Consider the following 55,365-nt stretch of genomic DNA (forward strand, 5'->3'; position numbering starts at 1 on the left):
CCAACTAGCTAATGCGCCGCGGGTCCATCTGTAAGTGGTAGCCGAAGCCACCTTTTATGTCTGAACCATGCGGTTCAAACAACCATCCGGTATTAGCCCCGGTTTCCCGGAGTTATCCCAGTCTTACAGGCAGGTTACCCACGTGTTACTCACCCGTCCGCCGCTAACATCAGGGAGCAAGCTCCCATCTGTCCGCTCGACTTGCATGTATTAGGCACGCCGCCAGCGTTCGTCCTGAGCCAGGATCAAACTCTCCGATAAAGTAGTTTGACTGACTACGCACATCACTGTGCGATTTATTTAAAACTTTGAATTAACAGGTACGTTTTGTCTTGTTTAGTTTTCAAAGATCATTTTGTCTTTCGTTCAAGCGACTTTATTATTATATCTTATCAATCTCTTGAAGTCAACAACTTTTTAAATTTCTTTTTTTCGTCAGCGCCTTGTTTAGCGGCAACGAATAATAATATACCACCTCACAAATAATAGTGCAATAGTTTTTTAAAAGAAAATCAAAAAAGTTTTACGAGCGGCTTGTTTCTAAAAAAGCGCCGTACTGCGATAAGCAGAAACGGCGCCTTCCCTTTTATTAGCGTTGTCTCATTTGAGGGAATAATAAAACGTCTCTGATAGACGGAGCATTTGTTAACAGCATGACAAGGCGGTCGATACCGATACCCAATCCCCCGGTCGGCGGCATGCCGTATTCAAGAGCTTCAACGAAGTCTTCATCCATCATATGCGCTTCATCGTTTCCTTCTTCTCTTTCTTTTAACTGCGCTTCAAAACGTTCCCTCTGGTCGATAGGGTCATTCAGCTCCGTAAACGCATTAGCGTGCTCACGGCCGACGATAAACAGTTCAAAACGGTCTGTAAAGCGAGGGTCCTCCGGATTTTTCTTAGCAAGAGGAGAAATCTCTACAGGGTGGCCGTAAATAAACGTAGGCTGAATGAGTGTTTCTTCAATTTTTTGTTCGAAGAATTCATTGATGATATGACCCACCGTCATTGAGTTTGTGATCTCGATACCATGCTCTTTTGCATGACCGCGCGCTTCTTCAACAGTCATCTCATTCCAGAAATCTACACCTGTCGCTTCTTTGACCGCATCTACCATGTGGAGTCGTTTCCATTCAGGTTTCAGATCAATCTGCTCTTCGCCGTACTGGATTGTAGTGCTTCCAAGCACTTCCTGCGCAATATGTGCAACGAGGTTTTCCGTAAGACTCATAATATCTTTATAATCGGCGTACGCTTCATACAGCTCGATCATCGTGAATTCAGGGTTGTGGCGTGTAGAAACACCTTCGTTACGGAACACGCGGCCGATTTCGTAGACTTTTTCCAATCCGCCGACAATCAGGCGTTTCAGGTGCAGTTCAATCGCAATACGCATATAAAGAGGCATGTCGAGCGCATTATGGTGCGTGATGAACGGGCGCGCAGACGCTCCTCCCGGTATGCTGTGCATCGTAGGTGTTTCAACTTCTAAGTATCCATGGTCATCTAAGTATCTTCTCATCGCTTGGATGATTTTGCTGCGTGTGATAAACGTTTGTTTGCTGTCAGGGTTTACGATGAGATCGAGATAGCGCTGGCGGTAACGCTGTTCAACATCTTTTAACCCATGATATTTATCAGGAAGAGGACGCAGTGCTTTTGTCAGCAGTTCAAAAGATGTCGCTTTGACAGAAAGCTCGCCTACGTTTGTTTTGAAAACTTTCCCCGTGATGCCGATAACGTCTCCGAGGTCTGAAGATTTAAAGATTTCATATTGTTCTTCGCCGACACTGTCTTTTCTTACGTAAATTTGAATTTGACCTTCTAAGTCCTGCAGATGCGCAAAGCCGGCTTTCCCTTTTCCGCGCTTTGTCATCATACGGCCTGCAATGGTCACTTCGATCGCTTTTTCTTCCAGTTCTTCTTTAGAAAGCTCCTGGTAGGCGTCAATGATCTGTTGAGATTGATGCGTTCTCTCGAAACGTTCGCCGAAAGGGTCAATGCCGTTTTCTCTCAGCTGGTTCATTTTATCTCGTCTGACTTGCAGCTGGTCGTTCAATTCCTCATGATTTTGCTCTTCTTGACTCATTGGTATCACTCCGTTACATTTTGATTTCACGAAAAAGCAGAAAAACTGCCAGCGGTAAGCTGGCAGTGAGCAGCAATAGAGGGTGTATATTAACCTACTTTTGCATCTTGAAGCTCTTTTGCCTCTGCTTCGGCGGTAAATGCATCTAAAAGCTGCACAACTTCTTCACGCGTCTCACATTGGTTAATTTCGTTGCGTACATTCGCATTGCCTCTGACACCTTTCAGGTACCAGGCAGCGTGTTTTCTCATTTCTCTGACTGCCACATTTTCGCCTTTTAACTTAATCAGGCGGTCTAAGTGCAGTTTGCATACCGACATTTTTTCACGGACTTTCGGTTCGTCTTTTAACTCACCGGTTTCAAGGTAGTGCACCGTACGGTAAATCATCCACGGGTTGCCGAGTGCGGCCCGGCCGATCATGACGCCGTCAACTCCTGTTTCCTCAAGCATGCGTTTCGCGTCCTGAGGCGTTTTGACATCACCGTTTCCGATGACGGGAATGGAGACGGATTGCTTCACTTCTTTAATGATATCCCAGTTCGCAGTGCCTTCATACATTTGCACTCTTGTGCGTCCGTGCAGGGCAACGGCTTTTCCGCCGGCACGTTCAACGGCTTGGGCATTTTTCACCGCATAAATGTGCTCTTCATCCCAGCCCATTCTCATCTTCACTGTAACCGGCTTATCAACAGCATCTACTACTGCGGATACCATTTCATAAATCTTATCGGGATCGAGAAGCCATTTGGCGCCCGCGTCACATTTTGTAATCTTGGGTACGGGACATCCCATGTTAATATCAATAATATCAGCAGTCGTGTTTTGATCTACAAACTTCGCCGCTTCCACAAGGGTTTCCTTTTTTCCTCCAAAAATCTGAAGGCTGAGCGGTTTTTCACGTTCATCAATGTAAAGCATCCCCATTGTTCTTGCGTTGTTGTAAAGAATCGCTTTGTCACTGACCATTTCAGCGCATACCAATCCGGCTCCGAATTCCTTTACAGTCAATCTGAACGCTGAGTTGCAGACACCGGCCATAGGGGCAAGCACAACCCGGTTTTTCAATTGAATATCACCGATTTTAAACATTTTTCCCCTCCTTTCATTTGTCTATTTTTCAGGCGGGGCCAATTCGTCCGCACTTATATTTAAAACATCTGCCGCAGCTTGAATGATGGCATCTGACGGCAATCGGTTTCCGCGTTCAATTTCACCGACAATAGAAACTGATATACCTAATGCTTTTGCAAATCCTTCTTGAGTATAACCTTTCAGCTTTCTGAATGCACGAATTCGCCTACCCCAGATTTCTGCTTCCATACTCTTACACCTTCTTGGTTTGTTTCAGCGCTTATCGTGATATGATCCGCCTGCGGACATATTTCTTTTAACGGCGCAAGGACAAATAAGCGCTCATACATTCTCGGATGCGGCACAATCAGCCGCTCTGTTTCAATATTTTCACGATTATACAGCAAAATGTCAAGGTCTGCCGTCCGCGGTCCCCAGCGAATCTCTCTCGTTCTGCCTAATTCAGCTTCAATGCTCTGCGTTACATCAAGAAGTTCAAAAGGAGATAACGACGTTTTCACTTCAACCGCCATATTAAGAAACTGATCTTGATCCTCATAGCCGACGGGATCTGTTTCATATATGGAGGACACCTTTGACACCGTCACGCCATGATGCCGGCTGAGCATGGCCACTGCCTGGCGCAAATAATGTTCACGGTCGCCCATATTGGAGCCGAGGCCGATATATGCCGTATTGTTCATGATTTCTTTCTCGTCATTTCTATGGCTACTGATTTATAATGGCCGGGAATCGGCGGGTCAGGCTTAACAACCTTTACCGTACATTGCTGCACCGGCTCAAATTTCTCAAGGACGGTGTCTGCGATCCGTTCCGCAAGGGTCTCGACCAAATTAACGGGCTCGCCCTCAACGATGCCGCGGCAGACACTGTACAATTCCGCATAGTTAATGGTATAAGAGAGGTCATCCGTTTTTCCCGCTTTGCTCAAATCCAGTTCGGCAGTCAGGTCTACTTTGAAGCGCTGGCCGAGTTTGTTTTCTTCTTCGAACACGCCGTGATATCCGTAAAACTCCATACCTTCTACATATACTTTATCCATAATGTGCGCCTCCTTTGTTCAACATAGCATCCATCATCTTAGTCATTCTTGCGATCTCTTTGACATCGTGCACCCTCACAATGTCGCAGCCTTTCTGGATGCCAAGGCATACTGTCGCTCCCGTTCCCTCAGCACGTTCTTCAGGGGGAAGGTCAAGCACACGGCCGATGAACCTTTTTCTCGATGTCGCCAGGAGCAGCGGATAACCTAACCCGCTGAACACCTCCAGCTTGTTCATGACAGCCAGATTGTCCTCATAGTTTTTCGCAAAGCCGATCCCCGGATCCAGAATCATGTTTTCATCTGTGACGCCGGCTTCTGCGGCAATTTTTACGCTTTCCATCAAGTCTGCAAGCATATCAGGAATAAGATCGTTGTAGTTTCTTTCCATGCGATTATGCATTAAGATAATCGGAACCCCGTGTGCGGCGGCTACTGACGCCATGTCAGGATCACCTTTCGCCCCCCAGATGTCATTAAGGATAGAGGCTCCCGCTTTGACCGCTTCGTCTGCCACGGACGCTTTGTACGTATCGATTGAAAGCGGAATGTCCAGCTCGCTTGTGATCCGCTCTATGACGGGGATGACTCGTGACATTTCCTCATCAGCCGACACGAGTGATGCGCCGGGTCTTGTCGATTCGCCGCCGATATCTATGATATGCGCCCCTTCTTCAGCCATCTTCGCCGCATGCAGAAGCGCCCTTTCCGTACTGTCGTATTTGCCGCCGTCAGAGAAGGAGTCTGGCGTTACATTTAATATCCCCATAACGAGCGTCTTCTCTTTATAGGAAAGAGCGCCTTTTTTTGTATGAATCAGTTTAGGCTGTTCAATTGTTTGCTGCGCCATTTTGTTCCTCCTCCTGTACATTCATTTTGTTTATTTCCTGCTGATACTGATTACGGAGCAATTGCACCGTTTTTCCGCTCACTCCGGGCAGCGGCACTTCCTCTATTTTAGAAAACGGGATGATTTCAAGCACGGAGTTTGTCAACCATGCTTCATCCGCTTCAAGCATTGATTGAAAACGGAATCGGCCTTCGGTGACTTCTGTCCCCTGCCGTTTCAATTCATCAATGACAAACTGTCTCGTTACACCATCGAGAATCCCCGTATCCAAGGATGGCGTAAAGACCTTGTCTCCTTTTCGCCAAAACACGTTGGAGACAATGCCTTCCGCGACATCTCCTTCTCCGGTCAGGAAAATGCCTTCAAGATTGGGATCATTCCCGATCTCCCGTTTAGCATACATGTTGTTTAAATAGTGATGGGATTTTAACCGGAAATATCCTTCAGGCGTATTTCTCCTGATAGAGAGAAGCCTGCCTTCTTTTTGAACAGGCAGAGTTTCCGGATTGAGCCGGTTGACGAAACAAAGGACGGTCGGCTTTTCATAAGTCTGCGCGGCAAACCCTTTATCGCTGACGCCTGCCGAGATGTTAAGCCGGACACGCGCGCTGCCGTCCTTGATGTCATTGAGGAGCAACAGTCTCCGAAGCATATCAAGCAGCTCCTGTTTGTTCACCTCATATGCAATCTGCAGATCCCGAAGCGCCCTGTTGAGCCTGGCGACATGCGCATCCGGCAGAAACGGCCGGCCGCTGTAAAGCCTGAACGTCTCGAACGCGCCGATCCCGTACAAATAACCATGGTCAAAAGGAGAAAGCGCCGCTTCTTTCTCCTCTATATATTGACCATTCAAATATATAATCACACCGTCACTTCCTTTTTGCGGTGTGTCTCTATAAAGTTTCTGAGCATCTCTTTGCCGAAGGAGGTCATGATGGATTCCGGATGGAACTGAACACCTTCAACAGGCAGCTCATTATGGCGGATTGCCATAATTTCTCCTTCTTTGGTTTGAGCGGATACCGTAAAACAATCCGGCAGCGTGTCCGCTTTGACAATAAGTGAATGGTACCGGGTGGCGACAAGCGGATTTTGCAGCCCTTTAAAAATCGTCTGTCCGTCATGCATAACTTCTGACGTTTTGCCGTGCATGAGCCGCTCCGCTCTGACGACGTCGCCGCCGAATACTTGCGCAATCGACTGATGTCCGAGACATACGCCGAAAATAGGAACACTGCCGGCAAAATGTTTGATCGCTTCGAGGCTGATCCCCGCTTCATCAGGACTGCACGGCCCGGGTGAAATCATTAAGAAATCCGGTGCCAGCTCTTCAATTTGCTCAATTGTAATCTCGTCATTCCGTCTGACGATCAGTTCCTCCCCGAGCTCACCCAAATATTGAACCAAGTTGTACGTAAATGAATCATAATTGTCAATCATTAAAATCATCTCTGCTCACCTCGTCTAATTTTTTGTCTCTTCTTCGCTCAGCTCTAACGCCTTTTTCATTGCAAAAGCTTTTTTGAACGATTCCTTGTATTCATGCTTCGGAACCGAATCAATGACCACTCCTGCTCCGGACTGCATGAAAGCATGTCCGCCGGCTGCATAGATCGTCCGGATCACAATGTTAAACTGCAAATCTCCGTTGAATCCGAACCAGCCTATAGATCCAGTATAAAGCCCCCGTCTTGTCGGCTCAAGCTCTTCTATAATTTCCATCGTTCTCACTTTGGGCGCTCCCGTGATGGTGCCCCCCGGGAACACCGCATGAATAATGTCTGTCGCGTCATATCCGTCCTGCAGCTCTCCCTGTACGTTTGACACGATATGCATGACGTGGGAATACTTTTCGATCGCCATAAATTCGTTAACCCGCACGGAGCCGTAGCGCGATACGCGCCCGAGGTCATTGCGCTCAAGATCAACAAGCATGACGTGTTCCGCACGTTCTTTTTCGTTGTGAATTAATTCATCAGCCAAAGCCTTGTCTTCAGCATCGTCTTTTCCTCTTGAACGCGTACCCGCGATCGGTCTCGTTTCAAGCTTCTTCCCCTTCTTTGTCACCAATAGCTCCGGCGACCCGCATATCACTTGAAACCCCGGTGTCTCGAGATAGGCCATGTAAGGAGACGGATTGACGTTTCTCAAGTGTTTATACACCTCATACGGATGAACGGATAAGGACTGAGACTGCCTGATGGACAAATTAACCTGGAACACATCGCCGCTCGCGATATATTGTTTAATTTGTTCTACAGCCTGTGAAAATCCTTCCTCAGTGAACGGAGCGGCGTACGATCCGTCCCCATTCCGATTCAGCGGTGAAAAAGGCTTGTCCGCCGTTTGGAGGGAACACCACATGTCCTCTAAGCCGGACAGCTTTTCTTCCGCAAGATCCGCTTCTTCCGCTTCAGTATGGGTAATGAGCCATAACGCCTCTTCCTCATGGTCATAAACGGCCACATCATCAAAAACAAGAAAGTAAATATCAGGTGTTTCCAGATCATCTAACGACAGCATCTTAAAATTCTCAATATATCGGGCGTAGTCGTAACTGATAAAACCAATCGCACCGCCTTGAAAGTCCGGAAACTCAACGTTTGTTTCCGTTCCGAGCGTTCCAAACCATTCATGAAAGGCCCGCAGCGGGTCACCTTCTTTAAACAGTGTTTCCCCCTCATGCTTGATCGTTGTAATTCCGTCTTTCCCTCTGACGGACGCAATCGGATCTAGACCGGCTATACTGAATCTTCCCCCTCTCGCGCTTTCGAGCAGAACATGCCGTTTTCTCGATTTCGAAAGGTTTTCATATCGCTGTAAAAATGCTTGTTTCGTAAAAGGTATTTTTCTTCCTGCCGGTCTGCGTTGTGCCATCATATCAATCCTCTGCTTCGTTTTACTGTAGTTTTATTTTAAAGCAATCACACTGGTGAAAAAAGTGAATTTCACTTCCAACCATAAAATTCGAAACGTTTTTTGGATTTCCGATGCTTCAGGCACAAAAAAACTCCCGGATACAGCCGGGAGCCGTGTGTATGTCTCTATTCAAACTGATAAAGCGGTGTGCTTAAGTAACGTTCTCCGTTACTAGGGATGATCGCAAGCACTTTCTTGCCTTTCCCCAATTTTTTCGCGATTTCCAGTGCCGCGTAAATGGCCGCTCCGGAAGAAATGCCGCCGAGAATCCCTTCTTCTTTTGCCGTTTTACGGGCATATTCAAATGCATCCTCGTTTTTGACGGGAATGATCTGATCATAGATGTCCGTATTCAATGTTTCAGGGACAAATCCCGCTCCGATACCCTGAATTTTATGCGGGCCCGGTTTTCCGCCGGAAAGAACCGGAGAATCCGCCGGCTCTACCGCATAGATTTTGATGGATGGATATGCTTCTTTCAGCACTTCGCCCGCTCCCGTGATGGTTCCGCCGGTACCGATTCCGGCCACGAACGCATCAAGCTGGTCGTCACCAAACTGTTCTACGATTTCTTTCCCCGTCGTTTGGCGGTGAATTTCCGGGTTTGCCGCATTGTTGAATTGCTGAGGCACAAAGTATCCGTGTTCCTCCGCAAGTTCTTCCGCCTTTTTAATGGCGCCCTTCATTCCTTCTGCGCCGGGAGTCAGCACAAGCTCCGCTCCGTATGCGCGCAGCAGATTGCGTCGTTCCATACTCATTGTATCAGGCATAACGAGAATGGCTCTGAGACCTTTAGCCGCTGCCACCATCGCAAGACCGATCCCTGTATTCCCGCTTGTCGGTTCAATGATTGTGTCGCCGGCTTTTAATTTTCCTTCTTTTTCAGCCGCTTCAATCATCGCCGCTCCGATACGGTCTTTTACGCTGCTGCCCGGATTCATGTATTCAAGCTTCAGATATACATCTGCACTGTTTTCATCCGTCAGGCGATTCAATTTCACAATAGGAGTATTTCCGATTAGTTCAGTAATAGAATTTGCAATACGCACCATGTTGGACACCTCAATTTCCGACTAAATTTATTGGTATTATAAATATAAGTTATCAATTTCAAAATTTTTTGTCAATCATTTAGTTCTTTTTTCCCCGTAGAACCAAGAGACCCCCGCCTCTTTCCACAGCGTTTTGACTGTCGCCTTGTCACCTAATTGATCCATCGCGATCTGGCGTCTGATTTGGCTCTTCACTTCATTGTATGAGAAAGTTCTCGCTTTAAGCTTTTCTTTCAGCTGAATGACGGCATATCCTGAAGAAACTTTAATCGGTTCAGCGGACCACTCATCTTCTTTGAGATTTTTAGCTTCTGTGATATATGCCTGCGGGATATTTTCCTGGTTTTCTGTCACAAAGCCGAGGTCTCCGCCATACTGAGACGTGTATCTGTCCGTGGAACGCTCAGCGGCGACGGCTTCAAAGCTGGAACCGCCTTTCAAATCAGCAAGCACCCTGTCCGCCTCTTCCTTGTTTTTGACGACAATGTGCCTGATTCTGTAGGAATCATCGAAATGGTACAGTTCTTTATTTTTATTATAAAATGATTGCATTTCCTTATCCGATATATCGATGTCCTTCGTCAGCAGTTCTTCAAGAAGAATGTTGTAGCGGATCTGGTCTCTCCATTCTTTTTCGGTAATATGGCTGTCTTCATAAAATGAATTATTCACCGCTTTGATTAAAAGAAATTCCCGCTCCAATTCGCTGTTTGAAACTGTGAGTTTATTCTTTTTCGCAAGCTCTTCCACTACTTGTGCATTAATCATGTCTTCCAGAGTTGATTTTCCGTACTCGTCTTCCATCTTTTTCATCCAGTCCTGCCGTGTGATATGTTTATCACCGATTGTCGCGATGGATTCTTCAGATGACCCCGCGGCTTGGGATTTTGTTAACTTATACGCCACTGCTACACTGCATACCAACAGCGCCGCTACAATAATCGTCAAAAGTGTTCTCGATTTCAAAATCTACCCCATCCCTTTTACAAAATAGAACAACCCGCTAAAGAGCTAGCGGGTTGTTTCGTCACGAAGCTCTTCCAGTTCTTCTTTTGTAAATAAATATTTCTCATTACAAAAATGGCAAACCGCTTCGGCTTTTCCGTCTTCTTCTATCATATCTTGTATTTCTTTTTTGCCTAGTCCTAAAATGGCCGTTTCGAATCGATCTTTTGAACAAGAACAGTGAAATTTGACCGGCATTGTTTCGAGAACGTCCGGTTTTTGACCCAGAACTTCTTCTAAGATTTCTTCCGGTGTCAGGCCTTTTTGAATCAATTTTGAAATCGGTTCGATTTGAGATAATTGCTTTTCAATTGTTGAAATGGTTTCTTCATCAGTCCCCGGAAGAAGCTGAATGATGAACCCGCCCGCAGCGAGAATCGTGTTATCAGGATTTACTAGAACACCTACGCCGACAGATGAAGGGACTTGTTCAGAAGAAACAAGGTAATACGTGAAGTCATCACCGAGTTCACCCGAGACAATCTCTACTTGTCCCGTAAAATAATCACGCAAGCCCAAATCTTTTACGACACTGAGTGTTCCGTCAGTTCCGACCGCCCGTCTGACATCCAGTTTCCCTTGTTCATTGAGGTCAAAATGAACGTGCGGGTTTGATACGTATGCTCTTACCTCACCCTTTGCGTTCGCATCTGCGACAATGGCTCCGATCGGGCCGCCGCCTTCTATTTTGACTGTCAGCTTATCTTCACCCTTAAGCATCGCTCCGAGTATCAGAGACGCTGTCATCGTCCGGCCGATTGCGGCTGATGCCGTCGGCCACGTGTCATGCCTTCTTTGCGCTTCATTTACCATGTCTGTCGTTCTGGCTGCATAAGCCCGCACTTTACCGTCATATGCAATTGCTTTAATTAAATAATCCATCGTTTACCTCCTATACGTGACCCACGCGATTTCGCTCATAAATGATTTCCAGCCCTTTTAAAGTAAGAAACGGGTCAACAATATCAATACAGTCTGATTCGTTTGCGATTAATGACGCAAGCCCCCCTGTCGCAATGACTTTCGGTTCTTGTTTGGCCTGCCATTTCATCCGCTTTACAATGCCTTCAACTTGTCCGACATAGCCGAAAAGGATGCCGGACTGCATGGCGCTTACCGTATTTTTGCCGATGATATTGTCCGGTCGGGCGATTTCAATTCTCGGAAGCTTGGCCGCGCGTGAGTACAGCGCTTCCGTTGAAATTGTAATGCCGGGAGCAATCGCGCCGCCCATGTATTGTTTGTTTTCATCGATGTAGCAATACGTCGTCGCCGTTCCGAAATCAACAACAATTAAGGGGCCGCCATACTGCTGAATCGCCGCAACGGCATTGACGATTCTGTCAGCTCCCACTTCTTTCGGATTGTCATATTTTATATTTAAACCTGTTTTCATTCCCGGGCCGACAACCTGCGGCTCGATGTGAAAGTATTTTGTGCACATTCTTTCTAAAGAGAACATAATCGGCGGCACTACGGATGAGATGATAATCCCTTCAATCTGTTCAAACATCAATCCGGAATGTTCAAATAAGGAGCGGAGCAGCATGCCGAATTCGTCTTCTGTTTTGTGCCTGCTCGTTTCTATGCGCCAATGATATTCTAGTTCCCCATCATGATATACACCAATCACGGTGTTGGTGTTCCCCACATCTATAACCAGTAACAACCTCTATCACCACTTTTGAATAGTTTCTAATCATAACATTTTCAACATTCTACAATACCATACACGATCTGCGGCTCTTTTGTAAACAAAACGAAACCAGTAAAAAAACCGCCGGTATACGCCGGCGGTTTTCATATCAGAAAGCGAACTATTCTTTCGGCTCGTCTTTCTTTTCTTCTTCTGTTTTAGACAGGATGTTTACTTTCACATCGTCTTTTTGAAGATGGTCATCTGAGAAATTGCGCTCAGGGAGTTTTCCGTGATCCACGAGATGCTTGATTTGTTCCGCATCTAATGTTTCCACATCAAGCAATGTCTGAGCAATCAATTCAAGCTTATCGCGATTTTCAGTCAGGATGGTTTTCGCACGCTCATAACATTCTTTAATGATGCGCTGAATTTCCTGATCGATTTCGTAAGCGATCTGATCACTGTAGTTTTGCTCATTGTTGAAATCCCGGCCCAAGAATACTTGACCGCCTTGAGATTGACCGAACTGAAGCGGTCCGAGTTTTTCTGACATACCGAACTCTGTCACCATTCTTCTGGCAATGTTCGTTGCCCGCTGGAAGTCATTGTGAGCCCCCGTGCTGACTTCGCCGAAGATAATTTCCTCCGCAACACGTCCGCCCAGAAGACCGACAATTTTATCGAGAAGTTCAGGTTTTGTCTGGAAGTAACGGTCTTCTCTCGGAAGCATGACCGCGTATCCGCCCGCCTGCCCCCTCGGAACGATCGTTACTTTATGAACCATATCGGCTTCATCCAGCACAAGTCCGATAACGGTGTGACCGCCCTCGTGGTACGCCACGATATTGCGTTCTTTTTTCGAGATGACGCGGCTCTTCTTCGCAGGACCCGCAATGACACGGTCCGTTGCTTCATCAATGTCGCGCATATCAATTTTCTTCTTGTTTTGACGGGCAGCAACGAGTGCCGCTTCGTTAAGAAGGTTTTCTAAATCCGCGCCTGAGAAACCAGGTGTTCTTGAAGCGATTGCTTTTAAGTTCACCGTCTCATCAAGCGGTTTGTTTCTCGCATGCACCTGCAATACGGCTTCACGGCCGATGACATCCGGACGGTCTACCGTAATCTGACGGTCAAAACGTCCCGGACGGAGTAATGCAGGGTCAAGAATGTCCGCACGGTTTGTCGCAGCGATAATAATGATTCCTTCATTCGCACTGAAACCGTCCATCTCAACAAGCAGCTGGTTCAGCGTCTGTTCGCGTTCATCATGCCCGCCGCCAAGACCGGCGCCGCGCTGACGTCCTACCGCGTCGATCTCATCAATAAAGATCAGGCAAGGCGCATTCTTTTTCGCATTTTCGAATAAATCACGCACACGGGAAGCACCGACACCGACAAACATTTCAACGAAGTCAGATCCGCTGATGCTGAAGAAAGGAACGCCAGCTTCACCGGCTGAGGCTCTCGCAAGCAATGTCTTACCGGTTCCCGGAGGTCCGACCAGCAGCACGCCTTTAGGGATTCTGGCGCCAAGCTCGGCGAATTTGCGGGGATCTTTCAGAAACTCAACAACCTCAACGAGCTCCTGTTTCTCCTCATCCGCGCCGGCTACATCTTTAAACTTCACGCGTTTCTTTTCTTCCGTATACAGCTTCGCTTTGCTCTTGCCGAAGTTCATGACACGGCTGCCGCCGCCCTGAGCCTGATTGAGCAGGAAGAAAAACAGAATAAAGATGATGACAAACGGAATGATCGTCGTTAAGAACGTCACCCACCCGCTTGTTTCCTGTGCGGGATCAACTTTTACGTCCGTCTTTTTAATTGCGTCAAATATCTGGTCTGCTCCTTTTCCTTCAGGAACATGTGTTAAAAAGTACTGGTCTTTGTCGTATTTTTTCAGCTGTCCTTTTACCTCATAAACACCTCTGACAGGCTGAACCGATACGCTATCAACTTTCCCTTCATCGAGGTTCTTGATAAACGTACTGTACGACATATTTTCTGTTTTCGGGTTTGAGGTCTGGAAGTAACTCACAACCCCGATTACTACTAATAAAATAAGTAAATAAAAAATGGTATTACGGAAGACCCGATTCATTCCTTACCTCCTCCCACAGTAAGCACAACTATGTTCAATAGTACCATAGAAAATCATTCCAATACAACCGATAACCATCTCGGAAGCAGGCAGCCGATCAGCTTTCATAAATCGCCGGTTTTAATACTCCGATGTAAGGCAGATTGCGATAGCGCTCGGCATAATCAAGTCCGTAACCCACAACAAACGCGTCAGGAACTTCAAAGCCTACGAAGTCTGCTTTAATGTCCGCTTTTCTTCCGCTTGGTTTATCCAACAGGGTAACAATCTTAATTGATTTCGCTTTACGATATCGGAAGAGTTCTACGAGATAGCTCAAGGTTAACCCACTGTCGATAATATCTTCAATGATTAAGATGTCCCGGCCTTCTACAGATGTATCCAAATCTTTGATGATTTTGACTTCTCCGGAAGAAACCGTGGAATTTCCGTAGCTTGATACATCCATGAAGTCCATTTCCAAATATGTATCAATATGCTTTATAAGATCAGCCATAAAAGGAAGCGCTCCCTTTAACACACCGATTGCCAACGGAAACGTGTCGCTGTACTCGCTTGTTAATTGTTCTCCAAGCTGTTTTACTTTCTGCTGGATCTCATCTTCTGAGATCAGCACTTTTTCGATATCCTGTTTCATGTTAATGCTTGCCCCCTACACTTTTCATGCTGTCTATATTGTAATACAATGCGGTCACTGTTTGAAATCACAAGATCGTCAAAGATGGATTTTTTCAAGCCAGGCAGCCAGATAATTTCACCGCTCGCATCCGTTACAATCGGCCATTCGTCCCGATCCCGCAGAGGCAGTTTATGATCAATAAATATATCTTTTACCTTTTTCGAGCCATTCATCCCTTTAAGTTTAATCCGGTCGCCGATTTTTCTCGTCCGGATTGTTAAAGGAAATTGCACCTTATTTCTGCTTGTCATAAAAACAGCATTCCCATTTTTGATATGAGGGTCAGCCTGATCGGCCACCTCTATCATAAAGCCGTTGGGGAGAACAGCAGTCTCGCCTTCCGCTCCTTGCAGCTGCAGCTCAAAGGGAACCTTTTCACATTGCCATTGTTCAAATGTAAACAAACATGTCTGATATGATTTGACCACCTTCAGCCCTTTCGGAAAATCAAGCACTCCCGAGGCGCTTCCATTTTCCGCCCATTCAAGAAACTGCTGTATGTGGCGGGCGGAAAACGACGATGGAACGTTTTCATAAAGATAGTTTAATATTAGTTGAACTCCTCTTCTTTGTAAAGGTATCGGAAGGGCAAGCAATTGAGAGGAATCGACTTCAACCGATGTGTCAGACTTGCTTGTAATAACCTTATTCATTCGTTCTTTCGTTAATGACTGCAAGTATTGTTCGTCTTCTGTCAGTGCTTCACTCACCTTTTGAAACATTTTATGAACGTCAGGTGATTCTTGTTTTAAAAAAGGAAGCACGGTCTTTCTGAATCTGTTTCTTGTATAATCGTCTTTTGCATTGCTCTCATCCGTTCTGTAGCTGAGCCCTTCTTGACGGCAGTATTCTAGGATTTCATCCTTTTCCGCATAGAGGAAAGGCCTGATCAGCCAGCCGGATGCAAATTCGCGGACGGGCTGCATTCCCGCGAGCCCTGCCCCGAGCGTACCTTTCGCAAGCCTCATGAGCATTGTCTCAACCTGGTCATCGCCGTGATGAGCCAGCGCCAAAAACTTCGCTTGGTGTTTTGCCATCAGATCTTCGAAAAACTGATATCTGCAATCACGCGCGGCAGCCTGCTTGTTCAGCTTATTCTTCTTTGCGTATGCAGAAACATCAATCTGTACCGTTTCGCAGAGGATGTGTTCCGCTTCGCAATATGACTGCACAAACTTCATATCTTCTTCAGATTCAGGACCCCTGAACTGATGGTCGACATGCGCCGCTATGATAACGGAAGAATGCCCGAAGTGCTTATTCAGCATACTGAGAAGCGCCATTGAATCAGGGCCTCCGGAGACCCCGGCAATAATCGTTTCTCCCTCCGCCTGAAGATGATATGTTTTGAAAAAATCTTCCACGCTTTTCACAATGTCCCCCTCACAATGAGCAGGTTTTTTAAAGATATACATATCCTATCACTTTCATTCCCTCCAAGCAAAGAAGAAGCATGAGCGCAGGCGTCCGGCCGGCATTAGATGAGAAAAAAGACGATGTAAGCGAAATAAAGGGCGAGAACGCTGATTAAAATAAGTGTTGTTTCAAACAAACCATTGTGCTTTGCGGGTTTTTGTTTAGGTTTATACCGCGTTTGAGATACAGTGCCCTGCCGCGGTTTTGATTGCGGCGGCTTAGGCTTGGCGGCGGCTTTCCTTTTACTCCCGGCGCTCTGCCCCGCCGTCAGGATGTCATGCTTCATGGCTTCCGCAGACGGATATTGGCCGTTTAAAGCAGAAAACAGAACCTTCTTATACTTATTCAGAAACGGGTGGCCTTCAATGATAGAACGAAGCTGTTCTTTCGGCTGTCCTGACTTTTTGCACTCTTTCTTCTGGACACAGTGGATCATGATCATTGCGACAGCAAACAGGTCATAGGATGGTTCTGCTTTTCTTGTTCCATACCCCCAATAGCCCCTGTCGTAAAACTCCGTATACTCTTTAATCGCGCGGCCTTGTTTTGTCGTTCCCCCTACATCAATGCAGCGGATGGCAGCCGGTGGTCCGGTTACAATGAGATTGTCCGGTTTGAGGTCGCCAAAAACCCACCCTTGCTGATGAAGGACTGACAGGCTGGAAAGAAGCTGCACCATCAGCACCGGAATCCACTCTGTTCCCTTACTGCTGATATATTGCGGAAGAAGCGGCCCTTCTATGTACTCCATCACGTAAAAAGAGACATTTTTATTCAGCTGCGGAATAAACGCGTCGTCCGCATCAAAAAAAGAAGGCCCCATCGTTTGCGACCGGGCCTTTGAAAAGGATTTTAAGACATTCACTTCAGAGGTAACAGACATGCTGTCGATGCTTATTTTCAAAGCGACCTGTCCGCCTGATGCTTCTGCCAGATATACAATACCGTTAGCCCCTTTTCCAAGCTGTTTGAGCAATCTGTAGGATTTGCCGTTCCATTTGCCCTGAATTGCCGTCCCCGGTGCCAGACTACATGCCAAACTCGTTAAAGCGTCGTTCATCATCTGCCAACATGCTCCTTCTTGAGCGGATTCTCTCAAACTGCTGCGTCGCTTCCCGGATAGCGGGGCCCGTAGGGGTGATACCGCCGGTCGACAGCTTCACAAAAAGTGCAGAAAGGGATTCAAGCTTCGGCGTCCAATTCAGCACAAGCTCAACTTCCTGGCTTTTCCCGGGAAATATACACATGGCAAATTCATTTTGCCCGGCCCGGGAATTTAAACTGATGGAAAGATCGATCAGCGCTTCTTTCACCGTCGGCAGTTTCGGCGCCATACTCGCACTCGTATCAACCAGCACAAGCACTTGCAGATGAACCGTTTCGCCGAGTTCATCAACCACTTCCATCACTTCGCCGCGTTTTTCAGGAGAAAGCTCTTCCATTTCAACGTTTTTCCCTAAGATTTGTTTAAGCTCTTGATTGACGACACCTTGCAGCGTCTGGGTCATTGCTTTTTTCGTCACCATTTGAACCGTCTGAGACAATTGTGACGCATACACAACTTGATGGACGCCGCCTCCGGCCATGGCGATGCCTTCAACTTCCTTCATTGCTTCTTGGTCAATCGCGTTTTCTTCCATAATTCCTATAACATTCACCGTAATCCCCTGCTCCTTGGCGAAAGCCGCCATTGCGATCGGGTCTTCACCATGATTGGAGCAGCCATCTGTAATCAGCAGAACTTGATTTAAATGTCCCTTATTCACATACATTCCTCCCGGTGATACGATTAGTCCCATCTTCGCCAGAAGGAAAGTGATTTATACGAATGGATTAAGAAATCTCCTTTTTATTTTGGAAAACCGCCGGCACCGGTATGGAAGCCCATTTCGGCGTGTTGTGATCAATCCGGACAACAACCACTGTCATATCGTCTTCGATTTGGCCGGAACGCGTTCTGATGACCTCTTCCATTAATATATCAGCGATTTCCTGCGGATCTTCGGTTTTCAGCCCTTTCATTTTCCGTTTCATCCACAGGTCGTGGTTTTCAACGTGCTTCGGCCCTTCAAAAATACCGTCACTCATCATGACGAGCAGATCTCCCGCTTTTAACTGTTCACTTACAACCTCCACATCAAATTCATTGATGATGCCGATCGGCAGATTGCTGGCCTGCACTTTCATAACTTGATCTCCCCGCTTGATAAAACTCGGCGTTGAACCGACCTTCAAGAATTTGCAGCTTGCATCCTGAAGATCAATGATAGAAAGATCGAGAGTTGAGTAGATTTCGTCTGTCGTCCGTAAAGACAGAATACTGTTGATCGTTTTTATCGCTATTTTTTCATCAATACCTGATTCGAGAATTTTTTCGAGCAGCTTAATCGTTTCATTGCTCTCATAATGGGCCCTCGCCCCATTGCCCATGCCGTCACTGATCGCGGCCGCATACTTTCTCGCCCCCAGTTCCATCATGCTGTAGCTGTCGCCGGAGACAAGGCCGCCGCCTTTTGCCGCATGAGCCGCGCCTGTCGATACCCGGTATGACTTGGTCGAACCGAACGCGACATGGCTGTAGCCATTCGGATGAGTCGAGTGCTGTTCGCTTTTGACAAGTATCTGCTCCTCAAGAATGTCAGACAGCATCGGGGCGATAATTTTCTCACTCTCGCCGTGTCCTCCGCTGAACGGGATTGTCATTTCGATATCAATATTGCCCTGCTCCAAGCTGTATATCTCGACATGCTGAATCTCGATTCCAAAATGCTGAAGCGCCTCTATCATTTGTTCTTCCTGAATAAAATGCTGCTCCCTCTCCCGTTTTATTTCCCGAGAAAAGTCCGCCATGACCTCAGAAACCCCCAACAGCTGCTCGGCAACAAGCCTTCTGCTGTCCTGAACTTTTCTCTTCAGTGTCAGATGGGCGTGATGGTGGGCAAGTTCGTCCTCAATCAGCTCTTCCACCTGTCTGGATTTGGAACAGTGCTGTTGAAACTCCTTTTTTAATCTGCGGTTTGAGGCATACTGTTTTTCTTCTGTTTCATGCATAACTTGTTTCATTAAGTCATATGTTTTATCAAAGTTTTGAACCCAGCATTTGCTTTTCTTATAGCAGGATTGGCAGGAATGCTCGGTGATTTTGCTTAAAAAGAGATCCACTTCCCCTTCTTCCGCCTGCTCATCGGAAGACGTCTGATGAAAGGTGGCGAAGCTCTCCGACAAGGCATGAAACACATTGGAGAACTGGTCTACTTTCTGGGCGGTGACATCTCTGATTTTCCTCGCGTACTGCTGCTGTTCCTGACTGTGCTCAGCAGTGCCCGGTATGTATCGCGCCACCTTTTTCGTAATCGATTGGGGCGTAATCAAAAACAAAACAACGGCAATCAAAGATTCATAAAGAGTGGTCATTAATCCGGCAGACCCTTCTCCATATAATGAAATCAGCAGTGAGCCGATCACTAACCCGACTGCGGCTCCGGCTTTCTTTCCTTCTTTCAGCAGCCCGCCAAGAAGCCCGGAAAACGCAAGCAGACTCATTTGATAGAGGTTCCCGATATTCGCAAGCCCGAGGATCAGTCCGGTCACCACACCGACCGTACAGCCGATGCTTGCCCCGCCGACAAAGGAAAAACTCAGCACGACATAGCGGGCCAGGATATGCTCAGCCTGCATTCCCTGAAATGAAACACCGGCAAGCCCGGTTAAAACGGATGCGATCAAGATCATAAAACAGATGATTTCTTCTATTTTTAACGATTGCTTCACTTTTTTGATCGTGAAAATCGGCAGGCTTTGCAAAAAGATCAGCGTCAAAATAAAGGCCAGGCCCGCCTCGACAACAGCCATCACATAATCATAGGTGGTAAAAGCGCCGCTCTCAAAATAAACAAATCCGATTCTCGCGGCAGCCATAGAGAAAAACACCACGATCGGCAGCATCTTCACCCGGTCCTGCACGATATATGTACCGATTTTTGAAAATAGAGTGAAGACGGCCAAAGCTGTGAGAATCAATAAAGAGTGTTTCGGCGAAATGGTTAAAGCGCCCGCAAGTAAAGACAGACAAGCATAGAAGGCTTTATCTCTTCTGATCAAAAGCATCGCTCCGAAGAACGGCAGCGCAAACGGAAGAACCTCAGATAATATGAAAGCCCGTCCAAGTAAAAAACCGATCACGACATAAATGAAACCCTTATAGAAAAAAAGTGAATGCGCTTGATGGACTGTAAGCTTTGCCGCCTTTTCAAAAAACGATTGCAGTTTTTCCAGAGCTTGTCCCGCCATCGGCCCGTTCACTCTTCTTTCCGCTTTTTCCATTGCTCTCATCCCCCACCTGTTTTATTCGTTGCTTGTCATTATAAATGAAAGCCCAGATAGGATTTTGTCAAAAGAAGGTAACAATTCCAAAAAACTCTTCGACGCTTTCCCCCTTGTTCCCCTTTCCTTTCGTATTTCCTCCGACATTTCTCAAAAAGTTGTCTAAATATGAAAAAATCGGCTTCTGCAACAGAAGCCGATTCGCTTGATGACCCGTACGGGATTCGAACCCGTGTTACCGCCGTGAAAGGGCGGTGTCTTAACCGCTTGACCAACGGGCCAGATATATATGGTAGCGGCGGAGGGGATCGAACCCCCGACCTCACGGGTATGAACCGTACGCTCTAGCCAGCTGAGCTACACCGCCATATAAGGTGCTTATAAGCACAAGTTATATAATACAAAGGTTTCTTCATTCCGTCAACAGAAACTTTGAAGTTTTAATTTTCTGACTATAATGGCGCATAAAAAAAAGCACCCGCTGGGATAGACGGATGCTCCATGTATTTATAGAAAGCAGCAAGTTATCCTCTTCTTGCTCCGCGCCCTCCACGTTTTGATTCCGTGTTTCGTTTTAAAGATGATAAGCGGTCTTCGCTATCTTTAAGAAACTTGTTCATTTTCTGTTCAAAAGATTCTTTCGGACGGAAATCATTTCTAGGTCTGGCTTGCGGACGGTCTTTAGCTTTTTTAATTGATAAACCAATTTTCCCGTCTTTTTCAACGTTGATGACTTTCACTTCAACTTGATCGCCGACTTTTAAATGCTCGTTAATGTCTTTAACATAATTATCGGCTACCTCACTGATATGAACGAGACCGGTTGAGCCTCCAGGCAATTCAACAAATGCTCCGAAATTTGTAATACCTGTTATTTTCCCTTGCAACTTGCTGCCAACTTCAATCGACATAAAAAAAGTGCTCCTCCTTAGGCTTATAAAAAGATCGTTTGTTTAATTATACCTAAATAAAAATTTAAGTGTCAACAAGGCTACTTGCTCTTCTTTTCTACATTGAAGAGAATCTCACCATTTCCTGACATAAACAAGTCTCTTCTGGCAAGCTCTGTGACGTAATCCTCATCCTTTAATTTGGAAATTTCATCTTTTAAATCAGCCTGTTTCGCGTTCAATTCTTTCACTTGTTTTTCCAGCTGAGCTTTCTTTTCTTCGTTTGCGCTAAGGGAAGAGGTCTGTGACCACAGAGAACCCGCTAAGACAATAGCCGTCAACAACACAAGGGCGCCGAATACGATCAACCGTCTGAAAAGCCCTTTCCGCCTTCTTTTCATAAGCTGGGATTGCCGTTCAACCTGCTCTTTATAGTCGTTTTGGATTTCAGTTATTGTACGTTCTCTAGATAGATTCAAACCAGACGGTCCTCCTTTCACCTTTTCAAAATACGTATCATGGTCGATCTGATTGTTATGATTAGTTTCTTGCTCTTTTGTAAAAATCCTGCACTTTTTTGAAAATATCGTTTGAAAGTAAGACGCCACTTTTCAGGAAGAAGTTTCAATAATTGTTTCAACAGAAAAATCAGCGGATACAGCAAAAACGTTACGATCTTAAAAAGACACTTCGCAAAAAAGGCACTCACCCGATAGGAGTATAAAGAAATAACCGTGATCAGCCCGATGAGCAGCTTAAAGAGCAGAAGCACCGGACGGAACAGCACGTGCTGAATGAGCTTTTTTGCGAATTGGTAAAGAGACACCGCAAGATGAATGGCAAATTTCAGTATTTTTATATACATTCGTTTAAACAGGCTTTGGTACGTCGCAATCCCCAGTAAGACAGCCAAGAAAATGTATACCCTGAGTTCTCCTTCATTCACGTTGAGCAGCACATAGAAAAACAGCAGACCTTGTACAATCCAAAAGAGAATGTCATGAATGAATAACAGCCATCTGGCCGTTTTGGCGCGGCTGACAAACAGCCTGTATGTATCAAGCGACGCTCCGAGCCAGGCGCCCATACCGGTCATTGCCAGCATCGTATAAAATTGGGTGGTCAGCGTCATTTAAACAACTTGCTAAAAAACCCTTTAGCTTTATCCCCTTGCTGCTCGTCTAAATATACAAGGTCAAACACCCTGCCTTTTATAGATACAATCCCTTTTTCCACATCAAGATTTTTCATCTGCAGGTTCTCGCCTCTGACGGAAAGCATTCCCATAACCGTTTCCAGCAAAAACTCTTCGTTGTCAAAACTTTCTACATGCTTGACGCCCGAAATGTCTAAATGCTTTCTCCCTTTCATCGTTACATCATGCTGTTCCGGAACAGAAGAAGAACCTTTTTGCTCATAATATGAATTCATCTATTCAGCCCCCATATCCTCGATACTTTTAGCATTATTACTGCATTGTATGAGGCGGGAGCCTTGTTTAGAACAAGCCTATTCGCCGAGTTTTTCTTCCTTGACGATTGTATACATGCCCGCGGCTTCTTCTTTTTTCGTTGTTTCTTTCAATTCGTTTACCTTCACGGTGACAAGCTTCTGGCCGAAGCGGACCGTCAGTTCATCACCGGCTTTTACGTCTGAGCTGGCTTTCGCCTGATTCCCGTTAACGGTGATTCTCCCTTGATCGGCGACCTCTTTCGCCAATGTGCGGCGTTTAATTAATCTGGATACTTTTAAAAACTTATCAAGTCTCATATCAGAATCTCCTCTCCATTTCTTTTGCTTCATCCCACAATTTGTCCATTTCCTCAAGTGACATTGCGGTCAATTCAAGGCCCTTTGCTGCCGCTTCTTTCTCAATATAAGCAAAGCGTCTGCGAAATTTGTCATTTGTCATGGCGAGCGCTTCCTCAGGCTCAATTTTATAGTATCGGCCGATATTGACCAATGCAAATAAAACATCGCCGAATTCAGCTTTTAAGCTGATTTCATCTGCTGATTCGGCGGAAGCCTCCGCGGAAAATTCCTTCAGCTCTTCATTTACTTTATCCCATATATCCTGAACGTCATCCCAGTCAAAGCCGGTTTTTGCGGCTTTTTTCTGAAGCTTGGCCGCTTTTGCAAGAGAAGGCAGTGTTTTCGGCACGGCATCCAGCAATGAAGTGGATGTTGTTTGCTTTTCCGCCTTTTTGATTTCTTCCCAGTTGGCGACGACATCATGTTCATCCTGAACCTTAACATCCTTAAACACATGCGGGTGCCGTCTGACCATCTTCGCACTGATGTCTCTGATGACATCATCAATTGAGAAATACCCCTCGTCTTCTCCGATCTGGGCGTGCAGCATAACCTGAAGCATGACGTCCCCGAGTTCTTCTATCATGTGATCCGTGTCCTCTTCGTCAATGGCCTCAAGCAGTTCGTAGCATTCCTCAATCATATATTTCTTTAATGACTGGTGTGTCTGCTTTTGATCCCACGGACAGCCGTTCGGCCCGCGAAGCTCGCGAATAATACTTCGGAATGCAGAAAATTCCTGGTAAAGGAGTTCTTCTTTTTTAATCGGCGGAACATACACGCTTGTTAAGTTATTTATTTCTACATTGCGGTCAAGCTCAAACAAAGGCACCTTGGTCATCTTTTCTCCCTTGCTTCCGGCTGCCGTGACGATGACCACTTCATAGTCGTCAGGCAATTTCTCCATAAGCGTCAGCTTCACCTCAGAGGCCGTCATTTGGTCATAAACCTGGCAAATGATCAGGTGATGGCGGAGTTCGAGCTCATCCGGCGTCATTGTTTGCGCATCCGTAAATTGAAACCCTTCAATCGGATCAATTCGCAATGCATTAAAAGTGGCATCCAAAAAGCTTTGCCCTCCGGCAGTATGAACAGCTGCCTGTTGTTCTTCCCGACGTTCAAATAACAGCTGAACGGTTTTCTCAGCGACAAACGGATGCCCGGGAACAGCGTAGACGACATCCTCTTGCTTCGCTTTTTCAAACAGAATGTCCGCGATCTCTTCATAGACCGCTTCAAACTGATCATGTTTTTCATAAATATCATCAAAATACCGGATGTCCGCTTCCGTCTCTTGCTCTAATTCCGGAATCAAAGGGTGGTCTTTCGTTCTTATATATAAATGCTTCGCCTGAGTCAGCAGCTTATGTACGCCCACTGTCAACTGATCCATGTCTCCGGCGCCGAGGCCGACGACCGTAATGTTACCTGCCATGTTTTTCTCTCCTCTTTTTCAATTTGCTTAAAGCACTGCCGAAAGGAAGGCCGCTCAGCTCTTCGTCCGTGAAAATCTTCATTCTTATCATACAATAAATAAACAATAGCCCTCCGATGACCGACGCAGACAGACTCTCACATACAGCTCCGGCCCTGCTGACGGGAAGAAATAACTGCCAAAGCTTCATATATACGAGCAGAAAGAAGACCATCAGCAGACTGCACCAGCACAGACGGGCAATCACGCCGCCGATATTCGTCAGCCAGCCCTTCGACCAAATTCTCCGGAGATTCAGACACGCAACTGCGGCAAATGCCAAGACGGTCGCCAGTGCCGCTCCTGTAATACCCCAACCGGGGACCAGCCAAACATTCAGCACCCATTTCAGCGCCCCTCCCGCCAAAACGGATACGGCGGGGAAAACGGTATGTCCCGCTCCTTGCAGAATCGCGGCTGCCGTAAGCGCAATCGAGGCAAAAAAGATAGATAAGCTGAATATTTGTAAGGTCTGCGTCCCCTCACTGTTTTGGAAAAGCATGATATTCACCGGTTCTAAAATGCAAAAAAGCCCGGCTGATGCACCGATCCCTACCGCAAGGCAGAGCTTGACGGCTGATGTCGCTTTCTCTTTTATGATAAACGGCTTATTCTCATGCACCGCTTTTGATATTGAAGGAACCAATGACGCGGCGATACTGACGGCAAACACGGTTCCCAGCTGAAGGAGCGGCTGTCCGCGGTCATATATGCCTTTCAGCTGTTTCGCGGCATGGCTCTCCGTCCCGTCTGAAAGCAGTGAATATAAGTTTAAGGCGTCTACAAGCTGAATCAAAAGCATGAGTACACTGCTGATACAGATGGTGACTGAATAAAGCAGCAGCTTTTTTACAATGACGGCCGTTGCGATATGTCCGCCGTCTTTCTTGGTTTCTTCCCGCTTATACCAGAAAACAGCCAATACACAAAGGGCCGCCAAGCTTCCGGCAATTGATCCCGAAGCCGCCCCCGCACCAGCCGCGTATAATGAACGGCCGCTTTTCAAAAGCCAGAAGGATAAACCGAGAAGCACCGCCACGCGAAGAAGCTGTTCCGTAATCTGGGATAAGGCTGACGGCATCATATCATGCACGCCTTGGAAATACCCCCGGAAAACCGCCGTAAACGGAAACAGTATGAAAGCGAACGCCGCGACCCTTATCAGCATCACAAGGCGGGCGTCACCCATAAAACCGGCCAACGGCGCCGCGCCGGCATACATGAGCGCAAACAGAACAAGTCCGGCCGCCGTGACATAAAGGGCGGAAATTTTCATTATTTTTTGTTTATGATCGCTATAATCGTTCATTAATTTTGAGATGATAACCGGAAAACCGGATGTTGACAGCATGACCGCGATCCCTAAAAACGGATACACCTGCTGATAAATGTAAAATCCGACGTCACCGACAATATTCTGAAAAGGAACCCTGTACACGGCGCTTAATATCTTCGTCACGATACCCGCAACGACGAGCACAAAAGCACCTTTCCATGCCGATTGCCGCTTGGCGCCAACTGAATCGTTCATCCAAAAGCTCCTTCCAGCCGCTAGAAAATTACGTCTATAAAACGAGCTTATTATATCACAATCCTAACGGCCGAACCGATAGAGAGCACATATGAATATGAAAAAGAACAGCACTTGTATAAGAGCTGCTCTTTCTCCGTTTTCTTATTTCAATAATGGTAATAAGACCTACTGCTCCATTTGTCTCGCCAAAAAACTGGCTGCCGTTTCTACCGCTTTATGTTCTACTTCTCCAAGTGCCTGTTCCTTGGAAAAGATGACCACGGCACCGATAGGATCGCCATTTGCCACGATCGGAGCTATTGTATAGGAGCTCATATCTTCATCAATGTCATTAACAAGCTGCGCGGACTTCACGTCGTTTTCTACCACTGAGCTGCGCTGATCCATCGTTTTTTCGAGCAAATCGCTGATGGCTTTGTTCAGAAATTCTTTTTTCGAACTGCCTGAAACGGCAATATACGCGTCACGGTCGCAAATCAAGACGGAATGGCCGAGACTGTCATACAAAGCATCTGCATATTCCTTCGCAAAATCGCCAAGCTCACTGATAGGAGAATATTTTTTCAATATAACTTCTCCGTCGCGGTCAACGAATATTTCAAGCGGGTCTCCTTCCCTGATTCGCAGTGTTCTCCGAATTTCTTTAGGAATGACGACCCGTCCTAGATCATCAATACGACGTACGATACCTGTAGCTTTCATCTCTCTGGTGCCTCTCTTTCATGTGATGATATTTAAGGGAAAGTACTAAAGCTCTTTACTTTATGTAGCTTCCGCCACTCGCTTGAAATTAGTATCCGTCACATCAAATGTAATATACACCAGAGAGTAACAATTTTTATGAAGACGCGATTGTTTCTTTCTTCACATCCTGAAGGCCTTTCAGCATGCCGAGCACGGTCTCCAGCCACTCTTCCGTTTTGCGGCCTTTCGTCTGTACTGAGATTTTCAGCTTTTTCCCTTCCATTCCCAGTCCGATCTGCCGGCCGTATTTATTGCCGAGTTCGAACAATTTCTGGCCGTCAATCTGTGCGCTGGCCTCTTCAGAAATGGTAAATCTGATCGCGTCTTTATCCTGCTTGATGAGTTCGACGCGTTCATATTTTCCGTATACCTTCATCTCAGCAACCGTAAACAGCCATTCAACCTCTTTAGGGTAGCTGCCGAACCTGTCGATGATTTCATCTTGAAGCTCATTTTTCTCCTCAATTGTGGCGATTGACCTGAACCGTTTGTACATGTCGATTTTTTGCTTGCCGTCTTGTATATAGTTTTCAGGAATATACGCGTCAAGCTCGATATCGATTTCTGTCTCAAACTGTTCGCTTTTCGGAATATCGCCTTTCCGCTCTTCAATCGCTTCCTTGAGCATTTGCGAGTACAGGTCAAAACCGACTGAGTCGATAAAGCCGTGCTGCTGGGCGCCGAGAAGGTTCCCCGCTCCCCTGATCGTCAAGTCACGCATGGCGATTTTAAAGCCTGATCCCAGCTCGGTAAATTCTTTAATCGCCTGCAGCCGTTTTTCCGCCACCTCAGTGAGCACTTTGTCTCTGCGGTACGTAAAATACGCATAAGCGACGCGGTTGGAACGGCCGACCCGTCCTCTCAGCTGATACAGCTGAGACAGCCCCATTTTGTCTCCGTCGAACACAATCAAGGTATTGACATTTGGTATATCTACGCCTGTCTCAATAATAGTCGTGCTGACAAGGACGTCTGATTCCCCTTCCAGAAAATTGAGCATGACGCTTTCCAATTCATTTTCGGTCATTTTTCCGTGGGCATATGCCACTTTCGCATCGGGAACAAGCATGGAAATTTCATCAGCCTTCCGCTCGATGTCATCCACGCGGTTGTACAAGAAATATACCTGTCCTCCGCGCGCCAGTTCTCTTTCGATGGCTTCCCGCACAAGCGCCCCGTTGTATTCCACGACATATGTCTGAACAGGGAAACGGTTTTCCGGCGGCGTTTCAATAACAGATAAGTCCCGCACACCGAGCATGGACATATGAAGCGTACGCGGTATCGGCGTCGCTGTAAGAGTCAGCACATCGACATTGGCTTTGATCTGTTTGATTTTTTCCTTATGCGTTACGCCGAAGCGCTGCTCTTCATCAATGATGAGCAAGCCGAGATCTTTATAGACGACATCTTTAGATAAAAGCCTGTGGGTTCCGATTACGATGTCTACCGTTCCGTTTTTCAGGCCTTTAATCGTTTCATTGGATTCTTTTCTCGTTCTGAATCGGCTGAGAAGACCGATGTTAATCGGATAGTCCTGGAAACGCTCCATAATGGTTTCATAATGCTGCTGCGCGAGTATTGTCGTCGGCACAAGAAGCGCGACCTGCTTTCCGTCGGCGATCGCTTTAAAGGCCGCTCGGATGGCTACCTCCGTCTTCCCGTAACCGACATCACCGCAAAGCAAACGGTCCATCGGGCGCTCTCTTTCCATGTCCTTTTTAATCTCCTGAATGGAACGGAGCTGGTCCTCTGTTTCCTGATAAGGGAAAGCAGATTCGAACTGCCGCTGCATTTCATGATCCGGCGAGAACGCATAGCCCTTGCTTGCTTCCCGTTCCGCATAAAGCTTAATCAGATCATCGGCAATATCCTGAACGGAGTTTTCAACTTTTTTCTTCACCCGTTTCCATTCACTGCCGCCCAGTTTATAAAGCTTCGGTTCTTTTCCTTCAGAGCCGACGTACTTCTGCACCTGGTCGATTTGTTCTACAGGGACGTACAGCTTATCGCTGCCCTGATAATGAATGTTGAGGTAATCTTTATGAATGCCTTTGATTTCTAATGTTTCAATCCCCAAATACTTACCGATCCCGTGGTTGACGTGGACGACATAGTCACCGACCTGAAGCTCGGAATAGCTTTTGATCCGTTCGGCATTTGTCAGCTTCTGCTTTCTCGGCTTTTTCTTAATTCGGTTTTTGAACAGCTCTTCCTCCGTAATGACGGCCAGCTTCATCAGCGGCAGTTCAAAACCGGATTGCAGCTCGCCTTCCATGACATAGACCTGTCCTTGCACAAGCGCTTTGGAGCTGTCCGTTTTTGCGGCTTCAATTTCGTAATCAGCCAGCACGGATGCCAATCTGTCGGTTCTGTCCTTATTTGCGCCTAAAAAGACGACGGTGAAGTTTGATTTCTTAAAGCGCTCCATTTCACCTGCGAGCACATTCATCTGCCCGTGAAAACTCTGCATCTGCCGGCTTGTCACATTCACAATATTCTGAGGGCTTGTATGCTGGACATGACGCAAAAATAATGAATAATAAATAGCCGGGCGCCGCTTTTCGCTCATAAGCTCCTGAAAGCTGAAGGATAAATGAATGTCATGCAGAATTTTCCCTTCCTCGAGCAGACTTGTCATAAATTCGGCCTCTTCTTTTTGCAGCTGATCCTCCATTTCATGAATGCGGCTGACCTCGTCTAACAGTAACAACGTGTCTGCCGGTGTATAATCTAGCAAACTAGCAGGTTTTTCGTAAAAGTACGAGAGATACTTCACAAGTTCCTGATCAGTCTGTCCCGTTGATAACCGTTCTTTATCATGTGAGATATTGATATGAAGCATTTCCTTTTGTTTGTCCTGCTTCAGCTTTTTCAGACTGTCGGCAAGCCCTTTATCGAGCCTTTCCATCGCCCGGGCTTTTTCTTCCGCCCTGATGATCAATTCCTTCGCCGGTCCGATCGCCACATGTTTGAGCGTCTCAATTGATCTCTGGTCATCAGAATTGAAGCTTCTGATGGAATCGACCTCCGTATCAAACAGTTCAATTCGCACCGGATGCTCCGACGTCAGCGGATAAATGTCGATAATTCCTCCGCGAATACTGAATTCACCGGGTGCAGAAACCATATCGGAACGCTCATACCCCACCTCTACAAGGCGCGCGGACAGCTGATCCGGTTCTATTTCATCTCCGAGTGAAATGACGAGCTGGCTGCTTTTCCACAGCTCCTTCGGCGGAAGCATTCTTCTCACTGCCGCAACGGGCGCCACAACGACCGGCGCTTCTCCGTTTGTTAATCTATTAATGACATCAAGCCGCTGAGCGCGCAGTTCAGGGCTCGCTACCGCAATTTCTGAAGAAATCAATTCATTCACGGGGTATAAAAAAACAGATTGATCCCCGAGAAGCGCCGTCAGATCTTCCATCACTTTTTGGGCCTGATATAAATTATGGGTGATAAAGAAAATCGGCCTTTTCGTTTCCTGTGCAAGGGCGGAGGTAAAAACAGAACGCGCGGAACCTGACAGACCCGCAAGCAGCTGTTCCTTCAGCCCCTCATGTAAACCGTTGACAATGGATTTAAAATCATCGCTTTCTTTAATAAAGGTTTGAATGTTGTCCATATGGGCCCTCCTCTCTATTTTCTGCAAGAACAGAAAAACGCTTTGGTCTAGAATCTACACCAAAGCTTCTTATTGAATAAATGTGTTGTGTTCATGGTAGTGTGGATTGCGTTCCAGCGCCTCTTGGCAGTCTTCACAAATTGTAAGAACATGGACATCTCCATTGTCTTTATATGAAATCATATCGTTTCTTTCCTCATTTGTTAAGTGCTGAAATCCAAGTGACTGTGTCGGCACCGTCGAATATTCCAGGCTCCCTACCTTAAAGCCGCAGTGGCGGCAGAAATAATGCAAAGCCATACGTTGGACCTCCTGATGTGAAAAAATCATTTTTCCCTAGTATGGTCTCCCATTATTTATCTTATACATTTGCATTAAATTCGTTCATGACTTCTAAAAATGGTTTCGTTAAGGAAGCTTCGCAGGCTTTTACAGTTTTTGAGACGGCATCATTGATATGCGGCGCTTCTTCCTTCGTAAAAGCTCCCAGTACATAGTCAACGACTTTCATTCCGCCAGCAGGGCGGCCGATTCCGATTCTGACCCGGTCAAATTCAGGGGTTCCGAGGTGCTGTATAAGCGATTTAATTCCGTTATGTCCGCCTGCGCTCCCCTTCGTCCGGAGCCTGATTTTCCCCGTCGGAAGATCAAGGTCATCGTATATGACTTTCAGATCTTCATGATCGGCATCATAATAATCCAGTAGCGGCCGCAAACATTCCCCTGATAAATTCATATATGTAAGCGGTTTAACAAGTAGAACTTTTTTTCCGGAAACAAACCCCATTCCGTAAAGTCCGTTGAATTTCGTTTTATTCAATTCAATATTCCATTCTTTAGAAAGCTCGTCAATGGCCATAAAGCCGACATTATGTCTCGTGTTCTCGTAGGTTTTTCCCGGGTTACCGAGACCGGCAATCACAAGCATCGTAAATCCTCCCTCAACATCGCTGTAATTCTTCTCATTCTAGCACAAAAGACGTAACCTCGGGCGGGTTACGTCTTAAAGCGCTTATTGATTTTCTCCTTCGGGCTCTTCCCCAGGAGACGGTTCTGCATCTTCTTCGAATGCTTCCTGCTTAGGAGGAAGGATGGAAGCCACGACTTCTTCCGGGTCGTTTGTAAATGTATAATTGCCGTCAGCAGTCAGATCTGCGATGGTCAGCACATCATTCATTTCAAGCCCGGAAATATCAACATTGATTGTCTGAGGGATGTCCTTCGGCTTAGCCTTAATCGAAAGCTCATGCAGCGGCTGCTGGATGACGCCTCCGTCTTTGACTCCCTTCGCCTCTCCCGTCAGCTGAATCGGCACCTCGGCCTCCAGCTCCTCACTCATATTCACGACTTGAAAATCGGCGTGCGTCAATTCGTTTTTGAGCGGGTCTGTCTGAAGATCAGTCACCATAACCGATTGCTGATTTCCGTTGACATCAATTGTGATAATCGTGTTTTTTCCTTCGTCCCGCAATGTTTTAAGCAATTCGACACTGTCTAAAGAGACAGGCGTATTCGTTATTTCTTTACCGTATATAATCCCTGGAACATGTCCTGAATGACGGATTTTCCGAAGCGTCGAACGTTTAAAATCTGTTCTTTCATTTGCTTTTAAAGTTGCCATATTCAGCACCATCCTAATTATCGTTTTATCGTCCTATTAGAACAATACCCACAATAACTGGGATTTAAACCTTGAAATTTCGGTTTAGCTGAATAAATAGCTGACAGATTGTTTCTCGTGAACGCGGATAATCGCTTCAGCCAGAAGCGGTCCGACAGAAAGCTGCTTAAAGCGTTCGATTTTTTTCTCATCAGGAAGCTTAATGCTGTTCGTTACGACAAGCTCCTTGATTTTAGAGTTATTGATCCGCTCAACGGCAGGACCTGACAGTACAGGGTGCGTACAGCATGCATACACTTCTGCAGCTCCATTTTCAACCAGCGCGTTAGCGGCAAGTGTGATTGTGCCTGCCGTATCAATAATATCATCGATCAGAATCGCTGTTTTACCTTCCACGTTACCGACGATGTTCATCACTTCTACCTCATTCGGTCTAGGACGGCGTTTGTCGATAATCGCGATCGGCGCTTTCAGACGATCCGCAAGTTTGCGGGCGCGCGTCACACCGCCGTGGTCAGGAGAAACAATAACGATATCTTTCAAGTCTTTACCTTCAAAGTAATGGCCTAAAATCGGAACACCCATTAAGTGGTCAATCGGAATATCAAAGAAACCTTGAATTTGCGGCGCGTGTAAATCAAGCGCGATCACGCGTGTCGCACCCGCTGTTTCAAGCAGGTTTGCAAAAAGTTTTGCCGTAATCGGTTCACGCGATCTTGCTTTTCTGTCCTGGCGCGCATAACCGTAGTACGGAATGACAATGTTGATTGTTTTCGCGGAAGCGCGCTTTAAAGCGTCAACCATAATCAGCAATTCCATGATGTGCTCGTTGACCGGCGCACTTGTAGACTGAATGATATAGCAATCACAGCCGCGAATACTTTCTTCTATGTTGATCTGGACCTCTCCGTCACTGAATCTTGTAACAGAGCACTTTCCTAATTGAACCCCTACATTATCCGCGATTTCTTTTGCAAGTTCTGGATTTGAATTCAAAGAAAAAATCTTTAAATTCTTATCTCCGTATTCGTTAGACATGGTAAACCTCCGATTTTAGGATTATTTTTTATGAATGTTTTTCACATAATCTTCTTTATTTACTTGTCTTGCTCTGGCAATGGCAAGCGCTTCGCCCGGCACATCTTCAGTTACGGTTGAACCCGCAGCGACGTACGCGCCTTCTCCCACTGTAACAGGAGCGACCAGATTGGAGTTGCAGCCAATAAAGGCGCCGTCTTCAATTTTGGTTAAATACTTTTTCTTCCCATCATAATTGACCGTGATGGAGCCGCAGCCCAGATTCACATCCGTGCCCACTTCGGCATCACCGATATAGCTTAAATGAGATGCTTTGCTCCGGTCGCCGAATTGTGTTTTCTTGATTTCAACAAAGTTTCCGATCTTCACTTCATTGCCGATTGCGGAATCGGGTCTGATGTGAGCAAAAGGACCGATATTTACATCATTCCCAACTTTGCTGCGATTGACAACGGATTGTTTAATCACAGTGCGGCTGCCGATTGAGCTGTCCTCTATCTCAGTGTGAGGGCCGATGACACATTCGTCGCCGATTTCAGCTTGTCCCTTTAACACAGTTCCGGGATAAATAACTGTATCTTGTCCGATACGTGCGTCAGGTGAGATGTACGTATTCATCGGATCGATTAAAGTGACTCCGTTCTGCATATGCCGTTTGTTAATACGCTCTTTCATATACATTTCAGCCTGAGAAAGAGCGACTCTATCATTCACTCCGAGCGTCTCTTGGAAGTTACCAGTCTGGTAAGCGGCAACAGTTTCGCCTTCGTCTTTGAGGATTTCGATCACATCCGGCAGATAATACTCGCCTTGGGCATTTTCATTCGAAACCTGTTCGATGACACGAAAAAGAGCCTCGTTATCAAAACAGTACGTTCCCGTGTTAATTTCTTTCACAAGACGTTCTTGCTCCGAAGCATCCTTGTGCTCCACGATTTTTTGAACGGCGCCGTCTTCACTGCGGATGATTCTTCCGTATCCGGCGGGATCGTCGGCAACGGCCGTTAACACCGTGGCTTTTGCACCTTTGTCTGTATGTTCATTCAGCATGGCTTCCATCGTCTCCGCCGTCAGAAGCGGTGTATCGCCGCAAATAACGATCGTGACACCCTTTTCTCCGTGAAGAAATGGTTTTGCCTGTTTGACCGCATGAGCCGTACCGAGCTGTTCTGCTTGGAGAGCGTAATCGCTTTTCTGTCCGAGCTGCTTCTTCACATCTTGGGCGCCGTGTCCTACGATGGTGACAAGCTTCGCTAAAGATAATTTCAGAGCTTCGTCTGCGACGTGCTCTACCATAGGCTTTCCGCATACCGGATGAAGGACCTTGTAAAGCTTCGATTTCATTCTCGTTCCTTTTCCGGCAGCTAAAATCACTGCAAACCGCTTATCCATTTAATGGCCTCCAATATCCCTTTTATCCATAGAAAAATATATCCTAAATAGCTGTTGATTTCAAGAAGACATCAAAAAGTGCAAGAATTTTCTATGTAATCGCTTTATTACTGAAAAATCAGATTTAAAAAAGGACTGCCGGAAAAGGCCTTGTGTCAGCCTTTATCAGCAGTCCTTACATTTTGTTATGTTTAAGAAGCCCCGGCTTCTTCATATTCTAATGCTTCAGAATCACCCAAACGATGATACTCATTTAAAACAGCATCCTGGATCTTGCCCCGCGTGCTGGAATTAATAGGATGAGCAATATCGCGGAATTCTCCATCAGGGGTGCGTTTACTCGGCATCGCAACGAAAAGACCATTGTTTCCATCAATCACACGAATATCATGTACGACAAATTCGTGATCCAGCGTGATGGATGCAATCGCTCTCATGCGACCATCGGTATTCACGCGGCGTAATCTTACGTCAGTAACTTCCACAGTAGTTCACCACCTTTTCCCTATATAAAAGCATTAGTCTAACAATTCCACGATTCTTTTTAAATTCCTGCACGTTTCAAAAAGTTTTTTTGAAAATATAGGATATACATACACAATTAGGTGATAAACCATATTTGGGGATCATATACTGCATAAAAAAAGTGATCCCGAATACCGGAACCACTTTTCTGAGATTTAAGATTTCACCAGCGCAATGACTTCAATTTCCACGAGAGCGTCTTTCGGCAGTCTCGCCACTTCCACACAAGACCTTGCCGGCTTATGTACATCAAAGTATTGTCCGTACACTTCATTCACTTCCGCAAACTGCTCCATATCAGCAATAAACACCGTTGCTTTGACAACCGTCTCGAGAGAAGCGCCCGCTTCTTTCAGCACAGCTTTTAAATTGCTGAACACCTGATGCGTTTGTTCTGTGATATCACCGTTTACCATTTCTCCTTCAGCAGTAAGAGGAATCTGGCCTGAGCTGTAAAACATGTTGTTTACGATGATTCCTTGTGAATATGGCCCGATCGCTGCCGGCGCGTGTTTTGTATGGATTGCTTTTGTCATTTTTCTGTCTCCCCATTCTTTAAATGCTGTTCTTTAAAAAATCGCAGAAAATTGCCGTTTTGAATCTCAATCGTTTTGTCTTTCATATTGATGGTTGAAAGCGTGAGCAGTGACATGTATTCATCGACAAGCCGTTCATTCACTCCCTCGGCTTCAACCAAGACGCCTATTCCCGCAACGTTTGCGTTAAACTCATCAAGCAGGCTGATCATGCCGTTAATGGTGCCGCCGGCTTTCATAAAATCGTCAATAATCAAAACGTTCGAACCCGTAGCCAAACTTCTTTTCGCAAGCGACATCGTTTGAATGCGGTTAGACGACCCTGATACATAATTGATGCTCACCGTGGAGCCTTCCGTCACCTTATTGTCTTTTCGCACGATGACAACCGGAACGTTCAGATAACTGGCCGCTGCGTAAGCAAGAGGGATTCCTTTTGTCGCAACGGTCATCACCACATCAATCTCCCGCTCCGCAAAAACGGAAGCAAAAAGCCTGCCTACATGAGAGAGGACAGATGGTTTTCCTAAGATATCCGTTAAATATACATAACCGCCCGGAAGGATACGCTCAGGATTTACTAAAGACTGTCCCAGCTCCTGTATAAACGCTTCTGCTTCAGCCTGTTTCACTTTCGGAATGTATTTGACGCCTCCGGCAGCTCCCGGCACTGTAAGCAGCGTCCCAATGCCTTGCTGTTCAAAGGTCTGTTTAATAATCGTTAAATCTTCACTGATTGATGACTTTGCTGATTGATACCGTTCTGAGAAAAACGTTAACGGTATTAATTCATGCGGATGGGTTAACAAATAATTTGTTAAGTCCACCAATCTGCCGCTGCGACGAAACTTCATGAACTTACCCCCAAAATCCGAATAATTTAAAAATAATATAACTTAACATACGGATTTAATCAAGAGCATTCTGTTCGCCGATCATCCGCACCGCGTACACTTGATCACAGAAACCTCTTAACCCGTTATAAATCCGCTGCACTTTCGATTCGTATTGAACCAAACCGAATACAGTCGGTCCGCTTCCGCTCATTAACACCGCATCAGCGCCGAAGCGTTTCATTTGATTTTTAATCATCGCCACCTCGGGATGGAGGCTGAGCGTAACCGACTCCAATACGTTTCCTAATTGTCCGCATACCTTTTGGAAGCTTTTTTCTTCAATCGCGTCAATCATCGCCTGCACATCAGGATGCCGAACCTGCTGTAAGTTCAGCCGGCGGTACACTTCGGCAGTCGACACCCCGATCGTCGGTTTGGCGAGCACGACCCAGCAATGAGGCGGAGCACTGATGTGCCTGATCTTCTCACCGCGTCCGGTTGCCAGAGCAGTGCCTCCGTATACACAGAAGGACACGTCTGAACCGATTTCAGCTCCAAGCTCCGCGAGCTCTTCGACAGAAAGCTTTAAATCCCAAAGCCTGTTCAGCCCTCTGAGCGTGGCTGCCGCATCGCTGCTTCCGCCGGCAAGCCCTGCCGCTACAGGGATCACTTTTGTAATCATAATGGAAACGCCTTTTTTGACTTGAAACCGTTCTTTAAGCAGTTTGGCTGCCTGATAAGCCAGATTCCTTTGATCATCCGGAACAAAGCGATTATGCGACGCCACTCTGATAACGTTTTCGGGCAGTTCTGTCAGTTCAATCCGATCTGCCAAATCAATTGTCGTCATGATCATCTCCACTTCGTGATAACCATCCGGGCGTTTACTCGTCACATCGAGGGACAGATTGATTTTGGCCGGCGCTTTTTCTAAAATACGCATAGCTTTCACCTACTTCTCCATCTAAACATAAGTATGAACATTGTATCACATTTGGAGACCCGGAGGTACTTATCCGAAATTGACGCCGGTTTTGACAGCCGATAGAAAAAACCGGGGAACGGATTGTCCCCCGGGCCACTGCATTATCGGTTATTTTGGTTCTGAGCCGCCATCTGCTGTTCGGCAATCTCAATCGCGCGCTTTACCATATTCCCGGCGTCACGCGCCCGAATGCCTCCCCAGCCCTCGTTTTTCACCGTATCGTAAAAACCAAGGTCCTTCGCCAACTCATATTTGAACTCATCTGACATAACTCCACGACGTCTGCCCAAACGAAACAACCCCTTTTATAGAATTGATCACCATTCGTGCACGCCACGATAAAACATGTGACACTTATAGCTTCCGTTTAATCGGCTGAAACTTTCGAGGGAATAATTAGAAGAGCTTTAGAAGGCAAAACAAAAAGCAGTAAACAAAAGGTTCACTGCCCATTAAAATGCTACTGAGCTTGCCGCATCGTCATTGAATGTCAATTCAACAGTCTCAGTCAGAATATCAGCATAACTGTATGAAACTCTTTCAAACGAATTCTCGTCTTGATCTAGTTGTATCACAAAAACAGAAGGGTACGTCTCAGCTAAAATGCCCGAACGCTCAATCGTTTTTCGGCGGCCGCCGTTTGCTTTTAACGTAAGCCGTTTACCTAAATTCCCATCAAGCGATCTTTTTATATCGGACAACGTCTTCGCCATTGCATCCACCTCACTACATTTATTGTACAACAAGAGCCCAATTTTGTCAAATAAAATTTAAATTATATCAACGTTAATAAGTCATTGTCAACAAAATTATTTTGACAAAATTCTATTGATTTCTGCGTTATTTTTCACAAGTTCCGGAAATTTATGTATCAATATGTAAAATAATTAACCCGCATAGCGAAATATATGCGGGTTTTATCACTCATCCATTTGATTTATACGGCATACCGACACGCAGCACACCCTTCGTTTCAATTCCTCCCAGCCCTTTCTCTCTCGTCAGCGTATTTCTCAGGACATCCCATACATTGATCCGCTCCATAAACGGAGTGAAGCTGATTTTCGCGACAATATATACCGGGTCAAGCGCGTGGATATTGACGCGTGACGGAGAACTTGCGAAATTCGCGCCCGCTCTGATTAAAGACTCGAAATGAGATTGGCAGGCCCCCGCGAATATGACCAGCTGATCCAAATGAGGGACTTTACGCCTCGCTCTTTGAACGGTTTCGACAAAGTGTTTGGAATGCCTGTAGGCGCTTAAATCGTTCACGCCTCCCTTATGCTTGGAATATGCATCATGGCCGGTGATGACTAAAATATCCGGCCTGTATTTATCAAGCAGCTCGTCAATTGATGCCGGCATTTTTTTCTCATGGCAATGAATTCCGTATACCGGCACACCGATTTTTTCATAAAAGTTCAGGCACTTTTTCAAATAGGCCTCATCGCCGTCCAGATGCAATACCTTTCCGGGCATATGAAAGTAGTGCTCCTGATGCTGATATTGATTTGTCGCATAATATTCCTGTTTTTCCCGAAGCAGCTTATAATCCTGGCGGAGCAGCTCGAGAGATTCATTCATCCTGCTTTCATCTCTTTTCTTTCTCATGGCCTGTTCGTCTTTTCTGACAGGCTCCAAATCAGAAAAATCAGCATCCGCAATCAATCTGACTTCGTCACCATGCAGGATGGCAATTGAATTTCCGTTGCTTGTTTGCTCTATACCGATAATGCGAAATAAAACATCCATTTGATAGGATTTCCTGGCTACCATATCTCCTATTTGAAATTGCACGTTACCCACTCCACAAATAGACTAAGCCTCATCATGAAAGAAGTCTTGGCAAATACACCTCTTTCCGCTGCGGCGCTTGATGTTTCAAGCTTTTCTTGCAGTTGAATGAATAAGGTTCTCCTCTAGCCTATGTAGCGGCAGTCCAAGTGGTGACGCAAAACAAAAAGCCCTCTTAGAAAAGGGCTTTATGCAATCCGTTGGACAGGAGCGCGAATTCTTCTATGGACAGGGATTCACCGCGCCGCTTTCCGTCAATATTCGTTTCTTGAAGAACTTCTTCAATTTGAGCTTTTTTCTCTTTTCCGCCCGGAAGATTGTTCACAAGGTTGTTCAGCAAGGTTTTCCGGCGCTGTGCGAAGCTTGCTTTAATCAGCTGGAAGAAAAACGGTTCATTATCGACGTCAACCGCCGGGCCGTCACGCAGTAAAAGCCGGATAACCGCGGAATCGACATTAGGCTGAGGCACAAACACCGTTTTCGGGACTGTCATGACGGTTTTGGCCTCCGTATAGAACTGAACCGCAATGGAAAGCGATCCGTACTCCTTAGAGGAAGGATCAGCGGCCATCCGCTCAGCGACCTCTTTTTGCAGCATCACGACAATTCCTTTTAACGGAAGATGTTCTTCCAAAAGCTTCATGATGATCGGCGTCGTCACATAATATGGGAGATTCGCCGTCACCATAATTTCATCACAATCCTGAAAATGCTCTTCAATGACAGATTTAACGTCTGCTTTCAGCACATCTTGATGAATGATCGTTACATTGTCATATGGAGACAGCGTATCATTGAGAATGGGCAGCAGGCGCTGATCAATTTCAAACGCGACGACCTTTTTCGCCCGTTTGGCAAGCTGCTCTGTCAGCGCGCCGATTCCGGGCCCGATTTCAATGACTCCGGTCCGATCCGTAATTTCCGCATGGTCTACAATTCTGTCCAATATATTTGTATCAATTAAGAAATTCTGTCCCAGACTCTTTTTAAAAGAGAAACCGTACTTTTTCAGAATTTCCTTCGTTCTGATAGGTGTCGCGATATCTTTATTGTTCATCCTGTTCCTCCTGCCTCATAGCATCGAGCGCATCAATAAAATCACTTCTTTTGATTTGAAACATTTGCAGCCGTTTTTGAAGCTGCTTGCCGTTTGTATAGCCGATCTTCAGCAGGTCGCCCAATCGTTCGCGGCGTCTTTTGGCAGCCGGTCCGCCGATCAGACCGGCCTGTATGACATCTTCAGCTGAAATCTCACTCGGCTTTGCCTCCATCTCTTCATGCACATTTTCCAGACATGCTCTGATGCTTTCAATGGATGCGTGCTCAACGCCAATGCCGCGCTTGTTTTTCGGTTTGGCAAGATGTTTGGGCAGAAATGCGTGTTTACAGCCGGGTACTGCTTCAGAAATGGTTTTCCGGATCTTTTCCCCCGGAAAATCCGGGTCCGTCAGTACGATGACCCCTCTCGTTTCCTGCGCCAGCCGAATCTGTCTGATGACTTCGTCTCCGATTGCGGAACCGTTTGTCTCGATCGTATCCGCATCAACGGCAAGTTTTATGCGCGCAGTGTCATCGCGTCCCTCGACTACAATAATTTCTTTAATTTTCATTACTTCCTCCAAAAAAACTTTTTATATCCAAAACGAAACCTTTGCTTACATGTCACGTCTAATATACTGAAAATACACTTTACCTATTATAACGAAAAAAACAGAGGGCGCAAAACCCTCTGAGTGAATCGGAATTAATTTAAAATTTTAATTTTGACCTGTTTCTTTCCCCAGCGGTAAGCTGAAGATTTTTCAGGGAAAAAGACATCAATCCGTCTTCCTTTAATGGCTGAGCCTGTATCAGCGGCCACGGCATCCCCGTATCCGTCTACGTGGACTCTTGTGCCGAGCGGAATGACGCTTGGGTCTACCGCAATGACTTTAGCATTCGGATTGCTTGTCAGGTTAACGCCTGTAGCCGTATGGCCGGAACAGCCGCTGCAGCTTGCGGTATAAGCCGTGGAAGACACTGTAATCACTTTACCGGAAGATCCGGTTTCGCCAGAAGATGCCTTCACAGGTGCACTGAGCTGCTCAATCTTGGGACTGTGCCGCTTTGTGCCGACCGCAATGATTTGATCTTTGCTTTTTTCAGATGTTTCTTCTTTAACAAGCTTTCTTGAAACTTCTTTTCCATTTTCTTTGACAACATGAAAATGCTTTTTAAGTTTGCCTTCTTTTCCTTTTTGAACGATCTTTTCTTTCCCGCTGTCGAGAGACGCATCTTCTTTTTCTTTCACTTGATACGCTATTTTTTCCTCAACTACATCGGTGACTTTTTCGATACGAGTGATTTGTATGCCGGCCTGATTTTTTGTGAGCTTTTCGTGTAATGCCGGTTTTACTTTATCTTCGTCTTTCATGTCCATCTTATGCTGCGTTAAAAAGTCAGCGACCGTAGTCGAAGTCGTCCATATTTTCTTTTTCTTTCCCGCATCATTTACAGTGACCTGAAAAGCCGGGTCGACCGTGACTTTCATGCCGTTTGTCACTTTCGTATCTGCTGCTGGATCTATTTTATCGTGCTGATTCACAGGTGTATGCTGTTCGTTCAGAAATGCGCCGACTGTTTTTGCCGTTGACCATAAAGTCTTTTCTTCTCCGCCTCTTGTCACACGGATCTGCTTTGCAGCTTCATACACGACATTCATGTTGTCTGCCAATGCTGTCTGCTTAGACGGGGTAATCCGGTCTTCATTTCTCGTCTCTATATGTAAATCTTCCAGAAGTTCCCCAACCGTTTTTGCATGAGTGCGTATTTGCTTTTTCTTGCCGTTGATAGAAACAGAAACTGATTGTTTTGAGAGCTCATGTGCCCCGTATGCAGTCCCGGTTCCGCCCAGCAGAATAATAGCTGCAATAAGAATAACCTTGCTTTTACCAAGCTTTACGGAAAACAGTTTTTTCATTTTTTGTGTGATGAAAAACGCCTCCTTCTCCTCGGAGAGATTATATAGAGTATCTAAAATGCTGTCAACCCTCCCATCTCGAAGATGAAAAACCTTCAGCGTATCCCTCATTATGCAAAAACAAAGCAAAAAAAGGAAGAGAGACATATCGACAACCTATCTTATGAGGAGAAGGAAGCTTGTAGAACCGTTTTACATATCCACTGAATCGGACAAGCCTTTACACGTTACGACAGCGCATTCTGTCAGTTCATGCGGAAAAGTCTTTTTGCGTTTTCGGTTGTAATTGAGGCAATTTCCTCATATGTCAGCCCTTTTAATTCAGCGAGCTGTTCAGCAACATATTTTACGTAGCTTGGCTCATTTCGTTTACCGCGGAAAGGATGCGGTGTCAGGAAAGGACAGTCCGTTTCAATCAGCAAACGGTCATTCGGAATTTCCTTTGCTACTTCTTTTGGTTTCTTCGCATTTTTGAAGGTAACCGGTCCGCCGAATGAAATATAAAAATTCATATCCATACACTGCCGCGCAACCTCCGCGCTCCCCGTAAAGCAGTGCATAATACCGCCGACTTCTTCCGCCCCCTCTTCTTTCAAAATCGTGACAACATCTTCCGTTGCATCACGATTATGAATGATAATTGGAAGGTTCACTTCTTTGGCGAGAGCGATTTGTTTCCGGAATACTTCTTTCTGAACGTCTTTTGGTGATTTATCCCAGTGGTAATCAAGGCCCATCTCTCCGATTGCCACGACTTTTTCGTGAGAGGACAGTTCCTTAATCCATGATAAATCTTCCTCTGTCATGTCAATTGCGTCTACCGGATGCCAGCCGATCGCAGCGTATATAAAGTCATATTCCTCAATCAGCTCCATCGCACGCGTGATAGTGGGTTTGTCGAATCCGACAACGACGATCCGTTCAACTTCTTCAGCCTTTGCACGCGCAATGACTTCTTCTAGGTCTGTATCAAATTGCTCGGCATTTAAGTGCGCATGTGTATCAAAAAGCATCATAAAAACTCCTTTCTTGTTGAAAAACAAAAGGTGTTCGACGGAATGTTACACGTGAAACACCTTTTGCATCTATTATTTAATTCGAGTGCCTTTCGGTAATGACTGGTCGACAGCTACAACTTTAAGTACGCCGTCCGATTCTCCTGCCAGTATCATTCCTTGAGATAGCTCGCCTCTCAGTTTTACCGGTTTTAGATTCGTTACACAAATGATCTTCATTCCCACAAGCTGATCCGGTGTGTAATGCTTCGCGATACCTGATACAACTTGGCGCTGTTCAAAGCCCAGATCAATTTGCAATTTCAGCAGCCGATCTGCTTTTTTCACCGGCTCTGCGGACAAGACTTCTGCGACGCGAAGTTCTGTATCCATAAATTGATCAAACGTAATTTCAGGAAGACGCTCTGCTTCTTGCGGCTCTTCCGCCTTTTCTTCTTTAGCAGGAGCAGTTCCTTGCATTTTTTGCTTGATGTAAGCTACTTCCTCTTCAGCTTCAAGACGAGGGAAAAGCGGTTCCCCTTTTTTCACTTTCGCGTTCTTCAATTGGCCGAATGTCTGAATGCTGTCCCATGCTTTAAGAAACTGATCCTCAACTCCGAGCTGGGCAAACATTTTTTCAGGCGTTTGTGTCAAGAAAGGCTGGAGCAATACGGCTGAGATACGTAAAGATTCAGCTAAATGATACATGACGGAACGTAATTCTTTTTCTTTTTCCTGATCTTTAGCAAGCACCCACGGAGCAGTTTCATCAATATACTTGTTCGTACGGCTGATTAATTGCCATAGCGTTGATAAAGCGACTGAAAACTCCATGTTTTCCATTGCCTTTTCATAAGCTTTAACCGTTTCACCGGCTACAGAAGAAAGCTCTGAATCAAAATCGGTCACATTTCCTTCATATGAACCAATCTCACCGTCAAAATATTTTTGGATCATTGCAACTGTACGATTCAGAAGGTTTCCTAAGTCGTTCGCCAAGTCATAATTAATCCGTTCTACGAAACCTTCCGGCGTAAAGACACCGTCTGAACCGAACGGTACTTCGCGAAGCAGGTAATAGCGAAGTTCATCCAAGCCGTAGCGTTCAATTAACGTTACCGGATCAACGACATTTCCTTTTGATTTCGACATTTTTCCGTCTTTCATCAATAACCAGCCATGCGCGAAGACTTGCTTAGGCAGCGGGAGATCAAGCGCCATCAGCATAATCGGCCAGTAAATGGTATGAAAACGGACAATTTCTTTACCGACAAGGTGGACGTCAGCCGGCCAGTACTTTTTGTAAAGCTCATCATTTTCCGTATCGTAACCGAGCGCTGTTATATAGTTGAACAGTGCGTCAATCCATACATACACGACATGCTTCGGATTTCCCGGCACTTTTACGCCCCAGTCGAACGTCGTTCTGGAAACGGCCAAATCTTCAAGCCCCGGTTTAATGAAGTTGTTAATCATTTCATTTTTGCGTGATTCAGGCTGGATGAAAGAAGGATTTTCCTCATAAAACTTCAGCAGGCGGTCTGCGTATTTGCTCATGCGGAAGAAGTATGATTCCTCTTTGATTAATTCGACCGGGTGGCCGCTGTCCGGGCTTTTTCCGCCGACAACCTCACCCTTCTCATTTCTTTCCACATCCACCAGCTGTGTTTCCGTATAGAATGTTTCATCAGGGATGCTGTACCAGCCCTCATACTCATCCAGGTAAATGTCACCATTATCAAGAAGTTTTTGAAACACTTTCTCGATAATTTCTTTGTGCCGGCTTTCCGTCGTCCGGATGAAATCATCGTGAGAAATGTCGAGCTGCTTCCATAGTTTTTGGATTTCAGCAACTGCACGATCCACATAAGCTTGAGGCGTGATATTCTCTTCCTCCGCTTTCTGCTGGATTTTCTGTCCGTGCTCATCCGTTCCGGTTAAGTAGCGTACGTCAAATCCTTTTAATCTTTTGTAACGCGCCATCGCATCGCCGGCCACGGTAGTATAAGCATGGCCGATATGTAATTTTCCGCTCGGATAATATATCGGGGTTGTAATATAAAAAGTATTATTGTCTTGCGGCATGTTGCAACCTCCCATTCAGAATGTCGAAAAGCTCACGCCCAAAGGACGAGAGCGGTTTTATTTGATATACAATATTGATATTTGTCCTCTATCTATGATACCATCTTAGCCTTTAAGATCAAGGATATATACGTACTGCGCGTAAAAGAGTAAATAAAATTAAAAATTTTTATTGAAATTAAAAAAAGTCTTAACATGTCGAAATTTGTCGTATATAATCTACTAATATAAAACATCTTGGTTCGAAAGTCTTGATTTAAAAGGATTTTCAGTAGGATAATAGGTTCGAAAAAGCAGTCAAAAAGCCTGTTATTTCAGGATTTCCAAGGCTTTACTTACTATAAGAACTAATTCTTACAATCAATAGTAAACAAAAAGATTGACGATTATTGGAAACCTTGTTATGCTAGGAATGTAAGGAATTTTGTCGAATAATGACGAAGAAAAATATAAACTACAAAATAATTATCTCTCGGGAGGAGACTGTTAATGAAATCTACTGGTATCGTACGTAAAGTTGATGAACTTGGACGCGTCGTTATCCCTATCGAACTTCGCCGTACACTGGGCATCGCAGAAAAAGACGCTCTTGAAATTTATGTTGATGATGAAAAAATCATCCTTAAAAAATATAAACCAAACATGACTTGCCAAGTAACTGGTGAAGTTTCTGATGATAACCTTAAACTTGCCGGCGGCAAATTGGTACTCAGCAAAGAAGGCGCTGAGCAAATCATCTCTGAAATTCAAAACCAGCTTCAAAACCAAAAATAAGCTATTTCATACAAAAACCGTTCTTGTTACGATACAAGAACGGTTTTTTTTATGATTGAATGTGATAAGCATCATAAATCTCGCGTTTCGGAACGCCCCGATCTACCGCTGTTTGTTTTATGGCCTGTTTGGAAGATGCTCCTTCGTTTATGTAATGCTCCACATGCTCTTTCTCAGAAAGCTCCGTCCACCAAGGCTTTTCCTCTTCCTCCGGTTCGGCGGTTTGATTTCCTTCGACAACGAGACAGAACTCACCGCGGATTTGATCTTCATTTGCCCATTCCATCACCTCGGCGATGGTTCCTCTGATGAATTCCTCGTACTTTTTCGTTAATTCTCTCGTGACGGCGATGGTTCGATTACCCAAAACGTCATACATTGCTGTTAATGTTTCTTTTAATCTGTGCGGCGCTTCGTAAAATATCATCGTTTCCTGCCGTTTTTTCAGGATTTCGAGTTCTTTCTTCTTTTCTTTTTTCTGTCTGTTTAAAAATCCGTAGAAGAAAAATGGCTGCGGGGTGATGCCTGATGCGGTCAGCGCGGTTAATGCCGCATTTGCACCCGGAAGCGGAACGACATATCCGCCGATTTGGGTGAAATCTCTCACAATCTCAGCCCCCGGGTCGGAAATTGTCGGCATGCCGGCATCACTGACCAATGCCACATTCTTTCCGTTTTTCAGCCATTCAATGATTTTATGGCCGCTGCTTTCTTTATTATGTTCATGATAGCTGATGAGAGATGTTTCTATGTCATAAACATGGCACAGCTTTTTCGTCTGTCTCGTATCTTCGGCAGCTATGACATCGGCCGATTTCAGCGTCTCTACTGCACGAAAGGTCATGTCCTCCAAATTGCCGATCGGTGTAGGAACAAGGTACAGAGTTCCCATTTCAGATTTTCCGTTAAAGCTCATCTGGCGTCTTAACATATACAGCCTCCTTGCTGCGTCGTTTTTCTTCTATATATTGCTCTTTTTTCTTTCGGGTCAGCTGTTTAAAACGGTATTCCGCCTGCATCGCTTCCCGTTTTGTTTCAAATGATTCCGCATGGCATAACGAAACCGGCCTCCGCGCCCTTGTGTACTTCGCGCCCTTTCCCTCATTGTGGGTTTTCAGCCGTTTTTGCAGATCATTTGTATAACCGGCATACAGACTGTTGTCATTGCACAGCAGCACATAAAAGAAATGACTATTTGTCTCCATATAAAATCGTGCGAATCTCTTTCGTATATTCATTTTGTTCATTGTATACGAACAGCGGGGGAAGAATTTTGAGATCAGGGCGGCCGCCTTTAATTCCTTCAACCAAAATGGTATTCGCTTCTTTACCTTGTTTCGGATAAATAAACTGAACCCGTTTCGGTTCTATTCGGTACGCTTTCATTAATTCAAAGATTTCCAAAAGCCTCCCCGGCCGATGAACGAGAGCCGCTTTTCCGCCTTGCTTCAGCAGTTTGCTGCTGACGGAAATCACATCTTCAAGCGTGCAAAGGATTTCGTGCCTTGCGATTCTGAGATGTTCGTTCAGGTTCTGCTCCGCCTCTTTCGGTGTTTTAAAATAAGGGGGATTGCAGGTGACAACATCATATTTATTATGTCCGAGTCTTTCCGGCATATTTTTCAGATCATCATGAATGAGACTGATCTGACCGCCCAGCCCGTTGTATTCCACGCTTCGGAGCGCCATATCATACAAGCGTTCCTGAATTTCAACCCCGGTGATATCGGCTTTTGACCTTGTGCTGAGCAAAAGCGGCACAATGCCGTTCCCCGTGCATAAATCAACGATGTTCCCCTTTTGAATCGGAACGTATGCAAACTTAGACAGCAGCACGGCATCTAATGAAAAAGCGAAAACCGTCGGACTCTGTACTATTTTCATATCCTCTGCTAATAAGTAATCCAATCTTTCATCATCACGTAATGAAACCATAATCTTATTCCTTTCGGCACTCTTTGAAAAAGGCTTCCGACATCAGCGGAAGCCTTTTCCTTATTTTTTATTTAAGAAGGACAGACAAAAAAGGCAATCTCCCTTGCGGACGCTCCCATAATGGACGTTGCAAATATGAAAGCCTTCTTGATACAGCCGGGCCAGATTGTCGTACCCTTCTCCTATATCACTCTGCTCTGCCTTCTGTGTTTTTGTTTCTTTCTGATCGGCTTTGAATTTCTCAATTTGCTCTGTCGTATCATCAAGCCGCTTACGCAAATGCTTATTTTCAAGCTGAAGATGGTGATTCTCTTCAATCATTTCGCCGATATGCTGCTTTAAGTCACCCAGCTGACGGTACAGCGAACCGATTTGTTCCTCCAGGTTTATGACAGTATCAAATAACTCTTTTTTATCCAAGGTTCCACACCTCGTTAATCTGTGGTTTGTGCGGATACGACGCCCTCTTCCAAGAGCTCTTCCCAAGTATATTCTATCACTTTTTCACGATTCTTCAGTTCCACCTGAAGCACCCGTTCCAGAATATTAAGACCGACAACCTTTGCGGGGCCGTTTGCCGTCGTAATCATTTCGCCTAAATCCGGCAGCTGTTCTTTTGCCGTCTCATACTCATCATTTTCGTACTTCAAACAGCACATCAAACGGCCGCACAGACCGGAGATCTTCGTTGGGTTCAACGATAAATTTTGATCCTTCGCCATTTTGATGGACACCGGTTCAAAATCACCGAGGAACGTGGAGCAGCAAAGCATTCTCCCGCATGGTCCGATACCGCCGAGCATTTTCGCCTCGTCCCTCACCCCGATTTGGCGCAATTCGATTCTCGTTTTAAAGATAGAAGCCAAGTCTTTGACCAATTCCCTGAAATCAACCCGTCCGTCTGCCGTAAAGTAAAAAATGACTTTATTGCGGTCAAACGTAAATTCAACATCAACCAGCTTCATATCTAAGCCGTGGTCAGCCACTTTTTTCTGACAGACTTCAAAAGCGGACAGGGCCTCCTGTTTGTTTTCTTCTACAATGAGAAGATCGCGTTCATCAGCAACGCGTATGACCTTTCGAAGCGGAAGCACAACATCATGCTCGTCCACTTGTTTATTTGCGATGACAACCTGCCCGTATTCGACACCTCTTACGGTTTCAACAATGACGCAGCTGTCTTGTTCTATATCAAATCCGTTCGGATCAAAATAATAAATTTTCCCCGCTTTTTTAAAGCGGACGCCTATTACGTTGTACAAGCTTATCCCTCCTGCAACGTTAACACCAAGTGCTCCATTAATCCCTGCACATTCACATTGGAATGAAGCCGTTTTTTTGCTTCTAAAACAGCGAGAATTTGGTTCGTAACGCTTTGTTGTGTAAATTGCAGCGCATGCTGTTTTATTGATTGGAATAAGTCTTGATAAATCAGTTTATCTTCATTTCCAATTTGGATGGATAATACATCACGGTATATCAATAAGAGCATATCAAGACCCATTTCTTGATGGGTTTTTTCTTTGAAAAAGGGCACCCACTGATCCTGAATGAAGAAAAAGGCATGTCCTTTCCGCTGATGTAAGACTTCATACAATTTTATCACTTTCGCTCTGGACTCTGCAAACTCATCATTTCGACTTAATTCGACTGCTTCCGCAATATTATTTGTCATATTTGCTAAGAGCCGGGCCATGTGAGGGCTCACTTCCTGTTCAATCAGTCTTTCTTCTATGGCTTTCGGCTGAAGCGGCTGGAACGGAAGAACCTGACATCTCGAAACGATGGTATCCAGTATTCGGTGGAGCTGCTCAGTAATAAGAATTGCGATGGTATCTTGACTCGGCTCCTCTAAAAATTTCAGCAGACTGTTTGCTGCATTTGTCGTCATTTGATCCGCATGGGATATAATGTACAGCTTTTTATGCGATTCCAGTCCTGTTTTAGAAAACTCTTCCTGAAGCGATTGGATCTGAGCCTTTTTAATGGATAATCCGTCGGGCTGAACCACATGGAGGTCGGGATGGTTTCCGGATTCAATACGCTTACAGTTCCGGCACTCCCCGCAAGGCTCAGTCCCGTCTTCAAGGCAAAAAAAGCTTTTTGCGAGAAGCAGTGCGGCATCCAATTTGCCCGTTCCTTTTTTGCCTTCAAACAGATATGCGTGAGAAAGCCTTTTCTTTTCAATGCTGTTATGCAAAAGCCGCATCACTCTGGGCTGCTGCCCGGTCATTTCCTTCCATGATATTGCCATTGTATCACTCTCTATGTGTAAAGGTTAATCAATAAACCTTTTATTTCTCCGATTCGATCCAGCAAATCAATTGCCGGTTTTTCCTGATCTAACATTTCTTCTGTCAGCTGAAGCAGTTTTTCATCTATTTCTTTCACAAGCCCCAGAGTCCGGCTGCTTCCGTACAGGTCAAAGCTTTTCTCCGTCTCATGCGATAATCCGCTGTCTACGGCCTCTTTTACAAAACGTTTTACCAATCCTTTGAATTTCGCTAAGTCTTTGAAGTTTCTCGACTTCGTCAGCCTTTTCCCGAACGTTTCTATATCCGTTAAGAACCTGCTCAGCTGATCAAATTTCAGCTTGCTGCTTTGGCTGTCCATTGAACTTTTAAATGTTCCGGAAAGCTCTGCCGCTTTATAAGCAGGCTGCTGCTTTTTCTCAATAAATGTACGTAAGTCAGAATTTATTTTCACGTCGTCAAATCCTTAAAATTGATGAAATTCATCGACCGGGAGGACAAAGACCGTCGCTCCGCCGACTTCCACTTCGACGGGATATGGAACGTAGGAATCCGCATTCCCGCCCATCGGGGATACCGGGGCAATCATCTGATCACGTTTACAGCCATTCTCTTTAATGAGGCTGAGCGCTTTATCGACACGGATATCTTCCACCCCGATCATAAACGTCGTATTGCCTGATTTAAGGAATCCGCCTGTTGTCGCAAGCTTCGTCACCCTGAAGTTGTGGTCGGTTAATACTTTCAAAAGCCTGTTGCTGTCCTGATCCTGCACCACTGCCACTATTAGTTTCATTCTCTAGGCCCCCTTTAGGTTGGAAAGAACATTATCGTTACATTCATTATAGCAACTTATGAGAAACAGGTCACAACTGAATTTTTTTCAATGCTTCATTTATCACTTGAAGTGCGTCCTGAATGACGAGTTCCTTCTTTTTCGATGCGTCGATTGTATGGAATCTTTCCGGAAAACGCTGCATTACCTTTTGGTATCCTTCCCGTACTTTCGTATGAAAGTGCAGGGCCTCAAGATCGAGACGATTCTTCTCTCTTGAATCATTCGACGTAATCCGTTTCAACCCTTCTTCCGGCTCAATAGAAAAATAGATGGTGACATCAGGCATCGTATCGCCGATTGCAAACTGGTTAATAGAAAGGACTTCATCAATGCCGAGCCCTCTCGCATAGCCTTGGTAAGCCAGCGAACTGTCGATGAAACGATCGCACAGCACAATGCGGCCTTCTTTCAATGCAGGCTGTACCTTTTCGACTAAATGCTGTCTTCTCGCCGCAGCGTAAAGCAGCGCCTCCGTTTTTGCATCCATCAGTGTATTGTTTTTATTTAAGATCACTTCTCTGATCTGTTCCGCAATGTCGATGCCCCCCGGTTCTCTTGTCGCTGTCACCGGGAGCCCCTCTGCCGACAGAATCTCTTTCATTTCCTGAAGCACAGTCGTTTTCCCTGCACCTTCAGGACCTTCAAATGTTATAAATAAACCGCTCATGATTTCTCCTCTTCTATATAGACAAGTAATTGTTCCCCGTTTAACAAGCCTTGAATATGCGCGTCCATGCCGATTAAACGGGAAAGCTTTTGTACGATCTCTTCTGTTATCCGTTCTCCGTCCATGATCAGCGGAATTCCCGGCGGATAAGGAATAATGTTGCCCGCATGCAAGCGCCCGGCCGCCTTATTTATATCTGCAGGCTCTTTTGTAAACTTCCGCATCTCATTTTGCGGATATTCAAGTGTCGAAATGGACGGAAATGTCCAATTCACGGCATCCGGCAATTTATCGGGCGGTGTATTCTCCAGTTTCTGCTGTATGTTTCTTACGGTTGCCTGTTCTATCATCCGCCGGCCGCCTATCGGCAGTACGAGCAATACTTGGTACTCGTCAGCCAGCTCGGCAACAATGCCTTCACTCTCCAAAATCCGTTGTAATGAATAGCCGGAATGTCCGAGCTTTGACCGAAGAATTAATTTTAACGGGTCTGCCCGCAGCCCATATCCAGAAGGCTCGATTATTTCAATAGAAGAAATTGATGCGAACCTTCGTTTGATTTTCCCAATGTGCTCCATATGAACGGGAAGTGTCCCTTTTTCAGCAATATCCTGCACATAAGCGCGCGCCGTATCTAAAGATGCCATAATCGGGTATGACGGGCTGCTGCTTTGCAAACTGCTTACATAATAAGTTAATCGATCTCTGTCAATTCTCGTGCTGTTCAAATGAAAGTAAGACCCCATCGTCATAGCCGGAAGCGTTTTGTGAGCCGATTGAACAACGGCGTCTGCCCCCATAGCCAATGATGAAGGCGGGAAAGGCTGGCCTAACACAAAGTGAGCCCCATGAGCCTCATCCACCAGTACAGGAACGCCGTATGAATGGGCTTTGTTAACTGCCGCGGTCAAATCGGCGGCATGCCCGTAGTAAGTCGGATTGGTCAGAACAAGTCCTTTCGCGTTCGGATATGATGCCAGCGCTTTTTCGATGACTGAAAGGGATACATGTGCCGGCACATGCATGTTTTCATCGATTTCCGGCGCCAAATAAACCGGCTTGGCTCCGGCCAATGCCACCGCATGGAAAACAGACTTGTGACAATTACGCTGGATCAGAATGGGTTCACCCGGTTCACAAACAGCTAAAATCATCGCCAGATTGCCGGCGGTCGTTCCATTGACGAGAAAGAAACTTTCCTGAGAGCCGTAAAATCTGCTCACCAAATCCTGCGCTTCCTTAATGACCCCCGTCGGGTGATGCAAGTCATCAAGACCCGTGATCTCAGTCATATCAATAGATAAAAGAGATTGATATACAGATTTGGCTTCATCAAAAAAGACATCTCCATTGTGATGTCCCGGAACATGAAAAGAATACGTATTTCGGTGCGCATGCTTCATCAGCGCTGTATATAAAGGTGTCTCCATTTTTAAACAAATCCTTTGCCTGTCTTTCTTATTATATCGTGCCTGCGAGCCAACTTAAAGCTAAGACTTTTTGCCATCTAGCCGTTATCCCGGCCGGACCTCATATCAAGCAGCTTCTTTTTTAAATCGCCTTCCATGATAACAAGCTCCTCCTCGGCACGCCTGCGTTTCATCCTGCCTTCTTCTTGAATAGACATGATTTCTTCAAGTGTGCTGACTAAGCTTTCCTGCACTTTTTTGAGGGTTTCTGCCTCAACAAGTCCGCGCTCATTGGCTTTCGCTGTCTCGACTGTACTTGTTTTCAGAAGTTCAGCGTTTTTCAGCAGCAATTGATTTGTCGTATCTGCCGCCTTCTGCTGCACATCTGCCGCACTCCGCTGCCTCATAAGCGTCAGCGCGATGGCGACTTGATTCTTCCATAAAGGAATAGCCGTAACAATGGAGGACTGAATTTTCTCTGCCAGTGCCTGATTCGTGTTTTGAATCAGGCGGATTTGCGGCGCACTCTGAAGCGTAATCTGCCTGCTCAGCAGCAGATCATGCACCCTCTTATCCAGACGGTCGGCAAACTGGCGAAGATCATTCACTTCCTGCGCGGCCATTTGATTGTGTTCTTGTAATTCGGCTTTTCTTGCCGCTTCGGGTATCAGCTTTATTTTCAGCTCATCTGATTTTAATTCCCCCGCTGCTATATACATAGTTAAATCAGAAAAGTATTGTTTATTTTGGGCGTACAGCTGATCTAACAATTTATTGTCACTCAACAGCACATTTTTAGAATGTTCCAGCCTTCTGCTGATACGGTCAATCTGCACACTTGTCTTTTGATATTTCGAAAGCACTTCCTGCACAGAACCGGACACCCTTTTAAACAGCCGGGCGAAAAACCCTTTGTTTCTCATCTGCAGATCATCGGGGTTTACCTGGTCAAGCTTCAGCATCAAATCAGCCAGTATCTGTCCCATCTCTCCTGCATCTTTTCTTTGCACGTGCTCTATCATCGTATGGGAAAATTCCAGAAGATTCGCCTGCGCCTGTGAACCAAACAGAACAATGCTTTGCATGTTCTCAGGGTCCAGTTTTTCAGCGAGCTGAAGTGCCACTTCTCTTTTTTCTTCCGGCAGCGTATCTGCAAGCTTTAGAGGGGTCTGGTCATTTTGGGCGCCCATGCTGTCGTCGGAACGGTCTTTGGCCATTTCCTTCTTCCTTTCTTATTTTCTCAGTGAATGCTTTGCCATATCTAATTCAAAGTGCAGGTCGTCGAAGTCCTCCTTCATCAGTTCATGAAGATCCTCTTCCAGCCTTCTGGAAAGCTCTGCCAGAATCATCCTCGTCTCACTCAAGGACATTGATAAATCTTTATTTTTTCGCGGCTGTGAGGAGAGCAGAGCATACTTTTCCGTCAGTTCCACAACAGAATCAAGCGTTTGATAATAGAAACGCTCTGCCTGATAAAAACGTTTCGGCTCCTGCTTTGTGAGCAGATATATTCGTCGAGTTATCCGCAGTATCTCTGCATTCTGCTTCAGCATTTGTATACTTTTAGAGCGAAAAAGCGCCCTGCGTAATCGGATGATTTTACCCTTTGCTTCCTCAAGATTTTCCTTGATATAAGCATATTCTTTTCTTGTCAGCCGGTGTTTTTTTAAAAAGAGGCGCTTCGCATTCCACAGACCGGCCGCACTGGCTGCGGCTCCGCTGGCTGCCCCGTATAAAAGCGAATACAGAAAAGGCTGATGCCCTATCGTAAAGAAGGTTATCCCCGCCAATACAAAAACTGTGCTGCCGCAAAGCATCCATTTCATATATTGAATAAACGGTTTCATACTTGATCGACTCCTATTTATTCACTTTTATCAGTATTATCTTTTACATTCCATGTCTAAACAAGTTCCTCTTCTTATCGTATCAGTTCTTTTATAAAAAGTGTAAAAACTCCTCTGATTTCAGGCAAAAAAAAGACCCTTTTCAGGGTTAAGAATATAACGTCGGTGTATGAAGGCTTTTCAGTTTACGAACGAAAAATTCATAATTTGGATCAGAGGTCGGAGTGGAAACTACTTTCTTCTCACACTCTAAACATATAAATTTCGTATAAATATGGATTCCCCTGCTTTTTTTGGTTTCACACACAATACATGTTTCTTCATGGCTGGACGTTTCATTCATTTTGCCCACCTCCGTATGAATAGCCTTCCCTTAAGCTGTTGATTGTATACACAATTTGGACCTTTTTGAAGTTTGCAATTAGTATATGGGTGTTTCCGTATTTCGGTGTTTGTTTTGTTTTTATTCAAAAACAAAAAAGGCAGCTCATCATGAGCTGCCTTTACCGTAATGATAGCTTGGCGGCGTCCTACTCTCACAGGGGGAAACCCCCGACTACCATCGGCGCTGAAGAGCTTAACTTCC

The 55,365-nt window shown here is 45.6% G+C and carries 59 protein-coding genes, 2 tRNA genes and 2 rRNA genes; 1 reads left to right on the top strand and 62 read right to left on the bottom strand.

Annotated elements, in window-relative coordinates; all coding sequences use genetic code 11:
• From G9F50_RS18630 to metG, 48 genes are all read right to left on the bottom strand, one after another.
• Positions 1–261: ribosomal RNA gene (locus G9F50_RS18630) — 16S ribosomal RNA — on the bottom strand; the annotation flags it as partial.
• Positions 262–589: 328 nt separating this feature from the next.
• Complete coding sequence (lysS, locus tag G9F50_RS18635) at positions 590–2,089, bottom strand: lysine--tRNA ligase (protein ID WP_014416740.1); 1,500 nt, start codon at positions 2,087–2,089, stop codon at positions 590–592.
• A gap of 89 nt (positions 2,090–2,178) precedes the next feature.
• Positions 2,179–3,180, bottom strand: a complete 1,002-nt coding sequence (gene dusB / locus G9F50_RS18640; RefSeq protein ID WP_007409948.1) for a tRNA dihydrouridine synthase DusB — start codon at positions 3,178–3,180, stop codon at positions 2,179–2,181.
• Positions 3,181–3,201: 21 nt separating this feature from the next.
• Positions 3,202–3,411, bottom strand: a complete 210-nt coding sequence (locus G9F50_RS18645; protein WP_043020639.1) for a helix-turn-helix domain-containing protein — start codon at positions 3,409–3,411, stop codon at positions 3,202–3,204.
• The gene (gene folK / locus G9F50_RS18650; protein ID WP_007409947.1) at positions 3,363–3,866 is read right to left on the bottom strand and encodes a 2-amino-4-hydroxy-6-hydroxymethyldihydropteridine diphosphokinase; all 504 of its coding nucleotides are present in this window, start codon (positions 3,864–3,866) and stop codon (positions 3,363–3,365) included. Before folK ends, G9F50_RS18645 begins: the two co-directional genes overlap by 49 nt.
• A complete protein-coding gene (folB, locus tag G9F50_RS18655) occupies positions 3,863–4,225 on the bottom strand; it encodes a dihydroneopterin aldolase (RefSeq protein ID WP_003150671.1) in 363 nt (120 codons plus the stop codon). Before folB ends, folK begins: the two co-directional genes overlap by 4 nt.
• Positions 4,218–5,075 (bottom strand): dihydropteroate synthase, encoded by an 858-nt coding sequence (gene folP, locus G9F50_RS18660; protein ID WP_060561969.1) that lies wholly within the window; start codon positions 5,073–5,075, stop codon positions 4,218–4,220. The genes folB and folP overlap by 8 nt, the downstream gene beginning before the upstream one ends.
• Positions 5,056–5,940 carry an aminodeoxychorismate lyase gene (gene pabC, locus G9F50_RS18665; protein WP_060561970.1) on the bottom strand — a complete coding sequence of 295 codons (885 nt, stop codon included), beginning with the start codon at positions 5,938–5,940 and terminating at the stop codon, positions 5,056–5,058. Before pabC ends, folP begins: the two co-directional genes overlap by 20 nt.
• Positions 5,937–6,524, bottom strand: coding sequence for an aminodeoxychorismate/anthranilate synthase component II (gene pabA / locus G9F50_RS18670; RefSeq protein ID WP_015239033.1), 588 nt, complete (start codon positions 6,522–6,524; stop codon positions 5,937–5,939). The genes pabC and pabA overlap by 4 nt, the downstream gene beginning before the upstream one ends.
• A gap of 15 nt (positions 6,525–6,539) precedes the next feature.
• Positions 6,540–7,952 (bottom strand): aminodeoxychorismate synthase, component I, encoded by a 1,413-nt coding sequence (gene pabB, locus G9F50_RS18675; protein WP_039062456.1) that lies wholly within the window; start codon positions 7,950–7,952, stop codon positions 6,540–6,542.
• Between the two features lie 167 nt (positions 7,953–8,119).
• The gene (gene cysK / locus G9F50_RS18680) at positions 8,120–9,046 is read right to left on the bottom strand and encodes a cysteine synthase A (RefSeq protein ID WP_004264603.1); all 927 of its coding nucleotides are present in this window, start codon (positions 9,044–9,046) and stop codon (positions 8,120–8,122) included.
• 75 nt (positions 9,047–9,121) lie between these two features.
• The gene (locus G9F50_RS18685; RefSeq protein WP_060561971.1) at positions 9,122–10,012 is read right to left on the bottom strand and encodes a peptidyl-prolyl cis-trans isomerase; all 891 of its coding nucleotides are present in this window, start codon (positions 10,010–10,012) and stop codon (positions 9,122–9,124) included.
• 45 nt (positions 10,013–10,057) lie between these two features.
• Positions 10,058–10,933, bottom strand: coding sequence for an Hsp33 family molecular chaperone HslO (gene hslO / locus G9F50_RS18690; protein WP_014304205.1), 876 nt, complete (start codon positions 10,931–10,933; stop codon positions 10,058–10,060).
• Between the two features lie 10 nt (positions 10,934–10,943).
• A complete protein-coding gene (locus tag G9F50_RS18695; protein ID WP_013350777.1) occupies positions 10,944–11,720 on the bottom strand; it encodes a type III pantothenate kinase in 777 nt (258 codons plus the stop codon).
• 148 nt (positions 11,721–11,868) lie between these two features.
• On the bottom strand, positions 11,869–13,788 hold the full coding sequence (ftsH, locus tag G9F50_RS18700; protein WP_060561972.1) for an ATP-dependent zinc metalloprotease FtsH: 1,920 nt from the start codon (positions 13,786–13,788) through the stop codon (positions 11,869–11,871).
• 97 nt (positions 13,789–13,885) lie between these two features.
• Complete coding sequence (hpt, locus tag G9F50_RS18705) at positions 13,886–14,425, bottom strand: hypoxanthine phosphoribosyltransferase (protein ID WP_004264611.1); 540 nt, start codon at positions 14,423–14,425, stop codon at positions 13,886–13,888.
• Positions 14,422–15,840: a tRNA lysidine(34) synthetase TilS gene (tilS, locus tag G9F50_RS18710; protein WP_060561985.1), complete on the bottom strand. Its 1,419-nt coding sequence runs from the start codon at positions 15,838–15,840 to the stop codon at positions 14,422–14,424. Before tilS ends, hpt begins: the two co-directional genes overlap by 4 nt.
• A gap of 104 nt (positions 15,841–15,944) precedes the next feature.
• Complete coding sequence (locus tag G9F50_RS18715) at positions 15,945–16,946, bottom strand: protein kinase domain-containing protein (RefSeq protein WP_060561973.1); 1,002 nt, start codon at positions 16,944–16,946, stop codon at positions 15,945–15,947.
• The gene (locus G9F50_RS18720; RefSeq protein WP_060561974.1) at positions 16,912–17,649 is read right to left on the bottom strand and encodes a vWA domain-containing protein; all 738 of its coding nucleotides are present in this window, start codon (positions 17,647–17,649) and stop codon (positions 16,912–16,914) included. The genes G9F50_RS18715 and G9F50_RS18720 overlap by 35 nt, the downstream gene beginning before the upstream one ends.
• 67 nt (positions 17,650–17,716) lie before the next feature.
• Entirely contained in the window at positions 17,717–20,206 is a 2,490-nt protein-coding gene (gene spoIIE, locus G9F50_RS18725; RefSeq protein ID WP_007409936.1) for a stage II sporulation protein E, read from the bottom strand.
• A gap of 209 nt (positions 20,207–20,415) precedes the next feature.
• Positions 20,416–20,487, bottom strand: a tRNA-Glu gene (locus tag G9F50_RS18730).
• A gap of 9 nt (positions 20,488–20,496) precedes the next feature.
• A tRNA-Met gene (locus G9F50_RS18735) sits at positions 20,497–20,573 on the bottom strand.
• Positions 20,574–20,730: 157 nt separating this feature from the next.
• The gene (locus G9F50_RS18740; protein WP_004264630.1) at positions 20,731–21,117 is read right to left on the bottom strand and encodes a S1 domain-containing RNA-binding protein; all 387 of its coding nucleotides are present in this window, start codon (positions 21,115–21,117) and stop codon (positions 20,731–20,733) included.
• 80 nt (positions 21,118–21,197) lie between these two features.
• Positions 21,198–21,575: a cell division protein DivIC gene (gene divIC / locus G9F50_RS18745; protein WP_004264632.1), complete on the bottom strand. Its 378-nt coding sequence runs from the start codon at positions 21,573–21,575 to the stop codon at positions 21,198–21,200.
• Between the two features lie 17 nt (positions 21,576–21,592).
• Positions 21,593–22,228 (bottom strand): spore cortex biosynthesis protein YabQ, encoded by a 636-nt coding sequence (gene yabQ, locus G9F50_RS18750; protein ID WP_025284087.1) that lies wholly within the window; start codon positions 22,226–22,228, stop codon positions 21,593–21,595.
• Entirely contained in the window at positions 22,225–22,527 is a 303-nt protein-coding gene (gene yabP / locus G9F50_RS18755; protein WP_004264638.1) for a sporulation protein YabP, read from the bottom strand. The genes yabQ and yabP overlap by 4 nt, the downstream gene beginning before the upstream one ends.
• A gap of 78 nt (positions 22,528–22,605) precedes the next feature.
• Positions 22,606–22,866 (bottom strand): RNA-binding S4 domain-containing protein, encoded by a 261-nt coding sequence (locus G9F50_RS18760; protein WP_007409934.1) that lies wholly within the window; start codon positions 22,864–22,866, stop codon positions 22,606–22,608.
• A 1-nt stretch (position 22,867) separates the two neighbouring features.
• A complete protein-coding gene (gene yabN, locus G9F50_RS18765) occupies positions 22,868–24,343 on the bottom strand; it encodes a bifunctional methyltransferase/pyrophosphohydrolase YabN (RefSeq protein ID WP_060561975.1) in 1,476 nt (491 codons plus the stop codon).
• Complete coding sequence (locus G9F50_RS18770) at positions 24,333–25,913, bottom strand: putative polysaccharide biosynthesis protein (RefSeq protein WP_060561976.1); 1,581 nt, start codon at positions 25,911–25,913, stop codon at positions 24,333–24,335. Before G9F50_RS18770 ends, yabN begins: the two co-directional genes overlap by 11 nt.
• 168 nt (positions 25,914–26,081) lie before the next feature.
• Positions 26,082–26,618, bottom strand: a complete 537-nt coding sequence (spoVT, locus tag G9F50_RS18775) for a stage V sporulation protein T (protein ID WP_004264646.1) — start codon at positions 26,616–26,618, stop codon at positions 26,082–26,084.
• A 136-nt stretch (positions 26,619–26,754) separates the two neighbouring features.
• Positions 26,755–30,288, bottom strand: a complete 3,534-nt coding sequence (gene mfd / locus G9F50_RS18780) for a transcription-repair coupling factor (protein ID WP_060561977.1) — start codon at positions 30,286–30,288, stop codon at positions 26,755–26,757.
• Between the two features lie 69 nt (positions 30,289–30,357).
• Positions 30,358–30,588, bottom strand: a complete 231-nt coding sequence (gene fin, locus G9F50_RS18785) for an anti-sigma-F factor Fin (protein ID WP_004264650.1) — start codon at positions 30,586–30,588, stop codon at positions 30,358–30,360.
• Between the two features lie 61 nt (positions 30,589–30,649).
• Positions 30,650–31,216: an aminoacyl-tRNA hydrolase gene (gene pth, locus G9F50_RS18790; RefSeq protein ID WP_025650338.1), complete on the bottom strand. Its 567-nt coding sequence runs from the start codon at positions 31,214–31,216 to the stop codon at positions 30,650–30,652.
• A gap of 84 nt (positions 31,217–31,300) precedes the next feature.
• Positions 31,301–31,909: a 50S ribosomal protein L25/general stress protein Ctc gene (locus tag G9F50_RS18795; RefSeq protein WP_011996173.1), complete on the bottom strand. Its 609-nt coding sequence runs from the start codon at positions 31,907–31,909 to the stop codon at positions 31,301–31,303.
• Positions 31,910–31,993: 84 nt separating this feature from the next.
• Complete coding sequence (locus G9F50_RS18800) at positions 31,994–32,947, bottom strand: ribose-phosphate diphosphokinase (protein WP_007409928.1); 954 nt, start codon at positions 32,945–32,947, stop codon at positions 31,994–31,996.
• Between the two features lie 21 nt (positions 32,948–32,968).
• Positions 32,969–34,339 (bottom strand): bifunctional UDP-N-acetylglucosamine diphosphorylase/glucosamine-1-phosphate N-acetyltransferase GlmU, encoded by a 1,371-nt coding sequence (glmU, locus tag G9F50_RS18805; RefSeq protein ID WP_060561978.1) that lies wholly within the window; start codon positions 34,337–34,339, stop codon positions 32,969–32,971.
• Positions 34,340–34,530: 191 nt separating this feature from the next.
• The gene (spoVG, locus tag G9F50_RS18810; protein ID WP_004264660.1) at positions 34,531–34,824 is read right to left on the bottom strand and encodes a septation regulator SpoVG; all 294 of its coding nucleotides are present in this window, start codon (positions 34,822–34,824) and stop codon (positions 34,531–34,533) included.
• Positions 34,825–35,019: 195 nt separating this feature from the next.
• Positions 35,020–35,400, bottom strand: a complete 381-nt coding sequence (gene ridA / locus G9F50_RS18815) for a 2-iminobutanoate/2-iminopropanoate deaminase (protein WP_004264663.1) — start codon at positions 35,398–35,400, stop codon at positions 35,020–35,022.
• Positions 35,397–36,254, bottom strand: coding sequence for a pur operon repressor (purR, locus tag G9F50_RS18820; protein ID WP_004264666.1), 858 nt, complete (start codon positions 36,252–36,254; stop codon positions 35,397–35,399). Before purR ends, ridA begins: the two co-directional genes overlap by 4 nt.
• Before the next feature lie 55 nt (positions 36,255–36,309).
• Positions 36,310–37,179, bottom strand: coding sequence for a 4-(cytidine 5'-diphospho)-2-C-methyl-D-erythritol kinase (gene ispE, locus G9F50_RS18825; protein WP_007409927.1), 870 nt, complete (start codon positions 37,177–37,179; stop codon positions 36,310–36,312).
• 143 nt (positions 37,180–37,322) lie between these two features.
• Positions 37,323–37,511 carry a small, acid-soluble spore protein, alpha/beta type gene (locus G9F50_RS18830; RefSeq protein WP_011996172.1) on the bottom strand — a complete coding sequence of 63 codons (189 nt, stop codon included), beginning with the start codon at positions 37,509–37,511 and terminating at the stop codon, positions 37,323–37,325.
• 162 nt (positions 37,512–37,673) lie between these two features.
• Entirely contained in the window at positions 37,674–37,934 is a 261-nt protein-coding gene (gene veg / locus G9F50_RS18835) for a biofilm formation stimulator Veg (RefSeq protein ID WP_003218330.1), read from the bottom strand.
• Between the two features lie 211 nt (positions 37,935–38,145).
• Entirely contained in the window at positions 38,146–39,021 is an 876-nt protein-coding gene (yabG, locus tag G9F50_RS18840) for a sporulation peptidase YabG (RefSeq protein ID WP_004264691.1), read from the bottom strand.
• A 172-nt stretch (positions 39,022–39,193) separates the two neighbouring features.
• A complete protein-coding gene (gene rsmA / locus G9F50_RS18845; protein ID WP_015239023.1) occupies positions 39,194–40,075 on the bottom strand; it encodes a 16S rRNA (adenine(1518)-N(6)/adenine(1519)-N(6))-dimethyltransferase RsmA in 882 nt (293 codons plus the stop codon).
• The gene (gene rnmV / locus G9F50_RS18850; RefSeq protein WP_004264696.1) at positions 40,065–40,628 is read right to left on the bottom strand and encodes a ribonuclease M5; all 564 of its coding nucleotides are present in this window, start codon (positions 40,626–40,628) and stop codon (positions 40,065–40,067) included. The genes rsmA and rnmV overlap by 11 nt, the downstream gene beginning before the upstream one ends.
• Positions 40,629–40,762: 134 nt before the next feature.
• A complete protein-coding gene (locus tag G9F50_RS18855) occupies positions 40,763–42,088 on the bottom strand; it encodes a resuscitation-promoting factor (protein WP_023356663.1) in 1,326 nt (441 codons plus the stop codon).
• 134 nt (positions 42,089–42,222) lie between these two features.
• Entirely contained in the window at positions 42,223–42,990 is a 768-nt protein-coding gene (locus G9F50_RS18860; RefSeq protein ID WP_029326250.1) for a TatD family hydrolase, read from the bottom strand.
• Positions 42,991–43,065: 75 nt separating this feature from the next.
• Positions 43,066–45,057, bottom strand: a complete 1,992-nt coding sequence (gene metG, locus G9F50_RS18865) for a methionine--tRNA ligase (protein ID WP_060561979.1) — start codon at positions 45,055–45,057, stop codon at positions 43,066–43,068.
• A gap of 483 nt (positions 45,058–45,540) precedes the next feature.
• Here metG and abrB point away from each other — a divergent pair, with 483 nt between their 5' ends.
• A complete protein-coding gene (abrB, locus tag G9F50_RS18870; RefSeq protein WP_169510469.1) occupies positions 45,541–45,831 on the top strand; it encodes a transition state genes transcriptional regulator AbrB in 291 nt (96 codons plus the stop codon).
• A 49-nt stretch (positions 45,832–45,880) separates the two neighbouring features.
• Here the strand turns inward: abrB and rsmI are convergent, their stop codons facing one another.
• The 14 genes from rsmI to rrf form a co-directional block, all read right to left on the bottom strand.
• Entirely contained in the window at positions 45,881–46,762 is an 882-nt protein-coding gene (rsmI, locus tag G9F50_RS18875) for a 16S rRNA (cytidine(1402)-2'-O)-methyltransferase (protein ID WP_060561980.1), read from the bottom strand.
• Positions 46,737–47,036: a GIY-YIG nuclease family protein gene (locus G9F50_RS18880; RefSeq protein WP_060561981.1), complete on the bottom strand. Its 300-nt coding sequence runs from the start codon at positions 47,034–47,036 to the stop codon at positions 46,737–46,739. Before G9F50_RS18880 ends, rsmI begins: the two co-directional genes overlap by 26 nt.
• The gene (locus G9F50_RS18885) at positions 47,023–47,766 is read right to left on the bottom strand and encodes a tRNA1(Val) (adenine(37)-N6)-methyltransferase (protein WP_004264717.1); all 744 of its coding nucleotides are present in this window, start codon (positions 47,764–47,766) and stop codon (positions 47,023–47,025) included. The genes G9F50_RS18880 and G9F50_RS18885 overlap by 14 nt, the downstream gene beginning before the upstream one ends.
• Before the next feature lie 60 nt (positions 47,767–47,826).
• The gene (gene yabA / locus G9F50_RS18890) at positions 47,827–48,186 is read right to left on the bottom strand and encodes a replication initiation-control protein YabA (protein WP_004264720.1); all 360 of its coding nucleotides are present in this window, start codon (positions 48,184–48,186) and stop codon (positions 47,827–47,829) included.
• Between the two features lie 14 nt (positions 48,187–48,200).
• Positions 48,201–49,028, bottom strand: coding sequence for a competence/sporulation regulator complex protein RicT (gene ricT / locus G9F50_RS18895; protein ID WP_004264723.1), 828 nt, complete (start codon positions 49,026–49,028; stop codon positions 48,201–48,203).
• 2 nt (positions 49,029–49,030) lie between these two features.
• Entirely contained in the window at positions 49,031–50,020 is a 990-nt protein-coding gene (gene holB, locus G9F50_RS18900) for a DNA polymerase III subunit delta' (protein ID WP_007409919.1), read from the bottom strand.
• A gap of 11 nt (positions 50,021–50,031) precedes the next feature.
• Positions 50,032–50,472 (bottom strand): YaaR family protein, encoded by a 441-nt coding sequence (locus G9F50_RS18905; protein ID WP_004264730.1) that lies wholly within the window; start codon positions 50,470–50,472, stop codon positions 50,032–50,034.
• Positions 50,473–50,484: 12 nt separating this feature from the next.
• Positions 50,485–50,814, bottom strand: a complete 330-nt coding sequence (gene darA, locus G9F50_RS18910) for a cyclic di-AMP receptor DarA (RefSeq protein ID WP_004264734.1) — start codon at positions 50,812–50,814, stop codon at positions 50,485–50,487.
• A 70-nt stretch (positions 50,815–50,884) separates the two neighbouring features.
• Positions 50,885–51,523: a dTMP kinase gene (gene tmk / locus G9F50_RS18915; protein ID WP_007409918.1), complete on the bottom strand. Its 639-nt coding sequence runs from the start codon at positions 51,521–51,523 to the stop codon at positions 50,885–50,887.
• On the bottom strand, positions 51,520–52,953 hold the full coding sequence (locus G9F50_RS18920; RefSeq protein WP_098080861.1) for an aminotransferase class I/II-fold pyridoxal phosphate-dependent enzyme: 1,434 nt from the start codon (positions 52,951–52,953) through the stop codon (positions 51,520–51,522). The genes tmk and G9F50_RS18920 overlap by 4 nt, the downstream gene beginning before the upstream one ends.
• A gap of 77 nt (positions 52,954–53,030) precedes the next feature.
• Entirely contained in the window at positions 53,031–54,149 is a 1,119-nt protein-coding gene (locus tag G9F50_RS18925) for a toxic anion resistance protein (protein ID WP_165417781.1), read from the bottom strand.
• Between the two features lie 15 nt (positions 54,150–54,164).
• Complete coding sequence (locus tag G9F50_RS18930) at positions 54,165–54,779, bottom strand: 5-bromo-4-chloroindolyl phosphate hydrolysis family protein (protein ID WP_165406605.1); 615 nt, start codon at positions 54,777–54,779, stop codon at positions 54,165–54,167.
• 148 nt (positions 54,780–54,927) lie between these two features.
• Positions 54,928–55,122, bottom strand: coding sequence for a sigma factor G inhibitor Gin (locus G9F50_RS18935; protein ID WP_007409914.1), 195 nt, complete (start codon positions 55,120–55,122; stop codon positions 54,928–54,930).
• A 174-nt stretch (positions 55,123–55,296) separates the two neighbouring features.
• Positions 55,297–55,365 (bottom strand): 5S ribosomal RNA (gene rrf / locus G9F50_RS20885); the annotation flags it as partial.

This window comes from Bacillus sp. EKM206B, from assembly GCF_011066015.1.
Lineage (GTDB): Bacteria > Bacillota > Bacilli > Bacillales > Bacillaceae > Bacillus > Bacillus velezensis.

Bases quoted from the DNA above. Each gene is read 5' to 3' on its own strand.
- G9F50_RS18770 (WP_060561976.1), bottom strand. From the start codon at position 25,913: ATGAACGATTCAGTTGGCGCCAAGCGGCAATCGGCATGGAAAGGTGCT.
- ridA (WP_004264663.1), bottom strand. From the start codon at position 35,400: ATGACAAAAGCAATCCATACAAAACACGCGCCGGCAGCGATCGGGCCA.
- metG (WP_060561979.1), bottom strand. From the start codon at position 45,057: ATGCCGCAAGACAATAATACTTTTTATATTACAACCCCGATATATTAT.
- holB (WP_007409919.1), bottom strand. From the start codon at position 50,020: ATGGCAATATCATGGAAGGAAATGACCGGGCAGCAGCCCAGAGTGATG.
- G9F50_RS18800 (WP_007409928.1), bottom strand. From the start codon at position 32,947: ATGTCTAACGAATACGGAGATAAGAATTTAAAGATTTTTTCTTTGAAT.
- G9F50_RS18855 (WP_023356663.1), bottom strand. From the start codon at position 42,088: ATGAGGGATACGCTGAAGGTTTTTCATCTTCGAGATGGGAGGGTTGAC.
- rnmV (WP_004264696.1), bottom strand. From the start codon at position 40,628: ATGAAAATTAAAGAAATTATTGTAGTCGAGGGACGCGATGACACTGCG.
- G9F50_RS18860 (WP_029326250.1), bottom strand. From the start codon at position 42,990: ATGCTTTTTGATACACATGCGCACTTAAATGCCGAGCAATTTGATACA.
- G9F50_RS18920 (WP_098080861.1), bottom strand. From the start codon at position 52,953: ATGGAGACACCTTTATATACAGCGCTGATGAAGCATGCGCACCGAAAT.
- G9F50_RS18925 (WP_165417781.1), bottom strand. From the start codon at position 54,149: ATGGCCAAAGACCGTTCCGACGACAGCATGGGCGCCCAAAATGACCAG.
- G9F50_RS18795 (WP_011996173.1), bottom strand. From the start codon at position 31,909: ATGGCAACTTTAAAAGCAAATGAAAGAACAGATTTTAAACGTTCGACG.
- G9F50_RS18740 (WP_004264630.1), bottom strand. From the start codon at position 21,117: ATGTCGATTGAAGTTGGCAGCAAGTTGCAAGGGAAAATAACAGGTATT.
- G9F50_RS18645 (WP_043020639.1), bottom strand. From the start codon at position 3,411: ATGGAAGCAGAAATCTGGGGTAGGCGAATTCGTGCATTCAGAAAGCTG.
- pth (WP_025650338.1), bottom strand. From the start codon at position 31,216: ATGCTTGTGATTGCCGGTCTCGGTAACCCGGGAAAAACCTACGAGAAC.
- spoIIE (WP_007409936.1), bottom strand. From the start codon at position 20,206: ATGGAAAAAGCGGAAAGAAGAGTGAACGGGCCGATGGCGGGACAAGCT.
- dusB (WP_007409948.1), bottom strand. From the start codon at position 3,180: ATGTTTAAAATCGGTGATATTCAATTGAAAAACCGGGTTGTGCTTGCC.
- fin (WP_004264650.1), bottom strand. From the start codon at position 30,588: ATGGCTTTGCATTATTTCTGCCGCCACTGCGGCTTTAAGGTAGGGAGC.
- hpt (WP_004264611.1), bottom strand. From the start codon at position 14,425: ATGAAACAGGATATCGAAAAAGTGCTGATCTCAGAAGATGAGATCCAG.
- G9F50_RS18760 (WP_007409934.1), bottom strand. From the start codon at position 22,866: ATGAGACTTGATAAGTTTTTAAAAGTATCCAGATTAATTAAACGCCGC.
- ispE (WP_007409927.1), bottom strand. From the start codon at position 37,179: ATGCGTATTTTAGAAAAAGCGCCGGCCAAAATCAATCTGTCCCTCGAT.
- G9F50_RS18880 (WP_060561981.1), bottom strand. From the start codon at position 47,036: ATGGAGACAAATAGTCATTTCTTTTATGTGCTGCTGTGCAATGACAAC.
- darA (WP_004264734.1), bottom strand. From the start codon at position 50,814: ATGAAACTAATAGTGGCAGTGGTGCAGGATCAGGACAGCAACAGGCTT.
- G9F50_RS18885 (WP_004264717.1), bottom strand. From the start codon at position 47,766: ATGGTTTCATTACGTGATGATGAAAGATTGGATTACTTATTAGCAGAG.
- folP (WP_060561969.1), bottom strand. From the start codon at position 5,075: ATGGCGCAGCAAACAATTGAACAGCCTAAACTGATTCATACAAAAAAA.
- glmU (WP_060561978.1), bottom strand. From the start codon at position 34,339: ATGGATAAGCGGTTTGCAGTGATTTTAGCTGCCGGAAAAGGAACGAGA.
- cysK (WP_004264603.1), bottom strand. From the start codon at position 9,046: ATGGTGCGTATTGCAAATTCTATTACTGAACTAATCGGAAATACTCCT.
- pabB (WP_039062456.1), bottom strand. From the start codon at position 7,952: ATGGCACAACGCAGACCGGCAGGAAGAAAAATACCTTTTACGAAACAA.
- folK (WP_007409947.1), bottom strand. From the start codon at position 3,866: ATGAACAATACGGCATATATCGGCCTCGGCTCCAATATGGGCGACCGT.
- yabN (WP_060561975.1), bottom strand. From the start codon at position 24,343: ATGGCAGGTAACATTACGGTCGTCGGCCTCGGCGCCGGAGACATGGAT.
- yabP (WP_004264638.1), bottom strand. From the start codon at position 22,527: ATGAATTCATATTATGAGCAAAAAGGTTCTTCTTCTGTTCCGGAACAG.
- hslO (WP_014304205.1), bottom strand. From the start codon at position 10,933: ATGGATTATTTAATTAAAGCAATTGCATATGACGGTAAAGTGCGGGCT.
- purR (WP_004264666.1), bottom strand. From the start codon at position 36,254: ATGAAGTTTCGTCGCAGCGGCAGATTGGTGGACTTAACAAATTATTTG.
- G9F50_RS18715 (WP_060561973.1), bottom strand. From the start codon at position 16,946: ATGATGAACGACGCTTTAACGAGTTTGGCATGTAGTCTGGCACCGGGG.
- ftsH (WP_060561972.1), bottom strand. From the start codon at position 13,788: ATGAATCGGGTCTTCCGTAATACCATTTTTTATTTACTTATTTTATTA.
- rsmA (WP_015239023.1), bottom strand. From the start codon at position 40,075: ATGAACAATAAAGATATCGCGACACCTATCAGAACGAAGGAAATTCTG.
- yabQ (WP_025284087.1), bottom strand. From the start codon at position 22,228: ATGACGCTGACCACCCAATTTTATACGATGCTGGCAATGACCGGTATG.
- rsmI (WP_060561980.1), bottom strand. From the start codon at position 46,762: ATGTTAAGACGCCAGATGAGCTTTAACGGAAAATCTGAAATGGGAACT.
- veg (WP_003218330.1), bottom strand. From the start codon at position 37,934: ATGGCGAAGACGTTGTCCGATATAAAAAGATCGCTTGATGGGAATTTA.
- G9F50_RS18935 (WP_007409914.1), bottom strand. From the start codon at position 55,122: ATGAATGAAACGTCCAGCCATGAAGAAACATGTATTGTGTGTGAAACC.
- mfd (WP_060561977.1), bottom strand. From the start codon at position 30,288: ATGGACAACATTCAAACCTTTATTAAAGAAAGCGATGATTTTAAATCC.
- spoVT (WP_004264646.1), bottom strand. From the start codon at position 26,618: ATGAAAGCTACAGGTATCGTACGTCGTATTGATGATCTAGGACGGGTC.
- pabA (WP_015239033.1), bottom strand. From the start codon at position 6,524: ATGATTTTAATGATTGACAATTATGATTCATTTACGTACAACTTGGTT.
- lysS (WP_014416740.1), bottom strand. From the start codon at position 2,089: ATGAGTCAAGAAGAGCAAAATCATGAGGAATTGAACGACCAGCTGCAA.
- tmk (WP_007409918.1), bottom strand. From the start codon at position 51,523: ATGAGCGGTTTATTTATAACATTTGAAGGTCCTGAAGGTGCAGGGAAA.
- G9F50_RS18930 (WP_165406605.1), bottom strand. From the start codon at position 54,779: ATGAAACCGTTTATTCAATATATGAAATGGATGCTTTGCGGCAGCACA.
- folB (WP_003150671.1), bottom strand. From the start codon at position 4,225: ATGGATAAAGTATATGTAGAAGGTATGGAGTTTTACGGATATCACGGC.